This is a genomic window from Paenibacillus sp. FSL W8-0426 (genome assembly GCF_037969725.1).
Lineage (GTDB): Bacteria > Bacillota > Bacilli > Paenibacillales > Paenibacillaceae > Paenibacillus > Paenibacillus hubeiensis.
In genome coordinates, this window is record NZ_CP150203.1 from 1,753,874 (window position 1) to 1,811,544 (window position 57,671).

At 52.9% G+C, this 57,671-nt stretch carries 55 protein-coding genes and 1 tRNA gene (2 of these 56 running past the window's edge); 46 read left to right on the forward strand and 10 right to left on the reverse strand.

The genetic code is table 11. The annotated features are described in order from the left end of the window. The 6 genes from MKY59_RS08055 to MKY59_RS08080 all read left to right on the forward strand — a co-directional run. Positions 1–566, forward strand: partial view of an extracellular solute-binding protein gene (locus MKY59_RS08055; RefSeq protein WP_339277016.1) — the end only. Its footprint begins 1,069 nt before the window's first position; only the last 566 of its 1,635 coding nucleotides appear in the window; its start codon lies off the left edge, out of view; it ends in the stop codon at positions 564–566. 30 nt (positions 567–596) lie between these two features. Beyond that, complete coding sequence (locus MKY59_RS08060) at positions 597–1,571, forward strand: ABC transporter permease subunit (RefSeq protein WP_236416076.1); 975 nt, start codon at positions 597–599, stop codon at positions 1,569–1,571. A gap of 146 nt (positions 1,572–1,717) precedes the next feature. Further along, on the forward strand, positions 1,718–2,587 hold the full coding sequence (locus MKY59_RS08065) for a carbohydrate ABC transporter permease (RefSeq protein ID WP_339278353.1): 870 nt from the start codon (positions 1,718–1,720) through the stop codon (positions 2,585–2,587). A gap of 64 nt (positions 2,588–2,651) precedes the next feature. After that, on the forward strand, positions 2,652–5,072 hold the full coding sequence (locus tag MKY59_RS08070; protein WP_339277018.1) for an AraC family transcriptional regulator: 2,421 nt from the start codon (positions 2,652–2,654) through the stop codon (positions 5,070–5,072). A gap of 27 nt (positions 5,073–5,099) precedes the next feature. Further along, the gene (locus tag MKY59_RS08075; RefSeq protein ID WP_339277020.1) at positions 5,100–6,623 is read left to right on the forward strand and encodes a sulfatase-like hydrolase/transferase; all 1,524 of its coding nucleotides are present in this window, start codon (positions 5,100–5,102) and stop codon (positions 6,621–6,623) included. A 222-nt stretch (positions 6,624–6,845) separates the two neighbouring features. Then, on the forward strand, positions 6,846–8,816 hold the full coding sequence (locus MKY59_RS08080; protein ID WP_339277022.1) for a hypothetical protein: 1,971 nt from the start codon (positions 6,846–6,848) through the stop codon (positions 8,814–8,816). Positions 8,817–9,029: 213 nt separating this feature from the next. On the opposite strand, the gene MKY59_RS08085 is transcribed toward MKY59_RS08080, so the two are convergent. Further along, a complete protein-coding gene (locus MKY59_RS08085) occupies positions 9,030–9,800 on the reverse strand; it encodes a DeoR/GlpR family DNA-binding transcription regulator (RefSeq protein ID WP_339277023.1) in 771 nt (256 codons plus the stop codon). A gap of 60 nt (positions 9,801–9,860) precedes the next feature. Continuing rightward, positions 9,861–10,727 carry an aminoglycoside 6-adenylyltransferase gene (gene ant(6) / locus MKY59_RS08090; protein ID WP_339277024.1) on the reverse strand — a complete coding sequence of 289 codons (867 nt, stop codon included), beginning with the start codon at positions 10,725–10,727 and terminating at the stop codon, positions 9,861–9,863. 305 nt (positions 10,728–11,032) lie between these two features. On the opposite strand from ant(6), the gene MKY59_RS08095 reads away from it, so the two are divergent. The 22 genes from MKY59_RS08095 (at position 11,033) to MKY59_RS08200 (ending at position 31,702) form a co-directional block, all read left to right on the forward strand. After that, positions 11,033–12,007 (forward strand): metallophosphoesterase family protein, encoded by a 975-nt coding sequence (locus tag MKY59_RS08095; protein WP_339277026.1) that lies wholly within the window; start codon positions 11,033–11,035, stop codon positions 12,005–12,007. Positions 12,008–12,025: 18 nt separating this feature from the next. Next, the gene (locus MKY59_RS08100; RefSeq protein ID WP_339277027.1) at positions 12,026–12,883 is read left to right on the forward strand and encodes a DMT family transporter; all 858 of its coding nucleotides are present in this window, start codon (positions 12,026–12,028) and stop codon (positions 12,881–12,883) included. Positions 12,884–12,972: 89 nt separating this feature from the next. Next, positions 12,973–13,860, forward strand: coding sequence for a glycoside hydrolase family 43 protein (locus MKY59_RS08105; RefSeq protein ID WP_339277028.1), 888 nt, complete (start codon positions 12,973–12,975; stop codon positions 13,858–13,860). Positions 13,861–14,142: 282 nt separating this feature from the next. Beyond that, positions 14,143–14,697: a nucleotidyltransferase family protein gene (locus MKY59_RS08110; protein WP_339277030.1), complete on the forward strand. Its 555-nt coding sequence runs from the start codon at positions 14,143–14,145 to the stop codon at positions 14,695–14,697. Positions 14,698–15,177: 480 nt separating this feature from the next. Beyond that, entirely contained in the window at positions 15,178–15,912 is a 735-nt protein-coding gene (locus MKY59_RS08115) for a YdcF family protein (protein WP_236416059.1), read from the forward strand. A 157-nt stretch (positions 15,913–16,069) separates the two neighbouring features. Further along, a complete protein-coding gene (locus tag MKY59_RS08120) occupies positions 16,070–16,627 on the forward strand; it encodes a DJ-1/PfpI family protein (RefSeq protein WP_236416056.1) in 558 nt (185 codons plus the stop codon). 271 nt (positions 16,628–16,898) lie between these two features. Continuing rightward, positions 16,899–18,548, forward strand: a complete 1,650-nt coding sequence (locus MKY59_RS08125; RefSeq protein WP_339277032.1) for an ABC transporter substrate-binding protein — start codon at positions 16,899–16,901, stop codon at positions 18,546–18,548. A 74-nt stretch (positions 18,549–18,622) separates the two neighbouring features. Beyond that, the gene (locus MKY59_RS08130; RefSeq protein WP_339277033.1) at positions 18,623–20,017 is read left to right on the forward strand and encodes a M20/M25/M40 family metallo-hydrolase; all 1,395 of its coding nucleotides are present in this window, start codon (positions 18,623–18,625) and stop codon (positions 20,015–20,017) included. A 208-nt stretch (positions 20,018–20,225) separates the two neighbouring features. Next, complete coding sequence (locus tag MKY59_RS08135) at positions 20,226–20,759, forward strand: hypothetical protein (RefSeq protein ID WP_339277035.1); 534 nt, start codon at positions 20,226–20,228, stop codon at positions 20,757–20,759. Positions 20,760–20,886: 127 nt separating this feature from the next. Beyond that, positions 20,887–21,771 (forward strand): TIGR01777 family oxidoreductase, encoded by an 885-nt coding sequence (locus tag MKY59_RS08140; RefSeq protein WP_236416049.1) that lies wholly within the window; start codon positions 20,887–20,889, stop codon positions 21,769–21,771. 96 nt (positions 21,772–21,867) lie between these two features. Next, positions 21,868–22,869 (forward strand): beta-ketoacyl-ACP synthase III, encoded by a 1,002-nt coding sequence (locus MKY59_RS08145; RefSeq protein WP_339277037.1) that lies wholly within the window; start codon positions 21,868–21,870, stop codon positions 22,867–22,869. Next, positions 22,859–24,148 (forward strand): ATP-grasp domain-containing protein, encoded by a 1,290-nt coding sequence (locus MKY59_RS08150; RefSeq protein ID WP_339277038.1) that lies wholly within the window; start codon positions 22,859–22,861, stop codon positions 24,146–24,148. The genes MKY59_RS08145 and MKY59_RS08150 overlap by 11 nt, the downstream gene beginning before the upstream one ends. Before the next feature lie 2 nt (positions 24,149–24,150). After that, positions 24,151–25,152: an SDR family NAD(P)-dependent oxidoreductase gene (locus MKY59_RS08155; RefSeq protein WP_339277040.1), complete on the forward strand. Its 1,002-nt coding sequence runs from the start codon at positions 24,151–24,153 to the stop codon at positions 25,150–25,152. Then, the gene (locus tag MKY59_RS08160; RefSeq protein ID WP_339277042.1) at positions 25,146–26,009 is read left to right on the forward strand and encodes an MBL fold metallo-hydrolase; all 864 of its coding nucleotides are present in this window, start codon (positions 25,146–25,148) and stop codon (positions 26,007–26,009) included. The genes MKY59_RS08155 and MKY59_RS08160 overlap by 7 nt, the downstream gene beginning before the upstream one ends. Further along, positions 26,006–27,319: a F390 synthetase-related protein gene (locus MKY59_RS08165; RefSeq protein ID WP_339277043.1), complete on the forward strand. Its 1,314-nt coding sequence runs from the start codon at positions 26,006–26,008 to the stop codon at positions 27,317–27,319. The genes MKY59_RS08160 and MKY59_RS08165 overlap by 4 nt, the downstream gene beginning before the upstream one ends. A 40-nt stretch (positions 27,320–27,359) precedes the next feature. Further along, complete coding sequence (locus tag MKY59_RS08170) at positions 27,360–28,244, forward strand: SDR family oxidoreductase (RefSeq protein ID WP_236416038.1); 885 nt, start codon at positions 27,360–27,362, stop codon at positions 28,242–28,244. A 144-nt stretch (positions 28,245–28,388) separates the two neighbouring features. Further along, complete coding sequence (locus MKY59_RS08175) at positions 28,389–28,931, forward strand: GNAT family N-acetyltransferase (RefSeq protein ID WP_339277045.1); 543 nt, start codon at positions 28,389–28,391, stop codon at positions 28,929–28,931. A 24-nt stretch (positions 28,932–28,955) separates the two neighbouring features. After that, complete coding sequence (locus MKY59_RS08180; protein WP_339277047.1) at positions 28,956–29,327, forward strand: hypothetical protein; 372 nt, start codon at positions 28,956–28,958, stop codon at positions 29,325–29,327. Positions 29,328–29,348: 21 nt separating this feature from the next. Continuing rightward, positions 29,349–29,861 (forward strand): GNAT family N-acetyltransferase, encoded by a 513-nt coding sequence (locus tag MKY59_RS08185; protein ID WP_339277048.1) that lies wholly within the window; start codon positions 29,349–29,351, stop codon positions 29,859–29,861. Continuing rightward, positions 29,858–30,259 carry a hypothetical protein gene (locus MKY59_RS08190; RefSeq protein WP_339277049.1) on the forward strand — a complete coding sequence of 134 codons (402 nt, stop codon included), beginning with the start codon at positions 29,858–29,860 and terminating at the stop codon, positions 30,257–30,259. Before MKY59_RS08185 ends, MKY59_RS08190 begins: the two co-directional genes overlap by 4 nt. Before the next feature lie 80 nt (positions 30,260–30,339). After that, positions 30,340–31,116: a glutamate racemase gene (gene murI, locus MKY59_RS08195; RefSeq protein ID WP_339277051.1), complete on the forward strand. Its 777-nt coding sequence runs from the start codon at positions 30,340–30,342 to the stop codon at positions 31,114–31,116. A gap of 37 nt (positions 31,117–31,153) precedes the next feature. Further along, positions 31,154–31,702: a histidine phosphatase family protein gene (locus MKY59_RS08200; RefSeq protein WP_339277052.1), complete on the forward strand. Its 549-nt coding sequence runs from the start codon at positions 31,154–31,156 to the stop codon at positions 31,700–31,702. Positions 31,703–31,782: 80 nt separating this feature from the next. Here the strand turns inward: MKY59_RS08200 and MKY59_RS08205 are convergent, their stop codons facing one another. Then, complete coding sequence (locus MKY59_RS08205) at positions 31,783–32,145, reverse strand: DUF423 domain-containing protein (RefSeq protein WP_236416023.1); 363 nt, start codon at positions 32,143–32,145, stop codon at positions 31,783–31,785. A gap of 60 nt (positions 32,146–32,205) precedes the next feature. Further along, the gene (gene coaA / locus MKY59_RS08210; protein ID WP_236416020.1) at positions 32,206–33,135 is read right to left on the reverse strand and encodes a type I pantothenate kinase; all 930 of its coding nucleotides are present in this window, start codon (positions 33,133–33,135) and stop codon (positions 32,206–32,208) included. A gap of 197 nt (positions 33,136–33,332) precedes the next feature. Between coaA and MKY59_RS08215 the strand changes: the two genes are divergently transcribed. From MKY59_RS08215 to odhB, 8 genes are all read left to right on the forward strand, one after another. Continuing rightward, positions 33,333–34,118, forward strand: coding sequence for a DUF3891 family protein (locus MKY59_RS08215; RefSeq protein WP_236416018.1), 786 nt, complete (start codon positions 33,333–33,335; stop codon positions 34,116–34,118). 114 nt (positions 34,119–34,232) lie between these two features. Beyond that, positions 34,233–34,721: an 8-oxo-dGTP diphosphatase gene (locus MKY59_RS08220; protein WP_236416016.1), complete on the forward strand. Its 489-nt coding sequence runs from the start codon at positions 34,233–34,235 to the stop codon at positions 34,719–34,721. 364 nt (positions 34,722–35,085) lie between these two features. Next, positions 35,086–35,571 (forward strand): GNAT family N-acetyltransferase, encoded by a 486-nt coding sequence (locus MKY59_RS08225; RefSeq protein WP_236416012.1) that lies wholly within the window; start codon positions 35,086–35,088, stop codon positions 35,569–35,571. A gap of 86 nt (positions 35,572–35,657) precedes the next feature. Further along, on the forward strand, positions 35,658–35,924 hold the full coding sequence (locus MKY59_RS08230) for a cupin domain-containing protein (RefSeq protein WP_290371450.1): 267 nt from the start codon (positions 35,658–35,660) through the stop codon (positions 35,922–35,924). A gap of 66 nt (positions 35,925–35,990) precedes the next feature. Further along, a complete protein-coding gene (locus MKY59_RS08235) occupies positions 35,991–36,443 on the forward strand; it encodes an NUDIX domain-containing protein (RefSeq protein ID WP_339277056.1) in 453 nt (150 codons plus the stop codon). Positions 36,444–36,631: 188 nt separating this feature from the next. Next, positions 36,632–36,705 (forward strand) — tRNA-Pro (locus MKY59_RS08240). 902 nt (positions 36,706–37,607) lie between these two features. Next, the gene (locus tag MKY59_RS08245; RefSeq protein ID WP_236416009.1) at positions 37,608–40,481 is read left to right on the forward strand and encodes a 2-oxoglutarate dehydrogenase E1 component; all 2,874 of its coding nucleotides are present in this window, start codon (positions 37,608–37,610) and stop codon (positions 40,479–40,481) included. 5 nt (positions 40,482–40,486) lie between these two features. Then, complete coding sequence (gene odhB / locus MKY59_RS08250; RefSeq protein ID WP_339277058.1) at positions 40,487–41,752, forward strand: 2-oxoglutarate dehydrogenase complex dihydrolipoyllysine-residue succinyltransferase; 1,266 nt, start codon at positions 40,487–40,489, stop codon at positions 41,750–41,752. Positions 41,753–41,899: 147 nt separating this feature from the next. Here odhB and MKY59_RS08255 read toward each other — a convergent pair whose 3' ends face one another. The 4 genes from MKY59_RS08255 to MKY59_RS08270 form a co-directional block, all read right to left on the reverse strand. Next, positions 41,900–42,901 carry an alpha/beta hydrolase gene (locus MKY59_RS08255; protein ID WP_339278354.1) on the reverse strand — a complete coding sequence of 334 codons (1,002 nt, stop codon included), beginning with the start codon at positions 42,899–42,901 and terminating at the stop codon, positions 41,900–41,902. Positions 42,902–42,958: 57 nt separating this feature from the next. Beyond that, positions 42,959–43,936 carry a type I phosphomannose isomerase catalytic subunit gene (locus MKY59_RS08260; protein WP_236416007.1) on the reverse strand — a complete coding sequence of 326 codons (978 nt, stop codon included), beginning with the start codon at positions 43,934–43,936 and terminating at the stop codon, positions 42,959–42,961. Positions 43,937–44,179: 243 nt separating this feature from the next. Next, positions 44,180–44,764, reverse strand: coding sequence for a class I SAM-dependent methyltransferase (locus MKY59_RS08265; protein WP_339277060.1), 585 nt, complete (start codon positions 44,762–44,764; stop codon positions 44,180–44,182). A 1-nt stretch (position 44,765) separates the two neighbouring features. Beyond that, positions 44,766–45,719: a TIGR01212 family radical SAM protein gene (locus tag MKY59_RS08270; RefSeq protein WP_339277062.1), complete on the reverse strand. Its 954-nt coding sequence runs from the start codon at positions 45,717–45,719 to the stop codon at positions 44,766–44,768. Positions 45,720–46,092: 373 nt separating this feature from the next. Between MKY59_RS08270 and MKY59_RS08275 the strand changes: the two genes are divergently transcribed. Both MKY59_RS08275 and trmB read left to right on the forward strand, forming a co-directional pair. Continuing rightward, complete coding sequence (locus MKY59_RS08275; RefSeq protein WP_236416004.1) at positions 46,093–46,296, forward strand: hypothetical protein; 204 nt, start codon at positions 46,093–46,095, stop codon at positions 46,294–46,296. A gap of 149 nt (positions 46,297–46,445) precedes the next feature. After that, positions 46,446–47,195 carry a tRNA (guanosine(46)-N7)-methyltransferase TrmB gene (trmB, locus tag MKY59_RS08280; protein WP_236416003.1) on the forward strand — a complete coding sequence of 250 codons (750 nt, stop codon included), beginning with the start codon at positions 46,446–46,448 and terminating at the stop codon, positions 47,193–47,195. Between the two features lie 244 nt (positions 47,196–47,439). Here trmB and MKY59_RS08285 read toward each other — a convergent pair whose 3' ends face one another. After that, positions 47,440–48,594, reverse strand: coding sequence for a glycosyltransferase (locus MKY59_RS08285; protein ID WP_236416002.1), 1,155 nt, complete (start codon positions 48,592–48,594; stop codon positions 47,440–47,442). A 50-nt stretch (positions 48,595–48,644) separates the two neighbouring features. Beyond that, positions 48,645–49,172 (reverse strand): phosphatase PAP2 family protein, encoded by a 528-nt coding sequence (locus MKY59_RS08290; RefSeq protein WP_236416001.1) that lies wholly within the window; start codon positions 49,170–49,172, stop codon positions 48,645–48,647. 694 nt (positions 49,173–49,866) lie between these two features. Here MKY59_RS08290 and MKY59_RS08295 point away from each other — a divergent pair. From MKY59_RS08295 to MKY59_RS08330, 8 genes are all read left to right on the forward strand, one after another. Further along, on the forward strand, positions 49,867–51,105 hold the full coding sequence (locus tag MKY59_RS08295; RefSeq protein ID WP_236416000.1) for a glycosyltransferase family 2 protein: 1,239 nt from the start codon (positions 49,867–49,869) through the stop codon (positions 51,103–51,105). Positions 51,106–51,421: 316 nt separating this feature from the next. After that, positions 51,422–51,916 (forward strand): translation initiation factor IF-3, encoded by a 495-nt coding sequence (gene infC, locus MKY59_RS08300; RefSeq protein WP_236416326.1) that lies wholly within the window; start codon positions 51,422–51,424, stop codon positions 51,914–51,916. Positions 51,917–51,940: 24 nt separating this feature from the next. Next, positions 51,941–52,144 carry a 50S ribosomal protein L35 gene (gene rpmI / locus MKY59_RS08305; RefSeq protein WP_017689665.1) on the forward strand — a complete coding sequence of 68 codons (204 nt, stop codon included), beginning with the start codon at positions 51,941–51,943 and terminating at the stop codon, positions 52,142–52,144. A gap of 88 nt (positions 52,145–52,232) precedes the next feature. Further along, positions 52,233–52,592: a 50S ribosomal protein L20 gene (rplT, locus tag MKY59_RS08310; RefSeq protein ID WP_236415999.1), complete on the forward strand. Its 360-nt coding sequence runs from the start codon at positions 52,233–52,235 to the stop codon at positions 52,590–52,592. A 557-nt stretch (positions 52,593–53,149) separates the two neighbouring features. Next, positions 53,150–54,190: a BMP family ABC transporter substrate-binding protein gene (locus MKY59_RS08315; RefSeq protein ID WP_236415998.1), complete on the forward strand. Its 1,041-nt coding sequence runs from the start codon at positions 53,150–53,152 to the stop codon at positions 54,188–54,190. 219 nt (positions 54,191–54,409) lie between these two features. After that, positions 54,410–55,948 carry an ABC transporter ATP-binding protein gene (locus MKY59_RS08320; RefSeq protein WP_236415997.1) on the forward strand — a complete coding sequence of 513 codons (1,539 nt, stop codon included), beginning with the start codon at positions 54,410–54,412 and terminating at the stop codon, positions 55,946–55,948. Continuing rightward, positions 55,941–57,020: an ABC transporter permease gene (locus MKY59_RS08325; protein ID WP_236415996.1), complete on the forward strand. Its 1,080-nt coding sequence runs from the start codon at positions 55,941–55,943 to the stop codon at positions 57,018–57,020. Before MKY59_RS08320 ends, MKY59_RS08325 begins: the two co-directional genes overlap by 8 nt. Next, positions 57,021–57,671: the 5' portion of an ABC transporter permease gene (locus MKY59_RS08330; RefSeq protein ID WP_236415995.1), read on the forward strand. It continues 312 nt past the right edge of the window; 651 of the gene's 963 nt are visible here — the first part of the coding sequence; the start codon lies at positions 57,021–57,023; its stop codon lies beyond the right edge, outside the window.

Consider the following 57,671-nt stretch of genomic DNA (forward strand, 5'->3'; position numbering starts at 1 on the left):
TTACCAACCTGAACGGGTATAACCCGAAAGGTGCGGGGTACAACGGCATTCTGGCCATTCCTTCCAGCGTGCCGGAAGAGAAGATGAAGCGCATTTTGCAGCTGGTCGATACGTGGATGAACCCTGAAGTGTTCGAAATTCAGCATTACGGCATCGAAGGCGTGCATCATACGGTCGTGGACGGCAAAAAGGTGGCGAACAGCGAAAAACTGACGGCGGACAACGCTTCGGACTTCAACCATATCGTAAATATCATCGACTTGCCGTGGGATACGACGGCGGAGACGGAAGAAGAGACGCAGGCCAACGAATTGTTCAAAAAAGTGGAAGAGGAACGTGACCAAACGAGCGTGGCCGACTTGACGGCAGGATTGCAGTCCGAGACCGGGCAGAAGATTCTGCCTGAACTGAACAAAAAAATCCAGGATTTGAAGGCGAAAATCATTCTGGGCCGCGAACCGATCGAGGCATGGGATGCATTTGTGGAATCGCTGCGCAGCGACCCGAACGTGCAGGCCATGACGGACGAGATGACCGAGGCGTACAAGAAACGGAATGGCCAATAATGATGCATGCCAAGGAAGGAGGTGCGGAGCATGAGTTTGCATGAGCAGCGCATGGGCGCGTTCGGGAAGAAGCGAAACCGAATCAAGACAAGGAAAAGCGGCGCGAGTCTCTTGTCCGCGCTCAAACGCGACCGATCGTTATACCTGCTGGCTCTGCCTGGCCTGGCATTCTTCCTTGTCTTCAAATACATGCCGATGTGGGGCATCGTGATCGCTTTTTTTGACTATTCGCCCTTTCGTGGGCTTCAAGGCAGCGAATGGGTAGGCTTGCAGCACTTCTCGCATTTTTTCAGCAATCCGGATTTCCTGTTATTGTTCCGCAACACGCTGGCCATCAGCTTGCTGAACCTGCTGCTGTTCTTCCCGTTCCCGATCCTGATCTCGCTCTGTCTGAACGAGCTGCGAAGCACAGTGTACAAACGGCTGATTCAAACGGTCATCTATATGCCGCATTTCCTGTCATGGGTCATTATTGCGGGACTGACACTGCTGCTGTTCGCCAAAGGGACAGGGATCGTCAATGAATTGTTTGCCCTGTGGGGCTGGCCGCGCTTCGATCTGCTGACGAACCCGGATTCCTTCTGGATCATGGTAACCCTGCAGGCGATGTGGAAGGAAGCGGGATGGGGAACGATCGTGTTTCTTGCCGCGATGGCCGGCGTGGATACCCAATTATACGAGGCGGCGAGAATGGACGGGGCGGGAAGACTGCGCCAGATCTGGCATATTACGCTGCCCGCCATCCGAGGCGTGATCATCGTGCTGTTTATTCTGCGGCTGGGAGACATCATGGAAGTGGGGTTCGAGCAAATTTTCCTGATGTATAACGGCGCGGTGTCCCAAGTGGCCGAAGTGTTCGATACGTATGTGTATCGGATGGGTATCGAGCAGGGGGATTTCAGCTACAGTACGGCGGTCGGGCTGTTCAAATCCATGGTTGGCCTTGTGCTTGTCGTGATTTCCAACCGCATCGTCAAACGTCTTGGGCATGAAGGCGTATACTGATCTGCTAAGAGCTGCAAGGACTTAAATAAACCGCAAAAACATACACACGTTAACGGAGAGGCAGAACCAATCTGAAGAAGCGAAGCGGTCACTTGAAAAGCTTTCTGAAAGAAAGCTGCATCATATGGAGGAGGTTGCAGGGCGTGCTGCACGTAAAAAGAAGTGAACGGATCGGCGGGTGGCTTAATGCCATCGGGCTTGGAGTGCTTGCCGCCGCCATGTTTTTCCCGCTGTACTATGTGCTCGTCGTTTCGTTGACGGACCCGGGGGAATATTTGCAGAAAAAAATCGTGCTGTTCCCGGAGCGTTGGTCCACCGAGGCTTATGAATACCTGCTGTCCACGCCGGCCTTTGCCCGGTCGCTGGGCAACAGCGCCTTTCTCGCGACCGTGGGCACGGCGCTCAGCCTTGTCGTATCCTCATCGCTCGCGTATGCGCTGTCCCAGCGCAGATTCCGCTTCCGGCGGACGATCATGCTGCTCATCGTGCTGACGATCCTGTTCAGCCCGGGCATGATCCCGAATTATTTGCTCGTACGCGAGCTGGGGCTGATCAATAACATTTGGTCGCTGATTTTGCCCGCGCTGGCCAACGGATGGACGGTGTTATTGATGAAAAACTTTTTCGACAGCCTGCCTGAGGAAATCGGCGAGGCGGCAGCCATCGACGGCTGCAGCGCCATTCGCACATGGGTGACCATCGTGCTGCCTTTATCCCTGCCGGCCCTGGCGGCCTTTGGTCTGTTCTTCACGGTCGGCTTCTGGAACCAATTTTTCACGGCACTGCTCTATTTGAACGATTCGGCCAAATGGCCCATTCAGGTGCTTCTGCAGAACATGCTTCTCGGCGCGTCCCATATCGATCTGGTCACGCCGGGGCAGCAGGTGGAGACGCCTCCGACCGAAATGCTGAAGATGGCGGCGATCATCGTGGCCATCTTGCCCGTGCTGGCGGTGTATCCGTTCCTGCAAAAACATTTTGCCAAAGGAGCATTGATCGGTTCCGTGAAGGGATAGGTTGGCACACGCATGGTGTGGGTGGGTATCAACGCCATATTTATGCAAGGGAGGAGGGATCAACATGTTCATCAAGCGTATGGCCCGAGGGCTTCCGGGAGGGCGGTATTTCAGGCGCAGCCTGCTGACGATGCTGATGATCGCGTGCATTCCGGGTATCGTTACCGGCGGGCTGCTGTATATCTGGATCAACGTGCGCATGGAAAGCATATTGCAGGAGGCGCACGCGAAACAATTGGAGCAGCGGGCCCTCTGGGTCGGAGAGCAGCTGGATACGCTTGAATTGAACTTTTCGCAATGGGCGTTCGACCCGGTGTTCGACCATCGGCTGAAAGAGCTGGATTTTATCTACAAATACAAGCAGGTACACGAGTTGTACCGTCTGCTGCTCATGATCCGCCACTCGAATCCGTTGATCGACGACGTGCAGTTGTATCTGAAAGAACCGAGAGCGGTCATGATGAATTCCGAACGGTACGATTTCCTGACAGCGCCTGCGGAGATCAGCAGTTATGAAGGATTGCTCAGGCGTGCCCAAGGCGCATACTGGACACGCTCTGCAGACGGCGCATCGCCGATGCTGGTCAATCGCCTGCCTGCCGGCGCCGGGGACACGATCGGAGCATTGATCCTGACCGTGGACGCGGGGCAGCTCGAAAGCATGTTGGGTACGTTGTCCCCCTACGCTGGCGGCACCACGTTTCTGCTGAATGCAGACGGAACGCCATTGTTTCCGCAGGATCGGGAGGTATCGGCCTTGCAAGCGGCCGTCGGCCTTGAGCGGAATCGGCTGGCAGACAGCGGAAGTCCGAACTCCTTCCTGATGGAATATGAAGGAACGACGTATTCCGTGCTTTCCGGCGATTTTCGCAGGTTGGGCCACGACTGGATTTACGTTTCGGCCTCTCCCCTGAACGAGATCGTGGCGCCGATCGTGAGTGTGCCGAGATTGATTTTGGCGGTCAGCGGAGCAGGGCTGCTGCTGGCGCTCGCGTTATCCTGGATCGGCTCGCTCCGGTTGTATCAACCTTTGCAACGTTTGCTGCGACTGTTTACGGGCATAGAGCCTGCCGGCATAGAACGTGGGCGCCAAGAAAGCATGCGGGGCAACGACATGCTGTCGGGAAAGCGCAGGTCAGCGTCACGAATGGATGAAATGAAACATATCGAACAGCACTGGCTTGGCGTGAAAAGGGAGCGCGAATCATTGCAGCAACGGTTTGAAGAACAGCTTCCGCTGGCGCGGAACAATTTGCTCCAGCAGCTCACGCTTGGGCAGCTTCATTCCTCTTCGGACCGCGAATGGCGGGCCAGGCTGGCTGAGCTGGGATGGGCCGTGCAGGATGAACACTTTATCGTCATGCTGTGCCATATCCGCCCGGTCACCCTGCTGCAGAAAAACGGAAATCCGTTTGGCAAGGAATCTCCGGAGTGGATCGGCATCATGGCCGCCGACATGCTGACGCAACGGGCCGGCGAATTGCCTTGTCTCTCCGAGACGATCAACTATCACGATCTGTCCATCGCGCTGCTGCTGGCCGTTCCGCCGCATGGGGAATCAGGCATCGGCATATCCCGATTCAGGGAAGAAGTGTGCCGGATCGGGCAGCAATGGATCGATGCCGTTCAGGCGGAATGGGGCGTGCGGGTCACGGTGGCCGTCAGTCAAGCATGCGCCGATGCGACCCATCTTCCAAAGCTTGTTCAAGAGGCGCGCACAGTGCTGAGAAAAAGGCGATTTTCTTCCGCTTCTCCGCTCACCGACATGGCCGAGAATGCCGAAGAAGCCGGTATGGATCGGGCGTTCTATCCGCTGGAGCTGGAGCAGGATATCCTTGCCGCATTGCGAAACGGAAGCGAGCAGGAAGCAATGGATCGATTTCGCGATTTTGCGAATCGTTATGCCGCTTCCGCATCGCCCGGGGAGCAGGTTCGCCAGGCCATGTACCAGCTGCTTGCCCATATCCAGCATGCGCTTGCGCAATTGGGTGAAGATCCCGTGCGGCTGTTCGGGTTGGGGCTCTATGAAGAAGTGATGGAGCTTCATGATCTGGAGGAGACATGCGTGTGGTTCAGGGAGCGGATCATTCGCATTTGCGTGGAGGAATTCACCGGGCGGGAGGAGAAGCAGGTACAGATGGCGGTCCATCACATGAAGGAACATGCCGAAACGCAGTATGCCGAAGCGCTGTCCCTGGACGAACTGGCCGATGCTCACGGAATCCATGCCTATACGCTCAGCCGGGCGTTCAAACAGGCATTCGGGCAAAATTTCGTCGACTATCTCACAGCCGTCCGTTTGGAGCGGGCCAAGGAGTTGTTGAGGACGACCGACGTCAAAATCAGCGAAATTGCGGAACAGGTCGGTTATCAGCCGAGTTATTTCAATCGTTTGTTCAAGAAAAGCGAGGGCACGACACCGAACCGGTATCGACAGGACCTTCAAAGGCAGGACGTGCATGCTCGGGATGACCGTTCCGTCTAAAAAAGCCAAAGGAGCGTGAGAGGCGACGTGTCACAGGAATCGCATAATCAGCCGGACATTATTTTTCTCATGACCGACCAGCAGCGATGGGATTGCATCGGTCAGTATAACGAATATATACGCACCCCGAATATCGACCGGATTGCCGCCGAAGGCATTACTTTTCAGGAGGCCGTGTGCCAGGCGCCCATGTGCGTGCCGAGCCGCAGCTCGATGATGTTCGGGTATTACCCTTCGCAGCTTGGCGTGCGGACGAACTACGGCGGGCTGTTCGAAGAAGACAGGCTGCCGTCGGAACCGCTGCCGGAGCTGATGCGCCGTGCAGGGTATCAGACCGCCGGCTTTGGGAAAACGCACTGGAACCATGCCGAAGGCGTGGAAGAACCGTCTACCCGCGGATTTGAAGTGCGGGCCGTCGGATTGGCGCGCACAAGCGGCCATTACGAACAGGGAGCGACCATGATGGGAGACACCCATGCCGAGGATCTGGAGGCGTACCATCGGGAGACGAAGGATTTCGGCGGCGGCGAAGAAAACGCGAACGGTTATACCGGGATGACGAGCCAACTTGAGATGCATCAACACCGGGACGGATGGGTTGCGGAGCAGGCGCTGCAATTTTTGGAAGACGGCGTGGATCCGGATCGTCCGTTATTTTTTTACTTGTCGTTTCTCAAACCGCATGCCGGCTTCAATGTGCCGAAAGCATTTGAGGATCTGTACCGGCTGGAGGATATCCCCGACATCGCGCAGCCGCCCTGGCTGGACGAGCCGGACACGCATCTGTCCGCATCCGATGAATTAAATCCGCACAGCCGGCAATCGTATCTGGACAAAAGGCAGGTGTGGGAGCAGCGCAGTCCGGAAGAACGCAAACGGACCACGCTGAGATATTGGGCGAACTGTTCCTGGCTGGACCATTATTTCGGGCGTGCCCTGGAGAAGCTGGAGCGGCTTGGCAGACGACGGGACACCCTGGTCGTTTTTCTGTCGGACCATGGCGAGATGCTGGGCGAACGGCAATACCGGTTTACCAAATACAACCTGTACGACAGCAGCGTCAGAGTGCCGCTCATCCTTTCCGGATCCTACATACCCGAGCGGAACCGCGGAACCGTCGACGCCAAACCCGCAGAACTGGTCGATGTGGTGCCGACGCTCATGGAGGCAGCCGGGCTTGAACCGAACCCGATGCTTCCCGGCGTCGATTTGCTGGGCGGGCTGCGGCATCGCGGCACGTTTTGCGAGTTCCACGGCAAAGGCGTAACCGCGCCTCATTCGGCACCCGCGTATATGTGGCGGACAGGGGAATGGAAGCTCATTTTGTATATCGAAGGCTCCGTCGCGCAGGCAGCTTCCCGGGTTCATGAAACCAAAGGAGAGCTGTATCACTTGCTCACAGACCCCAATGAGTGGGACAACCTGTATGAGCGCGAAGAGCACGCGCGGATCAGGGAGCAGCTGAAGACCGAACTGTTGATGCATCTCGCGGTCAGCTGGGCCAAAGGGCCGTTTTTCTACGATCGCGGCAGACTGAAACCGTTGAGGTAGATTGCCTGCGACGGACGTGCCCGTGGTTACACCTTGTATTGGACCTTTAGGCGTGGATGCGCGTGTCGCTTCACATGAATTACTCTGTTGACCGGGTAACCGGAGGCAAAGCCGTTGGCTGCCAGAATGCTTGCAGGACGAAATTCGATGCGGGCAGGGCGGAAGTCGGACTTTGCCTCTTTTTTTATACCAAAGATTAATCACGATGGAGGCGAGTTTGCGATGAAGATGTGGAAAACGGCGAAGAGGGAAGAAGCGAAGAACAGCCCAGGCGGAGAAAACGGGCCGAGCACAGTGCATGCAGCAGGCAAAACAGACAAGGGGCGCAGAACGGCCCGCGGAAGCAAACGGATGTTGATGCTGCTGCTCAGCGGCGTCATTGGCGCGTACCCGTTGGCAGGAAGCTTGGGATGGGAGCCATATGCCCATGCGGAAACAACGTCTGCGCCCCGTTTGGTGGAACAGCTCGGGCGAGGGTTGACCGCCGTTTATTTGGGAGAGGGAAAAGTTTACCTGAGCTGGCGTTTGCTCGGTACCGAATCGCAGCAAACCACATTTGACATTTACCGCAGAAGGGGCTCGGAAGAAGTGAAGCTGAATGACGCGCCGCTTGCCCAAGGCACGAATTTTACGGACACGGGAGTAGACGTTACGCAGAGCCACGGTTACGTGGTGAAATCCGTTGTGAATGGACAGCTGCAGGATATTAGCGAGGAGACGGTTATCGCTGCGCAACCGGAGGTTCGCAGCTTCTTCAGCATTCCGCTCGAGCCGATGACCTCCAATCCGTCCGACTATTTCGTGCAGCATGGCTGGCCTGGCGATCTGGACGGAGATGGGGAGTATGAATTCGTGGTGACCCGCATCCCGGTCAATGGGGGCAACAAATATGTCGAAGCGTACAGTCTGACCGAAGGGTTTCTCTGGCGCATCGATCTGGGGCCTTACAGCGTCACCGCGATCGATACGTATAACGCTCCGCCCGCATCCGTTAGCGAGTTCAGTGTTCCGGGCCTGGGCGGTTGGCGCGATAACGACAATGTCACCGTCTTCGACCTGGACGGCAACGGCAAAGCGGAGGTGCTGCTGCGCACGTATGAAGGCGTTGCGTTCGCGGACGGGAATGTCATACCGGCCACGCCGCAGCGTGAACAATACGTGTCGGTCGTGGACGGTCTCAGTGGAACAGAGGCTGCCCGGACGACGATCGTGAATGACTACGCCGCAGACGGTCCGCTGAGCGGGCATTTCGGCATCGCTTATTTGGACGGCGTGCATCCGAGCCTGGTGACTGCACTGAAAAATCGTGCCGCCAGCCGCGTGTTCCAGTACGTAACGTCAGCCTATGATTACAGGGACGGCGCGCTGACCGAGCGATGGAGACATGCCGGGGCAGACGGGGAGTTTTTTCATCAAATCCGCATACTGGATCTGGACGAAGACGGTCGGGACGAAATTTCCTTCGGCGGCTGGGCGCTGGATGATGACGGAAATACGTTGTACAGCCTGCCCGGCGTCGTGCACGGCGATCGGTTCCATATCACGGACATCGATCCGGACCGTCCGGGACTGGAGCAGTACGGGATACAGCAGGCGGAGAACGGCAACGTCAACCAGTTCCCCTGGTTTTATGCCGATGCGGCTACCGGGGAGCTGATCCGCACGGGCGAAGTGCCCCAGGACGTGGCACGCGGCACGGTTGCGGACATCGATCCCCGGTATAAAGGGCTTGAGTCATGGTCAAGCTCGGGCAGCATTTACAATGTAGACGGCGAAGTCATCAGTGCGGTTCAGCCTTCCACCAATTTCCGCATATGGTGGGACGGAGACGTATTGAGCGAATTGCTCGACAAAAACGTTGTGGAGAAATGGAATTGGGAATCGGAAGAGACGGCCAATCTGTTCACGGCAGAGGGCGTGCGCGTTAATTCGAGGAACGCCCCCGTGCTGTACGGCGATTTACTGGGCGACTGGCGCGAAGAAATTCTGTTCGAAGCCAGTGACAACCTGGAATTGAGATTATATACAACGACCATCCCGTCGGACGTCCGTCTGTACACGCTGCCTCATAATCCCGCATACCGTAACGGTCTCGCGGTCAAAGGATACATGCAGTCGCTGCTGACCGATTATTATCTGGGCGACGGAATGACGCCGCCGCTGTTGCCCGATATCCGCCCCGTAGCGCAATAACCCGTTTACGGGAGATCCGGCAGGAGACGGCGATTCTTCGCTCAATGATGCGTGGCACAACGGAACCCGGTAAGGGGCGGATGCGCTGTTCGCAAGCACTCCTTCAAAATGATCACGAGAAGAAAACCAGCCCTGCATGAACTGCGCCTCCATTGTTAGTCCTGTCTAACAAATGGGGGTGCAGGTCAATTGTCAAGGGCTGGTTTTGCACGTTCAATCGCTCCGCACGACATCGATTTCGAGCTGTTGCAGCGCCTGCAGCCAATCGGCCGGGCAGCATTTGTCCGTAACCACCATCGAAATACTTTCCAGTGGCGCAATGCGCGCAAAGGTCGAGCGCCCGAATTTCGTATGGTCCGCCACCAAAATCGTTTCCTCGGCCCGCTCCATCATCGTGCGGGATATTCGGGCTTCCTCCAGCAAATAGTCGGTGATGCCGTCCGTTAGCGATATGCCGCCCGCGGAGATGAACGCCTTGTTGACCTTGAACTGGTTCAGAAGCTCATGCGCGATCGGGCCGGTGGAGGCCTGAACGGCAGGCTGGATGTCTCCTCCAGCAAAAATGATTTTGCCTGCGAATTGTTCCAGCGCGCAGTTCAGGATCGGGACGGAGTTGGTGATGACGGTGACCTGGGAACGGGCTCTCAGCTCGCGCATGATCTCCAGCGTGGTCGTCCCGTTGTCCAAGAGGACGGTCTCGCCATCCTCGATCAATGCGGCCGCCGCGCGGCCGATGGCCTGTTTCTCGGCCGATTGCAGCTGTGATCGTTTCTGGAAGGGGGCTTCATTCATGCCGGCGCGAACGCGGACGGCGCCTCCGTATACTTTGCGCAGCTCGCCTTCCTTCTCCAGCCGGTCCAGATCCCGCCGAATCGTCTCGGTCGAGACCTGGAACAGCTGAGCCAGCGTTTGCACCTGAACCTTGCCTTCGATGGCCAGCCGGGTAAGAATCGTATGTTTGCGTTCCTCATAGGTTAGGGACATGATGCGGTGCCTCCTGTAGTTTACGTCGTTCTGCATTTCAATACTCGGGGGACACGGTTGTTAACGGTGTTTCAAATCGCGATGAATCCGTTCCGTATATTCCGTAATTACCTCGTCGTATGGAGGATAAGGGTAACCCTGCCGGGATGCGACCGCTTTCGCGTATTTGCGAAACAGGTCGTAGATGACGAAGAGGGATGACCACATCTCTTTATATCCGTGTTGCGAATAAGAAGACAGCAGCGCCTGCCAGTCTTCCTCCGGCAAATAGCGGTCGATGAATTTGTAGTTTTTCCCCACGCTAAAAGAATAGCCTTGTTCCGCCCCGATCTGCCAACTCATCATGCGCAGCAGATTCGGTCTGGAAATGTTGTTCATGTGATCCGCGGCAAACAGAATCTCTTTTCGTGCGAGGCCCTTGACGACATAGGTGGCGACGAACCAGAACTCGTTGCAGCAATCGTCGAAGGACCTGGCCGTAGGCGGTTTGATCCAGTAGGACTGATCGGTGGGTGCAGTTTGCTGCTGCTTCGCAGCCCGGCCGTCCTTGTCCAGCAGCACGCGAACCAGTCCGTCGCTGTCTTCGAAATAGGCTTCCGTTTCGTTCAGAGGAATGAGCGTCAAATCCAGTTTGTGCCCATCCGCCATAATCATGAGGTAGGAGAACCAGTTGCCGAGCTCGGGCGGGAACAGCTCCATATCCTCGGGCTTTTGCATCATGAGTCTTTCGCCAAAAACGTCGAGCCAGGCATCGTTCGACTTGAAGGAGTCCAGTTCGGTCACGAAAAAGGATATGTCGAAATCGCGGAACGGGTCTGGCGCAATGTTGGGATTGGTTCGTGAGCCTTCCAGCGTGACGAGGCGCACGCGTTCATCGGATTTTGCCGCGTTCAGGATGCATGCCAGCATGTCCTGGTCTGTTCGCATGATGCATTCCTCCATTGTGTATATAGGTTGAACCCATGATTTTTACACAGAGACACTACGCGGTCAGAGCCATCCTCCAATCGCTGTTATCTCCAAATTGTTTCTGTTCTCTCTCCGTTTGGTGCAAAATTCCAGTTCAATCTATATCGTTTGTTATTTTGTTGTTGTGTAGTTCGACGCAAAGGCCGCGCAATCCTTCTAGTTCGTAGTTGACAGATGGAGGAGTCAGGAATAATATCATAACAAACAACATGAAACCACACAAAACAACAATGTGGATTTCAGGCATGGGCAGGAGGCGCAGGATGAAACAGCCATTGGCATTTGGGAAAAATGGAAGCTTTACGATCGTGCAGTTTACGGACTTGCACTGGAAAGACGGTCGGCCCGAAGACGAACGCACGCGCCGGATGATGGAAACGATCGTGGAGGCCGAACGGCCCGATCTCGTCGTGTTTACGGGAGACGTGATCTATACCGGCCCGGTCGATCCGGGCAATCAACCATGCGAGCATCCGGAGCAGGCATTCCGGGATGCGGTGTCCGCGATTGAGGAACGGGGCATCCCCTGGGCGTTTGTATACGGGAATCATGACGCGGAGAATCGGATCACCCAGCAGGGGCTGATGGACGTCATTCAGGAACATGACCACAGCGTCACCGAACCCGGGCCGACGTCCATTGCCGGATTGGGCAATTATGCGTTATCCATCGCCGGTACGGACGGCAAGGCGGCAGCGCAGCTGTATTTTCTGGATTCGGGCGCCTATTCGCAGATCGAATCCATCCCCGGTTACGGCTGGGTTCAGCCGAATCAGCTCCAGTGGCTGATGGATGAATCCACACGCGCCAATCCCGGCCGCGCACGCGGGGAGAAGCTGCCAGCCTTGGCGTTTTTCCATATCCCGATTCCGGAATATCAGTACATGTGGGATACGCAGACCTGTTACGGCGTGAAGCATGAACCGGTGTGCTCCGCTCAAGTGAATTCGGGCCTGTTTGCGGCTATGCTGGAAATGGGGGACGTGATGGGCACCTTTTGCGGGCATGACCATGTGAATGATTTTCACGGGACGTACCACGGCATTCGCCTCTGTTACGGGCGTTCCAGCGGACACAGCACGTACGGACGTGACGGCATGCTGCGCGGGGCGCGGGTCATCAGGCTGCAGGAAGGGCAGCGCTCGTTTGATACATGGCTTCGTCTGGAAGACGGTTCGACGGTTGCAGAGCAGCCCGAACATGCTCCGGAAACGGCCGCAGGGCAGCAGCAAGCGTAAGAGAGGACGAAGACAACGATGATTTTGCCGATTACGCTGGTGTTGGCATCCGGCATGGCTCATGCGATATGGAGCATGTTTACGAAACGGAGCTTGAACAAAAGCGTTTTTCTTTGGTCGATAATGATGATTCCGACGGTGATTTTGCTTCCCACATTAGTCATGGAGCTTGCGGAACAAACACTGTCCACCGTGGCATACGGATTGTTGGTGGTATCTATGGCGCTGCAGGCGCTGTATTCGTGGCTGTTGTCCAAGACGTACGTTCTGGGCGACCTGTCACAAATTTATCCGATTATGCGGGGGACGAGCACGCTGCTGGTCCCGCTGATCGGCGTCGTTTTTTTGAGGGAAGCGCTGTCCCCGGCGGGATGGATCGGCATTGCCTGCATGCTTGGCGGTTTTGTTGCGTTGAGCGGCATCGGCGGCAGGTCAGTGGCGGGCCATTCCGGAGTACAGGGGTTGAAACCGGTGCTGATGGCGCTTTGCGTCGGGCTGTGTACCACCAGCTACGTGTTTGTGGACAAGTTGAATCTGGAACACCTTTCGCCGTTGTCCCTGCTTGAAGTAACCAACATCGGTTTCGTGGCGGGACTTACGCCGGCCATGCTTGCTTCAAAACAATTGCGGCAGGAATGGAAGGCCAATCGGTCGACCATCCTGCTTGGTGCGCTGCTGAACCCCGGGTCGTACCTGCTGTTCCTGTTTGCGCTGGAGCAGGCGCCGATGGCTCGTCTTGGCCCGCTGCGTGAGGTAGGGACGGTGTTTGCCGCCTTTCTCGGTATTTTGCTGCTGAAGGAGCAGCAGGGCAGGAAACGCATCCTTTGCTCGATCGTCATATTCGGCGGCATCTTGTTGATCGGCATGTGGGGATGAGGGCCATGTCTGATTTTTGAAGCACCGGGGTTCGGGAATATCATGTATACTCTTGGGGACAACGTATTTTTCAAGAGGGGGAGTCATGGTTGAGCGAGTTTAGCTTGGAGCAGATTCATTTGCGTGATCCTTACATATTGACGGTACCGTCCCGAAAGAAATACTACCTGTACGGTTCGATCGGAAAAAACGTATGGAACGGTCCGGCCATCGGTTTTGATGTTTACGAGAGCGAGGATCTTGTCCATTGGCAGGGACCGATTCCGTGTTTTCGTCCGGCACCGGACTTTTGGTCCGATCATCACTATTGGGCACCCGAAGTCCATGAATGGGATGGACGGTATTACATGTTCGCCAGCTTCAAGGCCGAGGGCATACCGCGGGTAACCGGGGTGCTGGTTGCGGATCAGCCGGAAGGCCCGTTTGAAATATGGGCGGAAACGCTGACCCCGCCGGAATGGGAGTGCCTGGACGGCACGCTGCATGTGGATGGACAGGGCGACCCGTGGATGATCTTTTGCCGGGAGTGGGTTCAGGTTGAAGACGGGGAGATGTATGCGGTCCGTCTGAAGCCAGACCTGTCGGCAGCGATCGGTGAACCGGTTCTGTTGTTCCGGGCTTCCGAAGCCCCATGGTCGGTGGGCAGTGGGGACGAAGGCCGCCGTCATGTGACGGACGGACCTTTTTTGTACCGGATGCAAAACGACGAGCTTGTCATGATGTGGTCCACCATGGGGGAGGCCGGATATACGATGGGCATTGCGCGTTCATTATCGGGGCGGCCCGAGGGGCCGTGGAAGCAGGACGAGACGCCGCTGTTTGCCAAAGATGGCGGACATGGCATGTTGTTTCGCACGCTGGACGGCAAACTCTGCCTGACCATTCATACGCCCAACGAACATCCGAAGGAACGCCCGGCCATATTCCGCATTGCGGAGCAAAACGGGAAATTCAGCCTCATAGACAAGTTGGGTTGAGCCGGGTTCGATAAATTCAGCGAAGTGACAAGGTCGAATAGAAACCAATAAGCATCGTATGCGGGAAAACCCCTTTGGTTGCCCAGGCTGCAAACGTCTGTACGGATGGATGTGAGCGGGGCTGCGGAAGGGGTATTTGCGTTTCTTAAAGGGGTCTTTGGCTTGGTTAGTTATTCCGGGAACCGGGGTTTGTTTTATTTGGGTCAGCCGGACGTGATATAGTGGTAAGGTGATGATTTGGAGATTACATGGGATCTGTGGGGGGAGGGCTTGGCTTAGGCGATGATACGGTTGGAGGATCGGCTGAAAGAGGACATCTCCGAATACGCGCAGCTTCTGCAGGATCTGCGGCGGGTACGGGCGCTTGGCTTGCCTCAATGCTACATTGGCGCGGGATATATTCGCAATTATATATGGGATCGTTTGCATGGTTATAAGCATCGCGACTCGCATACCGATATCGACGTAGTTTATTATGATCCGGAGGATGTGCGGGAAGAACGGGACGTGCAGATCGAGAACGTTCTTCGTCGTGAAACGGGGAATCCGCTCTGGTCGGTGAAAAATCAGGCCCGGATGCATCTGCGCAACGGTACGGAGCCGTATCAATCGACGTCGGATGCCCTTCGGCATTGGCCCGAGGTGGTAACGGCGGTAGGCGCTCGCCTGAATGAGCAGGACCAACTCGACATTTGCGCGCCGCACGGACTGGAAGACTTGTACGGTTTGATTGTGCGTCGAAGTCCCTTTTTTGCGGACCGGAGCGCATATTTGCGGCGTGTGGAAGGCAAAAATTGGCATCTACAGTGGCCGAAACTGACGATTATTCGGGATTAGCCTTGGGCAAATTCATCGAGTATTTCGTTCGTGGAGCTGTGGGTGGGAGTGGATGCCGATTGATAGAGAACTGGATGGGATGTTCACGTGTTAACGAACCTGAGGCGTTTTATTCGGCGGCATTGATGTGGTTTCGAGCGCTAACGAACCGTAGAGACGCTATTTGGCTGGATTGACATTAAAAAGACTCGTTCGGTCTACTTTAGCGTGCCTGAGATTCGTTAGCCTTCAACATGGGCGAAATCTTGCCGAATAAGGTGCGTGAGTTTCGTTAGAGTCTCTCCAGCGCCTGCTTTCCGTTACATGATGGGAAGGATACGTGGTAACTCGCGATTCGTGCAATCCGTCTATCCATCGCGATTGGAATTTGGTTCCTTGTTTGGCCGCAACGAAACTTCATACGATTTGTTTATAGGGTATACGGGAGCTTGAGTCAGAGTTCTGGCGTAAAGCTCAAGGAAGGAGGACAGGCCGGAGTTCATGAAACAATTCATGCGCAGCAAAGGGTGGATATTGGATATCGTTTTAGTGGTTAGTTTTATGCTCTTTTTATCGTTCTGGGGAGCACGGTTTCCCGTCATGTTTTTCGGCATGCTCAGCGCGGCGTTCATCGTTCTGCGCCGTATTGATTATAAGAGACACGTGGTGTTCAAAAGAATTCTGCTGATCGGCTTCGGCATCGCTGCCGTTTCGTTCGTCATCATAGAGGCCCTCGTATTTACCCAGCTGCACTCGGATGATCCCGAAGAGGCCGATTATGTCATCATTCTCGGATCAGGCATCAAAGGCACAGAGCTCTCGCTGACCTTGAAGCAGCGACTGGATGCCAGCCTGGACTACATACGCGCTCACCCGGATATTCCCGTCATTGTATCGGGCGGTCAAGGACCGGGGGAATCCATCACCGAGGCGCTCGCCATGAGAACATACCTTGTTGAGGAACAGGGCATCGATCCGGGACAGGTGCTGATGGAAGACAAGTCGACCAGCACGCAGGAGAATCTCGCCTTTTCCAAAAAGATCATTGAAGATGCAGGGAACGAACATCCTGAAATCATGCTGGTAACGAGCGACTACCACATGTTCAGGGCCAAATACCTGGCTTCCAAAAACGGATATGCATCAGCATACGGCATTTCGGCGCCTTCGCCGATGCATCTGAAGCCGGTCAACATGATCCGCGAGTATTTCGCGGCGATCAAGGCCTTTCTCTAGATGCGGGAAAACAGGCAAACGCCGGCTCGTTGTTCCCGATCGGGTATGGCGGCCCTTGTTGTTTGGACCGATAAAGGTTTGGCGGATACGCATGAGGTTGGGGAGAGCCCCAGCGTGGCAATCCGCGAACATCTGCGGAAGGAGTGATTTATTTCAGATGAAGACACATCTATTGCTTTTCGAAGGTTATGTTTCCTTTGAAATCATGCTGGCAAGTTATTTTATGAAAACGCAAGGGGAAATCGTAACGGTGGCGCCGGATCGGGGACCGCTTCGATCTTACGAGGGATTGTCCGTCAACCCGGACCACCTTTTCACAGAGCTGAACCCGGCTGAAGTCGAATTGCTTATCATTCCTGGCGGTGATGTCACATCGCTGCTTGACAGGCAGCCGCTGTTTGAATGGCTGCGGGCGCTCGATCGGAATGGATCGGCGCTGGCCGCCATTTGTGCAGGCACATTGCTGCTGGGCAAGGCCGGCTTATTAGCGGGACGCTCCTTCACAACCAATGCAGAGACGGAAATGAGGACCATCACTTCGGAAGGGCATTACATGGATGCAAACGTGGTCGTTGACGGGCGTCTCGTTACGGCCAAAGCGCAAGGATACGTTGATTTCGGCATTGAGCTCGGCAAGGTCATGGAGATCTATTCGGGTCCGGAAGATTTAGCGGAGACGGTCGAAGTATTCAAGTATTTTGGCGACTCAAAATGATCAAAATGAAACGAAAGGACGTTCTTGTCGGCATCTTGCCGAGGGGGCGTCCTTTTTGAGTTAGCCCGCTTCTCTTGGTGAGAAGCTTACCGAGTATATGATTTTTCAATAACGTTATAGATTGTTTCGATTAAACATCCAGGAAGGGATCAAGTATCATTTAATACCAAGTATATCAATTGAATTAATCAATATTATAACGCGCAGGCATCATGGGCTAATGTTGCGGATCAGCAGCACATGAATGTCTGACAGGGGGAGTGGGGATCGCATGCGCACACGGATACGCTGGGCTTCGGTCATTTTGACATTGGTTTTGTTGTTGTCGGCTTGCGCGAACGGTTCGGGCGGGGGTCAAGGAACGGCGACGAACAGTCCGACAGAAGGGTCTGAAGCATCGGGGAGTACGATAGCCAAAGGAGGGGACGTCACTTACGCGCTCGCCACCTCGCCGGATACGTTGGACCCGGCACGAAGCGGGCTTGCGGTTGCCATTCGCGTTTACCGGACGATTTTCGAAAATTTGGTGGTAAAAACGAACGATGGCACGATCAAACCTTGGCTGGCCACCGAGTGGGAGGAGTCGGAGGATCACAAAACGTATACGTTCAAACTGCGTAAGGGAGTGACGTTCCATGACGGCACGCCATTCAATGCCGAAGCGGTGAAATTCAGCTTGGACCGTATTCTTGACCCGAACACCAAAGCCGGCAATTCGGCGGCATTAATCGTTCCTTACGAAAGCTCCGACGTGATCGATGAATATACAATCCAACTGAATTTATCCGAGCCTTCGCGTGCATTTCTCGGCAATTTGAGCCAAGCTGCGCTGAGCATCGTATCGCCAACCGCGGTGAAAAAGTACGGCGAGCAGTTCGGACAGCATCCGGTCGGTACAGGACCTTTCAAATTCATCAAATGGGACGAGAACGTGCAGGTACAGGTTGAACGCAATGCCGACTACGCTTGGGCTCCAGAAACAGTTGAAAATAAAGGAGCACCATATCTAAACACGCTCACGTTCAAAATCATGCCGGAAGAAGCCACTCGCGTGGGCAGCCTGCAAAGCGGACAAGTGACGGCCATCGAGACGGTCCCGCCCCAAAATGTGCTGACATTGGAGAAACAGCCCGGTTTTCAATTGCTGAAAGTGAACACGCCAGGTCTTCCTTATACGTTGTTCATTAATCAGAAAAAAGAACCATGGAACGAATTGAAGGCCAGGCAGGCATTGCAATACGGCATCGATGTCGGTTCGATCGTGAAGACGCTGTATCTGGGCACCTATGAGCAAGCCTGGTCTGCGGTGACGCCTTCCATATTGGGTTACGATGCTTCTCTGGAAAATGCGATCCAGCCCGATCAGGCGAAGGCAGCGCAACTGCTGGAAGAGATCGGTTGGAAAGTCGGCGCGGACGGCATTCGTGAAAAGAATGGACAGAAACTTGTCTTGCATTACGTGGACGGTTCGCCGAACCGGGAAAAGCGGAATGACATTGCTGCAATGATCCAACAGCAGCTCAAAAAAATCGGCGTACAGGTCGAAGTGGAAATTACGCAGGATGTCGGTACCGTTGTGCACACGAACGGGGACTATGATATCTACGGCAACAGCCAGGTCAAGGATGATCCGCATGCGCTGCTTCCTTTCTATCATACAGCTGCTCCGGGAGCGAGGGCTACACTGTCCAATCTTTCCAGTCCGGAAGTCGACGAGTGGCTTGAACAAGGGGCGGTTGAATTCGACGATGCCAAGCGGGCTGAGATATACGGCAAAGTGTTGAGGTACATCCACGATCACGCGATTATCATTCCGATATACATCTTCCCGTATGTGGTAGGAGCTAGCGATACGCTGAAAGGATTGCAATTTGATGGCTTGGGGTATCCGATCTTCAACGATGTATACGTTCAAAAATAGACGCATTGTCCAGATAAAACGAACTCTTCCCTTTATTGAGACTGCACGACGAAACGGAATTGTACACAGAAAGGATGAGAAACTTGGTCGAAGGCGTGGATTCAATTATTTCCCGGAACGAAGAGCTGTATTTGGAGCGATTGTTCAAGCTGCTGCGCCAGCCAAGCATCAGCACGCAAAATATCGGCATGCTCGAATGCGCCTCCCTGGTACAAGAGTTGTTCACAGATTGTGGCATCGAAAACCGCCGTTATGAAACGGAAGGGCATCCGATCATTTACGGGGAATACCTCCATCCCGACAATGAAACCACCGTGCTTATGTATGGCCATTATGATGTGCAGCCTCCCGATCCGCTGGACGAATGGGCAACTGCTCCTTTTGAACCGGCGATTCGAAACGGCCGCATCTATGCACGGGGAGCGGGCGACAACAAAGGGCAATTCGTTGCAAGCATACTCGGTGCAAAGACGTACCTGGATTTCCAGGGACGATTGCCCGTGAACGTCAAATGGATCATCGAGGGAGAAGAGGAAGCCGGGAGCCGTCATCTGGCAGCTTTCGTAGAGCAGCACCGCGCGCTTCTACAAGCGGACCTGGTCTATACGACAGACGGTTCTTCCCATGAGTCGGGAGCACAATCCATCCTGCTCGGCGTGCGCGGTGCTTTGGGCGTGGAGCTGGTGGCGGAAGAAGCGAGATGGGACAACCATTCGGGCAACCTCGGCAATATCGTGCCTAATCCGATATGGCGACTGGTCGAGTTGCTGCACACGATGCGCAGCGGAAACGAGGTGACCATTGAAGGGTTCGCCGATGGAGTGAAACCGCCGACGGAGCTTGAAGAAAAGATATTGCACGACATCCCCTACGATCTGGAAGGGGTTCGACGCAAGAGCGGCTATGCTGCGCTGGATATCGATAGCGATACGTATCATCGCAGGCTGATGTTCGAGCCGACGCTGAATGTGAACGGATTGTTCAGCGGTCATACAGGCAAAGGAGGAAGGTCGATCATTCCGGCACGCGCCACAGCCCGGTTGGACATTCGTCTCGTTGCAGGACAGGACCCCGATCAGGTATACGAAGCGCTCGCCCGCCATGTGCGAAAACATGATGCCGGCATTACGCTGACGCGCAAAGGGGCGGTCCCCGCTTCAAGGACGCCCGCAGACCATCCGGCCGTGCTCGCCATTGCCGAGGCATTGGAGCAATCCACAGGGCAACGTCCTGTCATTCAGCCCAGCCTTGGCGGCACGCTGCCGGACTATGTGTGGACCCAGATTTTGAATGTGCCCTCCGTTATTGTTCCATATGCGAATTACGACCAAAACAATCATGGTCCGAACGAAAACTTGGAAATCAGCACTTTTTTCAGGGCGATCCGCAGTACATGTTACGTGTTGGAGCATTTGTCGCGCGTTTCTTTCAAGAGATGGTCGGGACAACCAGGTCATGCAATCCGGTGATATAAATGAACGAAAACGCAAGTGAGGGTGTGTCACAGCCCGCAGCTTGCGTTTTTTGCGATGTTTTGGTTCAGAGGCATTACCTTGTTTCGCCACATTAGCTGGTATGCATTGCTCGTCTGCTCGTCACTCCTTATTTTCGGGCAGAGCGCTTGCGCCGTCATGTTATAATAGTGTAAATCATAACCAAACGATGCAGGAGTGTACTATGATCAAAGACTATATGTTACCCGGACTTGTTCAAGAACATAAAATATGTGCGGAGCAGATGGAAGAAATCGTACGTTTGCTTGCTCAAGCTCCGCTTCTGTACGACGATGGACGCTCCATTCAGACAGATGATTTTCTCGCCGGTCTGGAAATGCAATTGACCCCGGAAAAGCGCCGCGCCGTGACGGAACTGTATGAACTGGCTGTAACGGCCTGTCGGCGCTGTGCCGACGAAACGGCCTACGAGCAGTTGCAGGATGTGCTGGGACTGCAAGCGGAGCTTTGGCAGGAAGGCGTGTTGTCCGTATCCGCATGGATGGTTTGGCTGGAGGAAATCGGTTCAGGAAAGCGCGTATTGCCGGAGTATGACTTTGTCGCCATGCTCGGTTCCTTGCCAGAGGGCTTCATGATTCATGATTTTTACGATGTGCTGAGAGAGCAGCTTGAGCAAAACCCTGCTCACGATTGGGCACGCCAAGAATGCGCGAAATTATACGCGGCACTGGGAGCAGGGAATACGCGGAACGAATAACCGAGGTCGCGATCGCTTCCATGGGCAACAAATGTGCAAAAATGAGCAAACCAATAAGGCGATTTCGGCGTTCTTACTTGTATATGGAATGTTCGCAGTGCATTCTGCGCGGAAACGGGGCGATTCGATGGGCAAAGTGGTATTGGCGGGAGGCACGGGGTTTGTAGGGCAGGATTTTGCGGACAGATTCGGCAAGCTCGGGTACGAGGTGCTCATCATCTCGCGCCAACCGGGGCATGTCGGCTGGGAAGACCGATCAGGCATTGTCCAGGCTCTGGAGGGGGCCGAAATGTTGATCAATCTGGCCGGAAAATCCGTGAATTGCCGTTATACCGAGGAGAACCGCAGGGTGATTCTGGAGTCCAGAACACGGACAACCCGGGCACTGGGCGAGGCCGCGCTGGCTTGCAAACAGCCGCCGAAGGTTTGGATCAATTCGAGCACGGCGACGATCTACAGGCATGCCGAAGATCGCCCGATGACGGAAAAAGAAGGCGAGATCGGTACAGGGTTCTCTGTTGACGTCGCGAAAGCTTGGGAGCAAGCTTTCTTTGAGTTTCAGCTGCCTTCCACGCGCCAGATCGCCCTTCGCATAGCCATCGTGCTGGGCAATGGCGGGGTGATGCAGCCGCTCGCGAATCTGGTCCGCTTCGGCTTGGGTGGTGCGCAGGGATCGGGACGGCAGCAGTTCAGCTGGCTGCACATCGAGGACTTGTTCCGGATAGTCCAGTTTCTGCAGCAGCATGAGCAGTTGGAAGGTGTCTTTAATGCTTCTGCGCCCCATCCCGTAACGAACCGCCAGTTGATGGCGAGTTTGAGAGAGCAGATGGGGGCGAAAGTCGGCTTGCCTTCGCCGCGCTGGATGCTGGAACTCGGCGCGCGCTTTATTCGAACCGAAACGGAGCTTGTGCTCAAAAGCCGCTGGGTGCTTCCCGAGAGGCTGGAGCAGGAAGGGTTTGTGTTCAAATATGACACGCTTGATAAGGCGCTTGCGAGCATTTTGCAGCGATAGCTTTAACAGGTTCGGTTTGTTCGTATGACATGAAGATGTGGAAGAGGCAGATCGTCTGCCTTTTTTCCGTTACATAAATAGAAAGAGGTTGGGCCATTGCAGCTTAGAAGAGTGAAGATCGTTGGAACCGGAAAGTATCTTCCGGTACGGAAAGTAACGGATGAGGAACTGGATGCTCGCCTGCAGGTGCCTGCAGGCTGGGTTGGCAAAGCGACGGGTGTGGGCGTGCGTCACTATGCCGAAGGAAAGGAAACGTCGTCGTACATGGGAGCAAGGGCGGCGGAGGCGGCACTGGCGGATGCCGGGTTGCAATTCACCGATGTGGACTGCCTCGTGTGTACGAGCGGCACGAAGGAGCAGCCTCTGCCAAGCACGGCTGCGTTCATCCAGCAGGCCATGGGAGAGCAGGATTCGGGCATCCCGGCCTTTGACATGGACGCGACTTGCCTGAGCTTCCTGAACGGTCTGGACGTGATCTCTTATATGGTAGATGCGGGCCGTTACCACCGGGTGCTGCTGGTTGCCTCGGAGATTGCTTCGCCGGGACTAAACTGGGCAGACAAAGAAAGCGCCGCGCTTTTCGGGGACGGGGCAGCGGCTGTTATTATTGAGCGGGCTGCCGACAACGAGAGTTCCCGGATCGTGCATGCCTCGATGAAAACGTACAGCCGGGGAGCGCGCTACTCGGAGATTGCCGGTGGAGGAACAAGGCTTCATGCGGCCCATTACGATGCTTCCGCACCGGAGCCGTATTTGTTTCATATGGATGGGCAGGCGATTTTTCGTATGGCGTCAAGGCTGCTCCCGGGATTTATGGATGACTTGCTTGCGGCTTCCGCAACGCGGATGGAGGATTTCAAACTGGTCATTCCCCATCAGGGAAGCGCGATGGCGATGAGGCTGCTTCGCAAAAAACTGGGCATTCCGGCGGAACGGTTCATGGACATCACGCGCAATCATGGCAATACGATTGCCGCGTCCATTCCGATGGGGCTGCATGAAGCCATTCGCCAGCAGCGCATTCAACGGGGCGACAGGGTGCTGATGGTGGGCACGGCTGCGGGATTGTCTCTGGGGGGACTCATTTTTGACTATTGACATTGCCGTGCAAGGCCATATGCGCTCTACTCCCCTTCGCGTGTTATTGACGGGCGGGCGTGCGCCGGTGACGCTTGATTTGGCGCGCATGCTTAAGCGGACAGGCCATAAGGTATATGTTGCCGAGAGCATGAAACACCATCTATGCAGTGCGTCTTCCGCGGTAGACCGGTGTTTTGCGGTACCGCCGCCACGCCAAGAGCGGGCCGCGTATTTGGAGGCCTTGGAGAGCTTGGTAAAGTTTCATCAGATCGATGTGCTGATCCCGATGTGCGAGGAGATTTTCCACGTGGCCCGGGGGGCGGAGCGGCTGCGCGAGCACTGCCGTGTTTTGGCTCCGGCCATGGAACAGCTGCATAGGATGCATCATAAACATGAGTTTATTTTGCTTGCCCGCTCGCTGGGTCTTCCGGTTCCCGAAACTCGCCTGATCGAGAGTCGTCGGCAGTGGATCAAGGAAGACGCTGACTTGCAGGCAAAGGGGCACTGGGTATGGAAACCGGTGTATTCCCGCTTTGCTTCCAAAGTGCGGCTGCCGAAAATGCGCAGCGGCGGGAATCGGCGTGGGGCATGGAGCATGCCATTGCACGATCTTTCCCAAACCCGGCACTCATACCGGAATGAACCGCCTGAAGGCGATCGTTTGTCCCCGGCTTCTCCTTGGGTCGCACAGTCTTATATTGAAGGCCGGGGAGTGTGCACCTACAGCATTGCGCATGAAGGCTTGGTGGTGGCGCATGCCGCTTACGAGAATCGTTTCCGGACAGGCCGGGCAGGAGCCAGCGTGCATTTTGAGCATCTGGAACATGAGCAGGCACTGCGTTGGGTCAGGCGTTTTGTCGAGGGGACGAATTATAGCGGCCAGATCAGCTTCGATTTCATGGAAACGCCGGATGGCCAAGTGTTTGCCATAGAGTGCAATCCCCGCGCCACGAGCGGCATTCATCTGTTTGGTTCGGGGGAAGAGCTGGTCAGCGCCTTGTTGGCTCCTGAACGTCTGGCGAGCGAAGGGCGCATGGCTGTTCCAGGACCTGATGCCAAGGCCATGCTGCTGCTGCCGATGCTGGGCGTCGGGCTGAAATATGCGTGCACGCCGTCCCGATTGCGGAAATGGGCGCATGCCTGGAAGGGCGCTCGCGATGTCGTATATGCTCGCGGGGATGGAAGACCCTGGCTGCAGCAGCCGCGCATCGTGCTGGACGCATGGCGGCTTGCACGGAACCATCGGGTTTCTCTGACGGAAGCCCTGACTCATGACATAGAATGGAATGGTGAATAGCAATGAACAGAGCATTGGTAACGGGGGCCACCGGCTGCCTCGGCCGCAACCTGGCCGTCAGGCTGGCTTCGGAAGGCTGGGAGGTTACCGCCATGGGGCGCGATTCCGGCTTGGGCCAGTCGCTTCAATCGGAAGCGGAGGGCATTCGGTTTGTGCGCGGCGACCTTCGGGACAAACACGCTGTCGAACAGGCATGCCAAGGACAGGATGCGGTGTTCCACTGCGCGGCGTTATCGTCGCCATGGGGAGCGTATCGCGAATTTTACGGCAGCAACGTGGAAGGCACGCAAAATGTAGCCGATGCGTGCCTGCGATCAGGCGTGCAGCGATTGATTCATGTATCCACGCCAAGCGTGTACTTTGGGTACGTTTCCAGGCATATGATTCATGAGGATGATCCCTTGCCGCCGAGACCGGCGAATCATTATGCGGCGACGAAACGTTTGGCCGAACAGGCTGTGCTTCAGGCCCACGCCGAAGGAATGCCTTCCATTATCATTCGTCCGAGAGCCATCTTCGGCCCCCATGACCGGACGCTGTTCCCGCGGATCGTGGCGGCGAATGCCAAATCGGGCGTGCCGATGATCGACGGCGGACAGGCAGAGATCGATCTGACGTGCGTCGATAACGTCGTGGACGCGTTGCTGCTTTGCTGGAAGGCCGACGAACAAGCGCTCGGCAGGGCGTACAACATATCCAACGGCGATCCAAGGCCGTTCAAGGACGTCGTTGCCGACCTTTTCTCGATGCTCGAACTGCCTTTGCGCACGCGCCGCATATCGCTTCGGACGGCGTACGGAGCCGCGGCGGTGCTCGAAGGGGTGCATCGCCTGCTGCCTTTTCTCGGGGAGCCGATGCTTACCCGCTATACGGTCGGCTCGTTAGCCGTCACGCAGACTTTGGACATTAACGACGCGAAGCAGAAGCTCGGGTATGCGCCGCGATTGTCCGTGGACGAAGGCTTGCGGAAATTCGCGGATTGGTGGAGGGCTGCTGCATGCTGACATCGACCGCCGTTGAACTGCACCTTGGCGCTGCGGGGTACTGCACGCATCCCGAATTCCTGACACTGCGCGGCGGAAGCCTGCGCCCCGTTTCGTTTCCGGCCGGTTTCGCCTGCATCGTGCATCCGGTGCATGGACCCATGCTGCTGGATACGGGTTATAGCTCGCGTTTCTTCCGGGAAACGAATCGTCTGCCCAATGCGCTGTACCGTTATATTACGCCCGTCGTCTACAATGAAGGGGACGGTGCCGTTCGGTTTTTGGCGCGGATCGGCCTGCAGCCGGAAGACATTCGCTATATCATTCTCTCGCATTTCCACGGGGATCACATTGCGGGCGTGCGGGATTTTCCGCAGGCAAAAATGATCTATTTGCCGCAGGCCTACGATGCCGTTCGTTCATTGGGCCCGATCGCTGCCGTGCGGGCAGGTTTCCTGTCCGGATTGCTGCCGGAAGATTTTGAGGCCAGATCTCTTCCCGTGACAGGAAAGGCGAAGCGAGTGGAAAGCCTTCCGGCAGATTTTCCATTTCCGGAGGTCTACGATCTGTTTGGGGATGGCAGCATATTGGGCGTTGATGTTTCCGGACATGCCGCAGGCATGATGGGACTGCTGCTCAGCACGGGCAGGCACGATTATTTCCTGTGCGCCGACGCTGTCTGGTCCAGCAGGGCCTTTCGCGAACAACGCAGGCCGCATGCGTTTGCCGGCCTCATCATGTCGGACCGTGGGGAGTATCGGCGCAACTTTGACCGGTTGATCGCGATGCATCAACGATTCCCTCACATTCGAATCGTGCCCAGCCATTGCCGCGAAGCGCTGCAAGCCTGGGGAACGGCCGAGGGGGCGACCCGATGAGCACGTTTCGCATACTGCGCCACTACGCATTGACTCGGGGGCTCCGAACTTGGAGAACGCGCCAGGCGCTTGAGCGCTGGCAGGAGCGGCAGATTGTTCGCCACGTCGATCGCATCCGCGAAAGCTCTCCCTTTTACCGGGAATGGTGGGCAGGGATTGCGTCGTCTGACTGGAGAAATTTCCCGCTGATCGACAAAACGCTGATGATGCAGCATTTCGATCGGCTCAACACGGTCGGCATATCGAAAGACGAAGCGATGGCCCTCGCCGGAGAGGGGGAGGAAACGCGCAATTTCAAACCATCGCTGCAGGGCATGACGGTAGGACTGTCTTCGGGAACGTCCGGCAACCGCGGATTGTTTCTGGTGAGCGAGCGCGAGCAGGATGCCTGGACGGGTACGGTGCTGGCCAAGCTGCTGCCGGGCGGGCTGTGGCGGAAGGCGCGGATCGCGTTTTTTCTGCGGGCGAGCAGCAATTTATACGAATCGGTCCAGCGCGGTCGGCTTCAGTTTCAATATTTCGACCTGTTGGAGCCCGTTCATGAACTGATTGGGCGGTTGGAAGCGTATCGGGCCACGGTGTGGGTTGCGCCTCCATCCATGCTGCGCATGTTGGGCGAGGCCTATGCGAAAGGTACCTTGACCGTCAGACCGGACAAAATCATCTCGGTAGCCGAGGTGCTTGACCCGCTGGACCGCAGCGTGCTGGAGCAGACGTTCGGCCAGACGATCCATCAGGCGTATCAGTGCACCGAAGGTTTCCTGGGGGCGTCCTGCCGCATGGGCATGCTGCATCTCAATGAGGACGTCGTGCATATCGAAAAGGAATACATCGATCCGTCCACGCGGCGCTTCGTGCCGATCGTTACGGATTTTTCCCGCACTTCTCAGCCCATTGTGCGTTACAGGCTGAACGACATTCTGACCGAGGCGGAAGGGCGCTGCGCCTGCGGTTCACCGTTTACCGCCATCGAGCGGATCGAAGGACGCTGCGATGATATGCTTTCTTTTTTGCATCGCGTGACCGGAGAGCCTGTGCCCGTATTTCCTGATTTTGTTGCTCGGGCGGTCATCGCCGCTTCTCCCGCCATTTTGCATTACCGGGTGGTGCAGCGCGTCGGTGGGGAACTGGAAGTCTCCATACGGCACGTCGGGGCGGAAACAACGGAACAGATCGAGACCAAGGTGTCGGCAGAGCTTTGTGCATTGGCTGAACGTTTGGAATGCGACTTGCCCGACATCAGGCATGTTCCGTATACATTCGAACCCGGCGTGACCAAGCTGCGCAGGGTGGAGAGAGAGCGGGCATGACGATCCGCCAAGAGGAAGGAAATTCGTTGAAACGGGAAGGATGATCGGGGTGACGGAACGAAAGAGGGGGCAAGATGAACCTGTTGCGTTGATTACGGGCACGTCGAGCGGTTTCGGCATGCTTACTGCAGTGACGCTGGCCAAACAGGGATACCGGGTCGCAGCAACGATGCGTGATCTCGGGCGCAAGGAGGAACTGGCAAAACGCGCCGAAGAAGCGGGCGTCCTGGATCGGCTGCATTTTATGCGATTGGACGTCACGGATACCGAATCCATCCGGGAGGCGGTTGCTGAAGCGTTGCGGATTCGCGGGCGGATTGATGTGCTGGTGAACAATGCGGGTTTTGCCGTGGGCGGTTTCATTGAGGAGCTGACGATGGAGGATTGGAGAGGCCAGATGGAGACGAATTTGTTCGGTCTGATCGGGGTGACTCGCGAGGTGCTCCCGGGCATGCGGGTCCGCAAAGATGGACTGATCATCAACCTTTCCAGCGTCAGCGGATTGTCCGGTTTTCCGGGGTATGGGCCATATGCGGCTTCCAAATTTGCCGTGGAAGGTTTCACGGAGAGCCTGCGTCATGAGATGCGGCCCTGGGGCGTCAAAGTGGTGCTCGTAGAACCGGGTGCTTATCGTACGCCCATCTGGGGCAAAGGGCTGGGTAATATCAGAAACCGCGAGGATTCTCCATACAAGGAGCAGTTGGACGCGGTGCTGAATTATTCCCGCCGGGCTTCGCAGACCGCCCCAAACCCGCAGGATGTCGCGGATCAGATCGCCCGTATCGTGCGTATGCGTTCTCCGCGCCTCCGTTATGCGTTGGGCAAAGATTCGGGCATGCTTATTTTCGCAAAATCATTTTTGCCTTGGAAATGGCTGGAATGGATCATCGCCCGTGGATTGGAACAGTCGGCGAAACGAAAGTAATGGGATGGCCGTTCAGGTTACAGGTTACGTTTCAATACATGTCGGAGGTGCGCGTTCACGAAAATGCTTTTGTGTTTTTTACGGGTTTGGCAGACGTGAAGAGACAGATCGATTATCCTTACGAGGTGAATGGAGTGGCGGAGCATGAATGAACGAGTGGACTCATCGAAAATCATTTTTCGCGGCATTCTGCCGGATGAGGCAGAAGCATATTGGCCGTTGCGGCTGGAAGCGTTGAAAAACCATCCCGAGTCGTTCGGCGCTTCCTATGAAATGTCTGTACCGATTCCGTTGGAAGAGGTTCGGGAACGCATTCATACCGATCCCGACGATTATATTTTGGGAGCCTACACGGAAGAAGGCATGCTTGCAGGCATGATGGGCTTCAAAAGGGAGCAGGGAATCAAGTTGAAACACAAAGCATTCATTTGGGGAGTTTATGTGTCGCCGCCGTTTCGCGGCCAAGGCATAGCTTCGGGTTTGCTGAAAGAGGTATTGGAGCGCGGCAGAAGGCTGGACGGGCTGCAGCAGATCAACCTGAGCGTGGTTGACTCGAATGAATCCGCCAAACGATTGTATGAGCAGCACGGGTTCGAGGTATACGGCATTGAAAAAAACGCGCTTGTCGTTCAGGGCCATGGATATGATGAAGCCCATATGACGTACTTCTACGTTAAAAGTTCTTAACGAGAAACAGGAGGGGGCAGTTGCATGTGCAGATATGCGATGAATGGACCTTACAAGGAAGTATTTGCCTGTTTCGCGTGCCGCAAATCGTTCAAACAAACTTCCAAATATGATCTGGAACCCGGGGTTTATGAGACGTTGGAACCTGTTTGTCCCCAGTGCGGCATGCCGATGCACAGCATGGGTCAGGATTTCAGGGCGCCCAAACAAAAGGACGTGAAGCAATGGGCAAAGGTGATCAATTTGTATGAGCACGGCTTCACGTATCATAACTGTGGTTGTGGGGCGGGATACCGTCCTGCAGAACCCCGGGAGCTGCCGGCTTTTTTGGAAGAGCATGCATCCAGAAAACGAAGTGACGGCGAAAGACTCTTGCAGCGTTTGTTGAACGGATGACGTTCAGGGAAAGACCCGCGAATGGAGGACGGACATACGATGATCCGCATGTATGAACAAAAGGACCTGCAACATGTCATTGCAGCACATATTCGTATTTATCGCGAGGAGTATAATTATGATGAAGGGTTCGCCGCCTTTGTGAAGAATGCAGTGCAGCAGTTCGGGCACGCTGGAGATCATGAGCATGAAATGATGTGGGTCGTGGAATTGGATGGCCGGCATGCAGGATCAATCGGGCTGGTCAGAGCGGACGAGCATACGGCGCAGCTTCGCTGGTTCCTGCTCGAACCGGGGGCACGGGGACAAGGCTGGGGGCGCAAACTGCTGGAGCAGGCCATTCGTTTCGCAGAGGAGCGGAGTTATGGCCGAATCGTGTTATGGACCAATGAAGCGTTAACCGACGCTCGCCGGTTGTACAGTTCCTTCGGTTTTGAGATCGTAGAGCGACAGACGCAGCATTTGTCCGGCCAAAACGTAAATGAAGAGAAATGGGCTTTACGTTTGAACCGGAAACGGGAGGGAGCAATGTGACTAACCATCGGATGTGGAAGAAGGCGATTTTTGCGGCAGCGGGCGGAGGTTTGCTCCTGGCCATGTTGTGGGATGTCTCCGTTCAGGTAAACGAAGGGATTGCCGTATTGCGAATCGAGCAGAGCTTGCAGCAAATCACCAGCTCCTCGGCCGGCATGGTGCATAGCAACCCTCACGCGTATATTTCCTCCAGCGCGGATGCTTATAACCAGTTGTTGGATTTGGATACGACCGGATTGCGGGTTCTGCTGCAGCGGTTGGAAACGAGTCCGGACAATGGCCTGCGGGAGTGGATCATGGCGGAAGCCGGCTCTAGCCTGCTGGGAGAAGCTAACCCGGTAGAAACATGGGAGAGTGGCAAAGACTGGCTCAGACAGTATAAAATGAAGGCAGAGTAAACATTCCTCACCTCCAGTCATCATGAACAGGAATCACGACATTCCTGAAAGTCGAAACCATACGTAATGAGGTGAAACCTTTGAATAGTAAAATTGCATTTTTTGATTCCGGCATCGGCGGCCTGACGGTGCTGCATGAGGCTCTGAAACGACTTCCGCAGGAACAGTTTCTGTATTATGCGGATACGCTTCATGTTCCTTATGGTACGAAGCCGGCCGACGCGGTGCGCGGACATATTTTTGATTGTGTGGAAGCCATTATGCAGGAGCAGGTCAAGGCGCTTGTCATTGCCTGCAATACGGCGACAAGCCTTGCGGTCAGAGATCTGCGGAGCCGACTGGACATACCGGTAATCGGCATGGAGCCGGCGGTCAAACCCGCTGTGGAAATGAATCGAAAGAACGGCAAACGTGTACTGGTGTTTGCTACTCCGCTAACCTTGAGCCAAAGCAAATACAATGCGCTGGTGTCCCGGGTGGACGATCACTACAGCGTGGACTCGGTCCCGCTGCCCGAACTTGTCGAGTGGTGCGAACAGCTCGATTTTGATCCCGACAAAATCGCCGGTTATTTCCGTCAAAAGCTGGAGGGCCTTGACATGAAGCAATACGGAACGGTGGTGCTTGGTTGTACTCACTATCCGTACTACACGAACATTCTCGAATCCGTTTTGCCGGACCATGTGCAAGTCATTGACGGAAGCCAGGGCACCGTCAAACGGCTGAAGCAGCTGTTGGGCGTTTCCGACCAGTCAGGCAAATGGGATGAAAGTCAAATTTCTTTCCTGAGCTCGTCGGGTCGGGAAGAGGATCGTGAAAAAATGAAACGTGCGCTCGCCTATTTGGAAAGCTGCTAAAGGTGCATCAGAGCTACAGAATGCAGGAGGGGTGGCCGTGCAGTCCATTTATCTCATTCGACATGCCCAGGCTTCGGGCCAGGAGCCGGATGCCGAGCTTACGGATCTTGGTTTGGTCCAGGCTGAACGTTTGGCGGAGCTGCTGGCCGACTCCGCGATCAAATATATCGTTTCCAGTCCATGGAAACGGGCGATTCATACCGCTGTCCCGCTTGCTCGGACGGTGATGCGGCATATACATACCGACGAACGTCTTCAAGAGCGGGTGTTGAGTACTCGGCATCTGGACAACTGGATGGACGTCCTTGCGCATACATATTTGGATGAGGATTGGGCAGAAGAAGGCGGGGAGTCATCCCGAATCGCAACGAGCAGGGGAATGGAAGTGCTGAAGGAGTTGTGGGGCAGATCCGAACAACGCGCAGCAGTGATCACCCATGGAAACCTGCTGTCCTTGTTGATCCGGACGTACGATCCGAGCTTTGGCTTTGAGCAATGGAAGATGCTTTCGAATCCGGATGTATTCGTGCTGGAGAGACAAGGGAATGGGGACGTTCCCATGCTCCGCCGATGCTGGAACGGCTAAAAGCAGCAAAAGAGTGCTCAAGCGATAAGGATATCGACTGGAACACTCTTTTTGTTCTATAAACAGACTCTTAAACGGAATTACAGGACGGCAATCAACAGGATGACCCATCCCGCGAGAAAAGCAACGCCGCCAAGCGGCGTAATCGCGCCGAGTTTGCGAACTCCGGTGATGCTTAGCGCGTACAGGCTGCCCGAAAACAGGATAATGCCCGCAAACAACAACCAACCGGCGACGGAAACAAGATGGCTTTGTTCCAACCGATCGGCTAGTAATCCGATCAGGATCAGGCCAAGACCGTGAACCAAATGATACAATACACCCGTCTCGTAAATTTTGATCATATCGACGGACAATCTGCGTTTAAGAGCATGTGCCCCGAAAGCTCCCAGGGCAACGGCCAAAAACATCATGATGCTTCCTAGCGCGATCAATGTTTGCATGCGACTCGTCTCCTTTAGAATCATTTCTCGATTTCAGCAAGTGCAATAATATCCTGTTGCTTACAGCTTGCGCAGGCGGATGCGCTGAATGGAATGGTCGGCTTCCTTTTTCAGGATCAGGCGAGCCCGCCCTTTGGTTGGCAAAATGTTCTCATGCAGGTTTTTGGCGTTGATGTCCTGCCAGATTTGGCTGGCGGTGCGCACGGTTTCCTCTTCGTCGATGTTGGCAAATCGGTTGTGGAAAAAGGACCCTTTGTCCTGAAAAGCCGTAGCGCGCAGCAGCTTGAACCGTTCGATGTACCAGTGCCGAATGTGTTCTTCTTCTGCATCGATATAGATGGAGAAATCGAAAAAATCGCTGACCAGCAAAGGCGTCTCCTTTTTCACCTGAAGTACGTTAATGCCTTCCAGAATAAGGATGTCCGGTTGGGAGATGACCTTTTCTTCACCCGGAATGACGTCATAGGCCAAATGGGAGTAAACAGGAGCTTTGATCTCGGGCTTGCCTGATTTCACGTCTCCCATGAATTGAATCAGCGCTTTGATATCATAGCTTTCAGGAAAGCCTTTGCGATTCATGATGCCTTTCTCTTCGAGCACGGCATTAGGGTAAAGGAACCCGTCGGTGGTGACCAGGTCAACCCGCGGTTTGCTTTTGCCTCTGGCCAGCAAGGTCTGAAGCAGGCGCGCGGTTGTGCTTTTGCCCACGGCAACGCTTCCTCCGATTCCGATAATATAAGGTACGGGTACCGCTTCCTTTTTCATGAAAGAGGCCGTCAATCGATTGAGCTCGCGCGAAACTCTGGCGTATAGGTCAATAAAGTGGGTAAGAGGTAGATAGATGTCTTCCACTTCCTGAATGGATACTTCCTCGTTAAGACTTTTCAGCTGCTTGAGTTCAGCCTCCGTCAATGTAAGCGTGGCCTGCTGCTCTTTCAGTCCGGCCCATTCCTTGCGGTCAAACTCGATGTACGGTGAATATGGATTCATGAGATCCCGCTTTCTATATGTAATATAGTCTGTGACACAGTCTTTAGTGTACCAAATTTCAGGGAACTGACAACATCTTGACATGTACCATTTTGTTGCAGGGTGACGAAAGTCGCTGGTTAGCAGCTTGTCCATGAAGGCAGTTCCCTTGATTCAACACGCAAAAATATATATACCATGCGGAAGGGTGACGGCAAATGATCGTATACGAGAGAGAGCATGATTTTGTTTTGACCACGCAGCATGAACATGGACTGGCAGCAGGTGAGCTCGCGGCACATTGGAAAACGGAACTGCTGCCGGAGGGAACCCAGCGGGATGAACTCCTTCTGGCGACTAAAGAGCATGATCGAGGGTGGATTGAGCTTGATGCCGCTCCTTTCTGGAACGATTACAGCCAGTCGCCGTATTCATTTCGGGATTTTCCGCTGCGCCCGCGATTTGTCTTTTATCGAAAGGGAGTCGAAGAAGTCTGCCAAAAGAGCCCGTATGCCGGCCTGCTCTGCAGCAAGATGTACACGGATCTGTTCCAGAAAACGTTGGGGGCCAGTCCGCAAGACGATGAAAACATCCGGAATTATCTTGAAACGGAGCGAGAGTACCAGCTTGCGTTGGAAATGCGGTTGGGCGGGGGAGAAGAGATGCAGCGGAGGGTCGAACGGGATGTGGGGATTATGCTGTTCTGCGACCAGCTAAGCCTGTTTCTGTGCATGGAAGAGCCGGGAACGCCCGCGGCGCGTTACGAATTTTTCTCGAAGGGGCTGACATGTTCGTTCGATGCTTGCGCAGGGCAAGTGATTCAGGCGGAATGGTTGTCCGGTGAAAAGGTGGGATTGTCTTATTTTCCGTTTGCGGAGGATTTTATCGTTACTTTGCCTTACAAATCCGTGCCGAAGGCGAGCATTCGCAAATTCGGCCTGCTGCAGGCGTATGGGCGTGCGGAGTGGAAGGAACGCAGGGTGCGGATTACGTCAATGACGTGACGGCCTGAGCTAAGTCGGCGGACTGCGAGCTGTCAGGTGCGGTCCGCTTTTGTAATTTTTGAATATTCAGTCATCGATCGTTTGAGGATCAAGGCGTCAGGTAGGAGGACTAGCATGAGAGTGGAAATTTATACGATGTGCATGGTATGGGATAAAGCAGCCGGAAGGGTGCTGTTAATGAACCGGCCGGACCGGAAAGGTTTTCCGGGGTACATTGCGCCAGGGGGAAAGGTGGACTTTCCGGAGAGCATTGTGGACGGTGCCGTGCGGGAGGTCAGGGAAGAGACAGGGCTTCAGGTGAAGGAGATCACGTATAAAGGGTTGGACGAATTTTGCGATCCTCTGCAGGAACTTCGCTATATGGTATTTAATTATGTAGCGACATCGTTCGAAGGGGAACTTCTGCCGGACCCGCCTGAAGGCGAGCTGTTGTGGGTAGCGAAAGAACAGGCGCTTGAACTGCCGATGCAGGATTGGTTCGCCGAACGGTTTCCGCGATTTTTCGAAGAAGGCACGTTCGAGCGGAGTGTCATTTGGGAAAAGTCGACGCAGCGTACGTTAAAGGAAACGTTTATGACATTTAACGATGCCGTCATGAAGTAAAGGATGCTTGGTTTGCTATAGACCCATATTATCCTTTCTGTATATTCATATCCATATATTGTGATATAATGAAGATTGGCTTTGCTGAAAGAAGGAGGAAATCTATGGGGATTACATATCAATCCGATGTAGAGGGAATCAAGCATGATCAAGTTGCGGAAGGCTATTTTATGAACGAAAAGGAATGCGCAAGGCTTCGGGCATGATGATCCGACATTATGCCAATCAAGCAGGGAAAGGCGAGGCATGAAATTTGTTTTGCATTTCAAACAGATCGTTAAGTACATACGTTATTAAGAATGAATGCTGGATTTCGCAAGCAAGGCGAAAAGAATATTGAATGGGGAAAAGGTGGAGAGTCGAAATGAGGCTGTCGTTCCGGATCTTGAATTGGGAAGAAGAAAAACCGTACGATCTATTATTGATGGCGGACCCTTCCAAAGCGATAGTTGACGAGTATCTGAATCGAGGCGTTTGTTTTATCGCGGAATATGAAGGAGAGATGGTGGGGGAATTCGTGCTGCTCAAAACCCGTCCGGAGACGGTGGAGATCGTCAACATTGCCGTTCAGGAGGAATTGCAAGGACAGGGTGTCGGCCGGCACATGATCAAGGAAGCGATTAAGGCCGCACGCAAAATGGGCGGGAAAACCGTTGAGATTGGTACGGGGAATTCAAGTCTGCATCAATTGAAGCTCTATCAACGCTGCGGCTTCCGCATTGTGGGGGTCGATCGCGATTTCTTTATAAGGCATTATGATGAAGAGATTATTGAGGACGGTATTCGCTGCGTGGACATGATTCGTTTATCGATGGATCTGGAGCAGGTTGGAGAGGAGCATGAGGTATAGAAATTTATAGCTTGAATGTAGAGGACGGTCGTATCATTACGGCATTTGGAAGCGAGGGAGCTCAAATAACCCCGGTATTGAGAAGCATGGCGGATTGTCATGTAGCCTGCCTGAGACTTGCTGCCGGAGGTCATCTTGGTTTGCATCCTGCAGTATCAGAGCAGGTGTTTCTGGTGCTGGAAGGTGAGGGATGGGTAGAAGGCGCCGATGGACAACATGAAAAGATCCGTGCAGGCGAGGCTGCTTATTGGAGAAACGGAGAGAACCATCAATCCGGTTCCGATCAGGGCCTTACCGCGTTGTTGATTGAAGGAGAGAATTTGGCCATGCGCCTGGCTCTGCGGAAGCAATAAAAGGGGACGAGCGTAAAGTTAGTGTATGGCGCAAACCTGAACAGGAACGAGTAAAGGAGCCGATCCATGAATCGACATACACACTTGGGTGTTTATGGTTTGATCGAATGCGAAGGGAAATTTTTGCTGATTCGCAAAGCGCGAGGCGCTTATCAAGGGAAATGGGATTTGCCGGGCGGCAGGCCCGAATTCGGCGAATCTCCGGAATCTGCCTTGCATCGCGAGATTGAAGAGGAAACAGGGCTCACGGATGTTGAAGTCGCTATCTACGGTGCTCAATCCAACGTCGTTCACTGGTTGTATCAGGGGCAACCCGAAGAACTGTATCATATAGGCATTCTGTATGATGTGAGATTGAAGTTTGCGACAGATGCGACGAAGATCAGAAAAGAACCGGACGGACACGATTCGCTCGGTGCCGGCTGGTTTACGCGGGATCAAGTTCACGAGGTAGCTTTAACCCCTTTTGCGGAGCACATGCTACGTAATCATGTTCAGGCGAGTTCTCGAAACGAATGAAACTGGAGAGAAGTATCGTTTACGTAGGCACGGTTTCTGAAGCCTTCTTTCTATTTTGCTTCTGTTAAATATTGCAAGAATGCTAATGTATGCGCTATAATAGGGTCATACGTGGCAGTCGGTTTGGGTAAGACGAATAGAACTGCCGCATAGGGAAACAGTGCATGGGGCTGGAAACTGGCCAATATCGGGGTATAGCGCAGCCTGGTAGCGCGCACCCTTGGGGTGGGTGAGGTCGTGGGTTCAAATCCCGCTACTCCGATTGTCATTTTCTTTGGCCTATTGTAAGGGAGTTCACTTTGGAAAATCGATGAGCAATTGATCTATAACGCGCGATACATTAAATGGAGAGCATACAATACTTCTCATGTTGGATCATTCCAATGTGAGAAGTATTTTTGTTGTCCCTACACATGCGGGTGAGGCCCGAGGCTGACCTATAAAACTTTATATAACAATTAGTTATATGTTATTATACTATTTAGGCATAAATTACGAGGCAAACTTTGGTTTTAAGCATACGATGGAACATCAAAAAGCTTCTTGACAGCGAACTTGAAGAATCACGATTTCACCAAAACGTGGATAAACGGCCCGTGCCCGGCTTATTTTACATAATTGCGGCACGGACGGGTGAAGGGTTCCATGACAGGTCGAAATCCTTCACGATGCTAAAATCCGATGATGGGCAATGAATTGCATGTAAACCTATTTTTTTGCGAGCTGCTGTTTGTTCAAGGACATAATGGTCCAAAATTATATCAGGAGTCCTTTTTTTAAAGTGTTTTATGCCGTAATGCTCCGATTCATCTAATTTATGCATCAATCGGACTAAAAATAGGAAATGCTCCTGAGCGAGAAAGTTTATAGAATGGTATTAGAAACATGAACTTCATCACAGCATGATCGAAGAAAGTGTGGCCCTCGAACGGATCAGGACAATACTCGATATCTGTGCGATGGCATACCGAAAAAAACTTGTTTTGAGCATTTTTGAAAACGCAGACAAACGTTGACGGAAGCGTCGGAACAACGTAATTGCCACAGTCAGCACGATGATTGGACTTCATGAAAAATTTCGCTTAAAATGTTGATCGAACGCGAATTTAGGCGGTCAATGATTTCCGTCAAAACAACGACTAAATCAAGACGGAGGGAACGTCGATGACGATCGAGGAAGGCAACAAGAAACCCTGGGAGAGTTACTATGGACCTAACCTGGGATACGTACAGGAGCAATACGAATTATTTTCTCAAGATCCAGGATCGGTAACCCCGGCCTATCAGGAATTGTTTGAACAATGGGGTGCTCCGCCGATGCCCGGCAGAGATGCACATATAGCCACGCAATCTGGTTCTGCCCAAAACGCGACCGGAAGCGTGGATATCCAATTATTACAGAAAGCGGTTACAGCGGGTAAGCTGGTATGGAATATCCGGACTTACGGTCACCTTGCTGCGGACATCGATCCGCTTGGCATCAGTGAGTCGGCGGATACATCGCTGTTGGAACCAGAGCATTTCGAATTGAACGAAGAGGACCTCAAGGCGTTGCCGGCTTCCCTGATCTGGGAAGGCGCTGACGGCCAGACGTTAAACGGATGGGATGCCATTCAACGTTTGCGCCAGATTTACACGGGGCCGATTGCTTATGAATTCAGCCATGTCCATGACGTCCGTGAACGCGAATGGTTGAACCGGCGGGCGGAATCCCGGACGTCTCCGGCTCCGCTTACCCATGAGGAACGCAAGGCATTGCTGAAACGTCTCGTGGAAGCCGAGCAGTTCGAGGATTTCCTTCATAAAACATTTGTGGGTCAGAAGCGTTTCTCCATCGAAGGTAACGACGTGCTCGTACCGATGCTGGATGAAGCTGTGCGAATCATGGCGCATTCGGGCTCAAGCCACATCCTGATGGGGATGGCTCACCGCGGTCGTCTGAACGTCCTTGCCCACGTGCTGGGGAAACCTTATAGCAAAATTTTCGCTGAATTTCATCATTCCCCGAACAAGGATCTCGTTCCGTCGGAAGGTTCGACCGGCATCAATTACGGCTGGACGGGGGATGTCAAATATCACTTAGGGGCCAATCGCTACGTCAAAGAAGGCGAAACGGTGCAGGCTCGCTTGACGCTTGCCAACAATCCGAGCCACTTGGAATACGTCAATCCGGTAGTGCAAGGGTTTGCCCGTGCCGCACAGGACGATCGCAGAGACCCAGGCTATCCGAAACAGGACGTAAGCAAAGCGGCAACCATTCTGATGCACGGCGACGCAGCATTCCCGGGTGAGGGAATCGTGGCGGAAACGCTCAATTTCAAAGCATTGCCAGGGTATCAAAATGGCGGGACCATTCACATTATCGTTAACAACCGCCTCGGGTTTACGACCGATAGTTCCGATTCGCGATCCACATATTACGCCAGTGACCTTGCGAAAGGGTATGAAATCCCGATCGTGCACGTCAATGCCGACAACCCGGAAGCGTGTATCGCGGCCATTCGCATGGCGGCTGAGTATCGCAATCGTTTCAAAAAGGATTTCCTGATCGACCTGATCGGGTACCGCCGTTACGGCCATAACGAAACGGACGATCCGGAAACGACGCAGCCGACCGTATACGAAAAAGTGAAAAACCATCCGACCGTCAGCCATCTGTATCAGGATCAGCTGAAAAAGGATGCCATTGTCGACGATGCCCTGATCGGGAGCATTCGCGAGGATGTAGGCAATCGTTTGAAAGAAGCTTATGAGCAGATGAAAAACAATGAAGTACGTGAGAAAGGGCAGCTGCAAGCTGCGCAGCCGGAAGCCGTATCTCTCATGCCAACGGCGGTTCCGCTGGACCGATTGCGCGGCATCAATGCCGATTTGCTCAAATGGCCGGAAAACTTCAACGTGTATCCGAAGCTGCAGCGTATTTTGCAGCGTCGCAAAACGGCGCTGAACGAAGGGGAAAAGGTCGATTGGAGCCTTGCGGAAACGCTGGCCTTCGCGACCATTATCGCCGACGGCAAACCGATTCGGATCAGCGGGCAGGACGCGGAGCGCGCCACGTTCGCTCACCGGAATCTTGTGCTTCACGATGCGGTCAACGGGTCGAAATATTGCCCGCTTCACCATCTGCCGCAGGCGAAAGCTTCGTTTGCCATCTACAACAGCCCGCTTTCCGAAGAATCGGTGTTAGGCTTCGAATACGGCTATAACGTGTACTCCCCGGAGACGCTAGTGATCTGGGAAGCGCAATTCGGCGATTTTGCCAACTGTGCGCAAGTTATTTTCGACCAGTTCGTATCTGCAGGCCGCGCCAAATGGTCGCAAAAATCAAGCCTGGTCATGCTGCTTCCGCACGGCAATGAAGGTCAAGGTCCGGAACATACCAGTGCCCGGTTGGAGCGTTTCCTGCAGCTCGCGGCCGAGGATAACATGATGATCGTAAACCTGAGCAGATCGTCGCAATATTTCCATTTGCTGCGCCGCCAGGCTTCGCTGACCGACACCGAAGACGCCAAACCGCTTGTCATGATGTCGCCGAAAAGCCTGATCCGCAATCCGCGTGTGGCTGCTCCGGCATCGGAATTCAGCGAAGGCCGCTTCGAACCGATTCTGGAACAAGCAGGCCTGGGGACGAAACCGGATCGCGTTGAACGCATCGTACTGTGCAGCGGCAAAATCGCCATCGATCTGGAAGATGCGATCGAAAAAGACAAGAACGATTGGTCATGGCTCCACATTATCCGTGTTGAGCAGCTCTACCCGTTCCCTGCCGAAGAAATCAAGCGTGTGCTGGCCCGTTTCAGCAATGCGAAGGAACTGGTGTGGGTGCAGGAAGAAAATAAAAACATGGGCGCATGGACGTACATGGAACCTCGCCTCCGCGAGATTGCTCCGGAAGGGACAACAGTGCGCTATGAAGGCCGTCCTGAGCATGCAAGCCCATCCAGCGGGTATCAGCGCGTACACAGCCTGGAACAGCAGCAGATCATTACGGCAACCTTGAAGCAAATGACAAAGAACAATATTCCACTGGGGAGGTAACAGCTGTGAGTGAAATTAAAGTTCCCGCCATGGGCGAATCGATTACGGAAGGAACCGTATCCAGATGGCTTGTCAAAGAAGGAGATGCCGTCAATCAGGGCGATGTTCTTCTGGAGCTTGAGACGGATAAGGTAAACATCGAGATCAGTGCGGAAGAGAGCGGGGTTTTGGAAAAAATCCTCCGGCAGGAGGGAGATACCGTCGAGATCGGCGAAGCGATCGGTATCATCGCTGTTGGAGCGGGAGCCGCAAGTGCTCCTGCCTCCCCAGCTGCTTCCGACGCTGCGCCTGAACCGAAGAAGCAAGCTCCGGCTCCACAGGCTGTTGCTCCTGCCCCGACGGCTCCGGAAGTTTCCGAAGCGGGCGTGAAGGCAGCTTCTCCTGCTGCGCGAAAGCTTGCCCGCGAGCGCGGCATTGAGCTGGATCAAGTGCAAAGCAAAGACCCGATCGGACGCGTTTACCAAGAGGACGTCAAAAATCACGGCAGTCAAACGGCTGCTCCGGCCGCACAGGCACCCAGCAAGCCGTCTGCGCCGAGTGCGCCCGCTCCTAGCGCATCTACATATGCGAAACCCGTTGAGCGCCAGCGCATGACACGCCGCCGGGCAACGATTGCCAAACGCCTGGTGGAAGCACAGCAAACGGCAGCGATGCTGACCACGTTTAACGAGGTCGACATGACGGCGATCATGGACGTGCGCAAACGCCGCAAAGACAAGTTCAAGGAGAAACATGACATCGGCCTTGGCTTCATGTCCTTCTTTACCAAAGCGGTCGTTGGAGCGCTGAAAAAATTCCCGATGATCAACGCAGAAATCGATGGCGAAGACATCATTCTCAAAAAATACTATGACATCGGCATTGCCGTTTCGGCGAAGGAAGGTTTGGTTGTGCCTGTCGTCCGTGATGCGGATCGCTTGAGCTTTGCCGAGATCGAACGCAGCATTGCGGATCTGGCATCCAAAGCACGTACGAACACGCTGGCCTTGTCTGACCTCCAAGGAGGAACGTTCACCATCACTAATGGCGGTACGTTTGGCTCGCTGTTGTCCACGCCGATTCTGAATACACCTCAAGTAGGTATTCTCGGCATGCATAACATTCAGCTTCGTCCGGTGGCGATCGATGCCGAGCGCATGGAAAACCGTCCAATGATGTATATTGCGTTGTCTTACGACCACCGCATCATTGATGGTGCGGATGCCGTACGCTTCCTGGTGACGATCAAAGAACTGCTGGAGGATCCGGAATCGCTGCTGATCGAAGGATAATATAGGCGTACAAGCAGGTAAGCGATGATGCTTTCATAAGCACTTATTGACATTTCAAAAGAATGAACGAAGAAGCCCCTGATTTGGAACACAGTTTGTGCTGTGTCCGGTCGGGGGCTTCTGTCTTTGATATAGTTAACGTGTCCCTCACAAGGAGTCGGCCGGAAAATTGTCGGCGATTGCGTTTGTTTCTGTGTCTGTGTCTGCAGCAGCGCCGCTGAGCAACGGTAAATGCCGTTCCAGCCATTCCAGGATGTCCTGGGTAACCTCCGCTCGGTTCGTTTCGTGCAGCATTTCATGGCGTCCACCCGGGTACAGGCGAACCTCGATATCTTGCAGCTGCAGCTTGCGGTATTGGGCAACCAGGTTCTGAACGCCTTTGCCATGCAAGCCAACCGGGTCCTGTTCGCCGGAAAACAGGAAAACGGGTTTATCTTTGGGGATGCCCGCCATGTTATGGGGAAGATGGATTTCCAGCAGCAGCCGGAAAAAATCCCGGAAAAATCCTGCAGTGCAGATCGTGCCGCACATGGGGTCATCAATAAATTTTTTGACTTCGGCCTGATCTCTGGAGAGCCAGTCAAAAGGCGTTGCCGCAGGGCGGAACGCGCGATTAAAGCCGCCAAATACGATGGCGTTAAGCAGCAAGCTATGGTGCGCGGCCCCTTGGAGGCTGCATTGCAGCCAGGCCAGTTTTTCACCCAATTGCAGCAGGCTGCGTTTGCCGTTGGTACCCGACAAAATAAAGGCGGCATAACGTTCATGACCCGCATACATGAGATGCTGAACCAAAAAAGACCCCATGCTATGTCCCATCAAAATGATGGGTACCCCCGGATGCTCCTGGGCGGCTACTTCCCCCAGGTTCATCATGTCGCTTGCCATCCAGTGAAATGCATCAGAGCCTGCATCGCCCAGCATATCCGGGCTTCCAGCCGTTTTTCCATGCCCACGGTGGTCATTGGCATATACGGCGTATCCGCTTTGCGTGAGCGATTGGGCAAACTCTGCATATCTGGCCGCGGTTTCAGCCATGCCATGTCCAATCTGGAGCACGCCTTTAACGGAAGTATCCGAAGAGGGCAGCCAACGATACACATGGATTCGGCTCCCGTCATTGGCGATGAGGTCAAAGGTCGATTCCTGCATGAGCATAGCTCCCTTCTTCATGATACAAACCTCGTTCTTATTCCCGTCCGATGTCAATTAAGGAAGGTAAGAACGGAGCACAGTGGCGTTCCCATCCATCGTATAGGCGCCAAGATTGGCCGGAAGCAGGTAACATTGCCCTGCCTTCAGTTCGACGCGCTCCGCGTCGCTGTTGCCCCATCTCAGCAAACCGCTGCCGTCGCAAACGACGAGAATGGTGAAGCTTTCCGCATCCGTGGTGAGCTCCCATTGATTGCGCACGACGCCTTTTTCGACGACGAAATAAGGGCATTCCGCAAGTTTCAGCCATTCTCCCGGAACGGCGTTGCCTGTTTTCATCGTTGTGGCACCTGCGCCTTCGTAAGCCGTTACGTTAAGGGAATCCTCAATGTGCAGTTCGCGCGGCTTTCCGTCAAGGCCAGGACGATTGTAGTCGTAGAGGCGATAAGTGGTGTCCGAGTTTTGCTGGATTTCGGCGACGACCACGCCAGCGCAAAGGGCGTGAACCGTTCCCGCAGGGATAAAGAACGTGTCGCCTGCTTCAACGGGAACTTGGCGCAGCGTATCCATCACCGTTCCGTTTTCCAACGCGGATTTCAACGTTTCCCGATCCACGCCGTCGTTCAGGCCATAAATGATGTGCGCGCCCGGTTTGGCGTCGAGTACGTACCACATTTCTGTTTTGCCGAGCTCGCCTGGAGGAAGTTCTGCGTAGTCGTCGGTCGGATGGACTTGAACGGACAAATCGTCATTGCAGTCCAGCAGTTTGATTAGAAGTGGGAAGCGTCCGCCTTTTTTTGAAACGCCTTTGGTTCCGAGCCATTCCGTGCCGAGCAGTTCGCGCACTTCATCCAAGCCTTTTCCCGCCAACTCGCCGTTGATCACTTTCGTTGTTCCGTTCGGATGATCCGCAATCATCCAGCCTTCGCCGATATGTCCTTCGGGCGGGGTCAGGCCGAATTGCTCCAGCGCACGCCCTCCCCATACGCGCTCTTTAAATTCAGGTTGAAATTGCAAAGGATATGGTTTGGTCATCGTATAGTTCTCTCCTCTATTATATAAAATGGCGAATCACTTTAATCAGCACATGTTGATGTACAACATGTATACGGTTGCATGATGATATGTAAAGCAGGCCATTGCGCCAAAGGCATCAAACCGGGCCTAAGAGCTGGAATGGATTCTGTTGGCAGACAGCGGCATGCAGTATAGAACGACAGGATGACAGTAGGCAAGGGCTAAATGCTGCGCTTAGTCCTTTAGACCGTGGCCGTGCAATTACTTTTTTTCGATGCCGATCAAAAAAGGTGAGGTTTCACGCTGCAATTGACGGTAAACGACCGTCTGGGCTTGCTCCACCGGCAAGGCAGACGCCCACTGCCAAACGGCATCGGCTTCCTGGGCCCCTCCGTCATGGCCCGGATAGAGCACGGTGGTTATGATGCCACGGGGCCGCAGGAGCTGCAGGGCGGCTTCCAGAGCAGCAATGGTATTATCCGTCTGGGTAATGATAGACGAATCTGCCCCTTCCGATGGCAGATAGCCAAGGTTGAACATCACCGCGCCGACCGACCCATGCCAATCTTCGGGAACGGCCTCGGCCATGCGCTCATGGCCAAGCTGCAGCAGGGAGATGGAACCCAGCTTGGCTGCATCCTCTTGTTTGCGAATGCGCGCTTGGGCGAGCGCGAGGGCTTGGTTTTGAATATCGAAACCGATCACCTGTCCGCGCGGGCCTACCCTTTGCGCAAGAAACAATGTATCCGCTCCAGTGCCAACGGTCGCGTCAATGGCGAGATCCCCGGGCTGCAAACGAGCGGAAATCCATTGATGGGCACAACTGAGCACCGATAAAAATCCCATATCAGCATCTCCTCCAATACTTGCCCTGCCAGGAATCCCGTTCACGAAGCTCCCGGTCAATGGAATTGAGCACTTCCCATTTCTTGAGCGACCACATCGGTCCGATCAGCAGATTGCGCGGCGCGTCGCCGGTCAGGCGGTGCACGATCATTTCCGGAGGCAGCATTTCCAACGTATCCACGATCAACTTGATATACTCGTCCTGCTCCAGGAAACGCAGCAGCCCGGCTTCATACTGTTTGACCATCGGCGTTTTGCGCATGAGGTGAAGCAGATGGATTTTGATGCCCTGCACATCCATATTGGCTACCGCGCGCCCGGTATCGAGCATCATTTCATGCGTTTCCTGCGGCAATCCGTAGATGATGTGCGTACATACGCGGATGTTGTGCCTTCGCAGTTTGGCGACGGCTTCCTCGTAACATCGGGTATCATGTGCCCGGTTGATCAGGGTGGAGGTGGACTCGTGGATTGTTTGCAATCCCATTTCGACCCATAGATAGGTTCGCTCGTTCAATTCAGCCAAATATTCAACCACGTCATCGGGCAGACAGTCGGGACGCGTCGCAATCGAGAGGCCGACCACGCCGGGCTGCCGCAGGATGACTTCGAAGAATTCACGGAGGACTTCGACAGGGGCATACGTATTCGTATAAGCCTGAAAGTAACCGATATATTGGGCGTTCGGCCACTTTAGATGCTGCTTGTCCCGAATAGTATTAAACTGCGTTACCAGATCGTCGCGTCTGCTGCCGGCGAAATCCCCTGATCCGCGGGCACTGCAGAAAGTGCAGCCGCCTTTGGCAATGGAGCCGTCGCGATTGGGACAAGTAAAGCCGGCGTCCAGCATGACTTTGAACACTTTGTTGTTGAATTCGTTTTTCATTTCATGGTTCCAGGTATGAAACCGTTTATCCCCCCATAGGAGGGGAGTATCGATTGCAGGTGCGTTCATATTGTTTCGGGTGCTCCTTTAACGGCCATCCTCCATACGCGAAAAAAGGAAAGGCTCTTATCTGTTCACGATCAGGAACGGATTTCGGAAATCCGCATCTGTATGGACTGCTATTATTGTATCAAAAAATGGGGGCAGTGTGCATCCGTCGTCCGGACGCGATATCGAGGCCTTCATCCAAGCTGTAATGCTCCATTTTAAATCGTTTTCAACTCTCAAAAATAGGCCGGAAATTCAACGATTTCACTTGAAATAGTTCACATGATGTGTTATATTTAAACCAACGTCAGACACATCCAAAGGGTACTTATTCATCACGGCAATTGAATGAATTTTGACGTCATGGACCATATTATACCGTGAGGTGATATGAATGAATTCCCAAGTCAAAAATAATAATGATGTTCATCGCGTTTCCGTTGAGTTGACGGCAGAAGAGGCGCTGGCCCTGACAGGTGTTCGTTTTAATGGCAATCCGAAAGTGAAAGCGGCTGCAAGGCAAAAAGTTCGCGATGCTTTCGAAAAGACATTTGATTTTTCACACCAAGATAAGGTAGACTATGAACTGTTAAAGTAGTTGGACCCCAATTCCAAATATATCGGAAAAGGAATCTTTGTTATTTGCCTCATCGGCAATTCAAAGATTCCTTTTTCTTTGCCCTTTACAATTCGCCGCTTCTTCGGCACAATGATTCTGAGACAAGTATCAGCAAACGGAGGAATAAGATGCGTTTACGTGGAAGAAAAGGGATCCGGGAAAGCCTGGAGCAGCAGGAAGACCTCGTGATTTTGGATCCCAAACAATACAAGGGACAATGGTCCAAACTGTTTGGCAATGATCGTCCGATCTTTGTGGAATTCGGCATGGGCAAAGGCCAGTTCATTAGCCAGATGAGCCATAAACACCAACAGTACAATTTTATCGGTTTTGATATGTTCGATGAACTGGTGCGAAGAGCCAGTGAGAAGGCGAGAAAGGCATGGAATGAGGACGCGGTCGACACGCCGCCGAACCTCAAGCTGGCTTTGGCTAACATCGAGAGCATCGAAGAAATATTCGAACCTGGCGAGCTCGAACGCATTTATTTGAATTTCAGCGATCCGTGGCCGAAGGCAAAGCATGCACGCCGCCGTTTGACGCATCCCCGTTTTTTGAAGAAATACGTCGAATTGCTGAATGCCAAAGGACAAATCCATTTCAAGACCGATTCGGAGACGTTGTTTGAATTTTCCCTTAACGCATTTGCGGACTTTGGCTTGCAAATGACGAATCTATCGCTCAACTTGCATCGGGATGGATTGAACGAAGAGCATGTCATGACCGAGTACGAGCAGAAATTCATGGGCAAAGGCATGAACATCCACCGCGTTGAAGTGATCGTTGGGGAAGAGGCTTTGCGTGAATATCAGCAAATCCGTCTGGACAAATACAAAGTACGTGAAGCGAAAGACAACAAGGAAACGAGTGAAAAGTAGAAAAACGGCACCGGGTTGGCTGCAACCTGTGTGCCGTTCTTTTTGCGCTGGCAGGTCGCGAACGGAGCATTCTGATTCGAAATTTTGCTTTTTGCGCCTGCATTGAACTTTGGTCATCGGGATTTCGTTGGTGGAGTCGGTTCCGCCCTAGGTTTAGGCACGCTGGTGCGCACACAAAGGCGCCTTCAAGCATGAAGGCGCCTTTGTGTAGAATGATTGAAATTGCACGATAAAACCGCGATCATTACGGGGCAGGGTTCGCGTTCTGGTCAGGCTGCGTGCGAAAGTCAAGCAGATCGAGAATGCTCTGAGCGCTTTGCAGCGGGTGGTACTTCGCGATCTGCGCCAAATGACGCTTCCGCCTGCGAACGATATCCGGGTATTTGTGGAGCAGTCTGTTCATCCATTTGACGATCACGTCGAAGGAAGAGATAGACTCCCCGAGTCCTCTGGAAGTAAAATACTGCACATTCTCTTCTTCCTGGCCCGGAATGGGATTGTGGAACAGCATGGGAATGCCTTTGGCAAGCCCTTCCGAGCATGTCATGCCACCGGGTTTTGTGATGAGCAGGTCCGAAACTTCCATTAATTTGTCGATTTCTTTGGTATAGCCCATGATATGAATGTTTTCTTTCTGATAAGTAGGGTTCTGCTCCATGTCCGTTCTTGCTTTGTCATTGCGGCCCAAGCAGAAAATAATCTGAATATCCTCGTGCCAGCGCGTCAAAAACTGGTTGATGACTTCATCGCTGAGCATGCCCCAGCCGCCACCCATAACAAGTACGGTAGGCATGTCTTTTAAGCCGAACTTGCTGCGGATTTCATCTTTGCCTGGATGCTCCCAAAAACTCGGGTGCACGGGAATGCCTGTAACCCGAATGCGGTCTGAGGACACTCCGCGCAGCAGCAGTTTGGATCGTACCTCTTCGGTAGAGACGAGATACAGGTCGACTTCGGGGCTGATCCACGTTCCGTGCGCATCGTAATCGGTAATGACCGTGCACAGCGGCACCATGATGCCCAAACGTTTCAAGCGGGAGATGACCGCGCTTGGTATCGGGTGGGTGCATACGATGACATTGGGCCGAAGCTGGCGCACGATGCTGCGCGTATGCGTATAGAACAACTTGTGCAGGGCGAGCGTCGTGAACCGGTTCAGCGATTTTTTATACTGGTGTTTGTATACGTAACCCACCAGCTTCGGCTGTTTGGTTACCGTTTTTTTGTAAGCTGTAATGATCAGCGGCGCAACCCTGGGATTCAAAAAGCTTCCCAGTTCAAGCACCTTCGTCTGCACGCCAGGCGATAACTTGCGCAAACTGCTGGAAAGTGCATAAGCTGCCTGGGTATGGCCTGCACCAAAGCCTTCGGATAATAGGAGTATTCGTTTCTTTTCCACGCTTGCTTCACCTGTTCCTGCTAGGTTTTCCTTAGTCTAACATATCTGCTTTATGCCCATAATGCAACTGTTGCCAGTGCGACTAAAGTACCGATTGTTGCCCCTGCTAGTACGTCTGAGGGATAGTGCAGCCCGAGATAAATGCGAGAAAATCCGACAATAAGTGCAACCGGCAATAAAGCGCATAACAGAATGAAGTCCATGGCCATAAAAGGGACGGTCACCGAAAAGATGGCTGTAGTATGCCCGGATGGAAAAGAATGATCCGTAAGCGGGTTGCGGAACGTGATCGCATCCGGCAGTGCGAGATACGGCCTGATGCGAGGGTACAGCTTTTTGGCGATGGCAACAGGAATGTGGCTGACTGCCAAAGCGATGCAGGCCTGCAGCCCGGTTGTGCTCCACGGTGCCGGAGCCAGCAGCCATATCAACAAGGATACGGTGATCGAAGCGGTCGCTCCGCCGAGATGAGTGAAATAGTATAGCCAAAAATTCATAAAGCGATTATGAAGTCGACCATTAATCCACATGAAAACATTGCGATCATACTCTTGAAACTTAACGAATAAACGGCTCATTTTGGCCTCCTGCCAGTCAGGCCGCCCAGACGGCGGCGGTATTTCTGTCATTGTGCTTCCGGATCGCCCTGATTGTTATATAACCGTTTTTCGTGAAGTCGGGGTTATTCAGGTACATGTTTATCATATTTTTAAATGATGTCCTTTTCAAGAAGAAGACATGTAAAGAACGTAAAATGAATGTTAAACTATGGGTGGCCAACCAGTTTGCTTTTTGACTTGGACGAGCCAAAACGGCTACAATGATTCAATGTGGCGGAATGGGGTAAAGAAAATGTGAGTTTCTTTAGAACTTTTTGCCGGCCGTAAACGTTATTTTAGTGAAGTCTCTTTCCGACCAACGGCAGGAGGGTGAACACAAACAGGGACTTTAGAAATAAAAATAAAGGAAACGGCTGAAAATAGGATATAACGGGCATGAATCCAAGGGTGTGGTGCAACGGATTGCCAATTCAGCGTTTTAAGATCACATTTCTGCTTCAATACGTGGAATCGGGGTTTTGACAAATGGCTGAAAAGCATCCAAAATCGATAAAGCAGCAAACTGCTGGCAACCATGCCTGAGACATCTGCGTAGTAATCAAAGCAACGGGTCATATTCTGCATCAAACAAAAACAAACAACATGCAGAAACAAAAAAGACAAAAACGAAAAGCAAAAAAGGGTCTGAAAAAAAAGGGGGTAACAGAGAACGATGTTGGACGCTATATTCGTCACGCTGCAGGTCATTCTCGCGCTGCTGGCTGTGTACCAATTCACGTTTTCACTGTTCGGTCTGTATAAGAAAAAGAAAAAGAAGCATTACCCTGCGACAAAGTCCTTCGCGGTGCTGGTAGCGGCCCATAACGAAGAGCAGGTTATCGGGGCATTGATGGAAAATCTCAAGCAGCTGGATTACCCGAAGGATCTGTACGACGTATTCGTCATTTGCGACAACTGTACGGACAGCACGGCGCAAATCGTGCGCGAGCACGGATGGAATGCCTGTGTGCGCACCAACCCGGATCTGCGAGGCAAAGGATATGCCATCGAGTGGATGCTTAAATATTTATGGGGCCTGCCGCGCCAGTATGATGCGGTTGTCATGTTTGATGCGGACAATCTGGTTGACCGCAACTTCCTGCTCGAAATGAACAATGATTTGTGCAACGGAGCTCGCGTTATCCAAGGTTATATCGACACGAAAAACCCGGAAGATTCCTGGATCACTGCGGCTTACGGCGTATCGTACTGGTACATCAACCGTCTGTGGCAGCTGTCCCGCCACAACCTGAATATGGCGAACTTCCTTGGCGGTACGGGGATGTGCTTTGAGACCAATCTGCTGAAGGAAATCGGATGGGGCGCCACAAGCTTGGTGGAGGACCTGGAGTTTACCATGCGAAGCGTGCAACGCAACGTATATCCGGTATTCAATTACGATGCCAAAGTGTTCGACGAAAAGCCATTGACGTTCAAGGCTTCGGCCAGACAGCGCCTGCGCTGGATGCAGGGTCACTTTACCGTCGCGCGCAGATATTTCTTCCCTCTGTTGTGGAAAAGCATCAAGGAACGCAGTCTGGTCAAATTCGACCTTGCCATTTACGGTGCGAACGTTTATGTTGTCTTGCTGACGTTTTTGCTGACTGCGATAATGTGGGTCGATACAGCCGTATTCAACGGTCCGAACATCGCCAATATTTATGGATACTTCCCGCTTTGGGTCGGATTTCTGGCAATTGGTTTGAACATTTTGACGTTCCTGTTGTCGATGGCTCTCGAGAAAGTTAAATTTGCCAAAGTGTACATGTACCTGATCGTATTCCCGATCTATCTGCTCTCCTGGTACCCCATCACGTTCTATGCGTTCTTCACGCAGAACAACAAGCAGTGGAGCCATACGCAGCATACGCGGGTTGTACGTCTGGATGAGGTGCAGAGCAAACAAGGATAACGTTGAACGAGGCATGCGGCCATCGGCTGTGTGCCTTGATTCATAAAATGGTTGACAATGCTTTTCCAAAGTGATATATTGTTCTAGTGCTTTGAAAGAGAATAGACTGGAATCACAAGCAGAAGTCCGACTTCTCACCTGACCAACATATGTTGGCTGGTCAACGATCCCGATCATTATGAATTTATGTGAAGTATGTTCATGAGGAATGGTGTTGATTACAGGGATGTCGGTAGCTAGACCGGCATCCCTTTTATTTTTGTGTAACAGGATATTCAAAATGACCTGGAGGTGGACTGTTATTAGTAAAGATCACATGATTAATGATGAGATTCGGGCGAAGGAAGTACGCCTTGTCGGAGCTGAGGGAGAGCAAATCGGGATTAAGCCCATTCGTGAAGCGCTGCAAATGGCGATTGATCTGAACCTGGATCTGGTCAATGTGGCTCCGCAGGCTAAACCGCCGGTATGTCGCATCATGGACTATGGCAAATTCCGCTATGAGCAGCAAAAGAAAGAAAAAGAAGCCCGTAAGAACCAGAAAATTGTGGATATCAAAGAAGTATGGTTCCGTTCCAATATCGAGGAGCATGATTTCCAAACGAAGCTTCGCAATGTAGTTAAGTTTTTGAAAGAAGGCGACAAAGTGAAATGTTCCGTGCGTTTCCGCGGACGGGAGATTACACACGCTTCGGTTGGTCAGAAAATTTTGGAACGCGTCAAAACGGAAGTTGCAGAACTCTGCACCGTTGAGCGCCAACCGAAACTGGAAGGCCGCAGCATGATTATGATTCTGGCTCCAAAAGCCTGATAACATTGAAGGAGGAAACACAACATGCCTAAAATGAAAACACACAGCAGTTTGAAAGGACGCTTCAAAATCACCGGTTCCGGTAAAGTCCTGCGTTACAAAGCTCACAAAAACCACTTGCTTTCCCACAAATCCAAACGTGCTAAACGCGTCCTGAACGGCAACCCGGTTATGGCTGCTGGAGACGTAAGACGTTTGAAACAAGGTCTGGCTAACCTGAAAGGCTAATTCAAAAATTCGTACGTGATATGGGGGGACGGCCTCGGCTGTACGCATATCAGGATACATTTAATATTTATTTGGGAGGTTCTTTAATATGGCAAGAGTAAAAGGCGGTTTTGTAGTACGTCGTCGTCATAAGAAAGTATTGAAACTGGCTAAAGGTTATTTCGGTTCCAAACACCGTATTTTTAAAACAGCTAACGAGCAGGTCATGAAATCCCTGGTATACGCATACCGTGACCGTCGTCAAACGAAACGCAACTTCCGCAGACTGTGGATCGTTCGGATCAACGCAGCAGCTCGTCAAAACGGACTGTCCTACAACAAGCTGATCCATGGATTGAAATTGGCTGGCGTAGACATGAACCGCAAAATGCTGGCTGATCTGGCTGTTAACGACATCAACGCGTTCAACTCCTTGGCTACTGTAGCCAAAGGCAAACTTAACGCTTAATCAAGAAACGCAATTCCAAGCCGCCGTACCTATATGGCGGCTTTTTCTACGCCACAATCCTTAATTGCATACTCTGCCTGAACGGAGGAGACACTGGAAATGTAGTGGCGGAAAGGATATCAGCTTAGTCACTTACATATCATTGGCTGTGTGAAATAATGCAAGTTTTTTTGAGTAAAATCAAGTTGGAAATATAACAAGAGTCACATTTTTGTCATATAACGTAACATCGTTTTGACGTTAGTGTGTTAAATCGCTAAATTTTAAAGCGTTTCCAACAAAAAAAGTGCAAAAATAAGTGAACTTTGCTAAGGAACATCTAGATTTATACACTGGTTAAATGTATAATCACCTCTGTAGGCTAGTCCTAAACTTTTCTTTCTTGGTCATAATGTTCGGTTTTTCGACAGATCAACGGGCTGGATCAGCAAGGAATTAAGGTTTATTGCTTGATAAACCATACATTCCAATGATTATCTGCGTCTGATATCTGTTCATTTCGTCCAATATGGCTCGGATTGGAATTAGGTATATATCATTAAGGGGGAACAGATTAAATGAAGAAGTTTTTGAGCTTGTCCTTGTCGATGCTGCTTGCCGGTTCCGTACTGCTTGCAGGTTGCGGCAGCAAACCTGCTGAAGAAAATAATGCAGGTGGAAGCACTGAAGCACCTAAAACGGAAACTGCCAGCGATGTGACGATCGGTATGGTAACCGATGTCGGCGGCGTTAACGACAAATCCTTTAACCAATCCGCTTGGGAAGCTCTGCAAGCAACAGAGACTGAAACCGGAGCGAAAGTAAAATACCTGCAATCCAAAGCTGATGAAGAGTATATTCCTAACTTGAACGAGTTTGTTAAAAACAACTACTCCTTGACTTGGGGAATCGGGTTCCAATTGGCTGATGCGATCAAAACGGTTGCTGACCAAAACCCGGATGCCAAACTGGCCATCATCGACAGCGTTGTGGATGCGCCAAACGTTAAATCCGTAACCTTTGCTGAAGAAGAAGGATCTTACCTCGTAGGCGTTGTTGCCGGACTGAGCACAAAAACGAACAAAATCGGTTTTGTCGGCGGTATGGACAGCCCGCTGATCAAAAAATTTGAAGTTGGCTTCAGAGAAGGCGTAAAAGCTGTAAATCCGGATGCCGAATTTATTTCCAACTACACAGGCGCGTTCGACAAGCCTGACCTTGGTAAAGCAGCGGCAGCGACACTGTACAACAAAGGCGTAGATATCATTTTCCACGCTTCGGGCGCAACAGGAAACGGTGTGTTCAACGAAGCGATCGCTCGCAAGAAACAAGGACAAGACGTATGGGTTATCGGTGTCGACAAAGACCAATCCCTTGAATTTGGCGACGATGTGACCCTGACTTCCATGATCAAAAAAGTTGACGAAGCGGTTAAACGCGTGAATAAAGAAGTGATCGACGGTACGTTCAAAGGCGGAGCAGAAAATCTGACTCTGAAAGAAAACGGCGTAGGCATCGCAGACACATCCACGAAAAACGTATCCAAGGAAATCCTGGACAAAGTGGAAGAGTACAAACAAAAAATCATCAGCGGCGAAATTAAAGTACCTACCGAATAATATGGTTTGCAAATAAGGAAATACGTCATTGGGCCGGTCTTGACCGGCCTTATGATTGCCCGCAGCTTATCTTGGCCAGCGAAACCTCCAAAAGGAGCGTTTCAGACATATTGCATGAAGAACAATCGCAAGAAGCATTCGGTCTAACAATTAACGTCGATGGACGTTTTTCTTTCGTTTTGCGGAACCACACACTATATCAGTTATAAGGGTGATTACATGGGTGCAGGAACCCCCGTCGTTGAGTTAAAACAAATCACGAAGCGTTTCCCAGGCATTGTTGCCAACGACGCTATCAGCCTTCAGCTTCGAAAAGGCGAGATTCATGCTTTATTGGGCGAAAACGGTGCTGGTAAGTCAACATTGATGAATATTGTATTTGGCCTCTATCAGCCGGATGAAGGATCCATTGAGGTGAACGGCAAGCCGGTGATCATTGATAGTCCAAACAAAGCGATTGAGCTTGGCATCGGCATGGTGCATCAGCACTTTAAGCTTGTCCAGCCGTTCACGGTAACAGAGAACATTATTTTGGGATCTGAGCCTACCAAAGGTCCCAACATTAACTATAAAAAAGCAGCAGCAGAAGTACAGCGCCTGTCCGAACAATATGGACTTCAGGTGAACCCGCATGCCAAAATCCACGATATCTCGGTGGGTATGCAGCAGCGCGTTGAAATCGTGAAGACCTTGTATCGCGGTGCGGACATTCTGATCTTTGACGAGCCTACGGCCGTATTGACTCCGCAGGAAATCAAAGAATTGATGCAGATCATGAAGAAGTTGGTGGCCGAAGGCAAATCCATTATTTTGATCACGCACAAGCTGAAAGAAATCATGGAAATTTCCGATACGGTTACCATCATTCGCCGAGGCAAAGTCATCGATTCGGTGAAAACGTCGGAAACCAACCCGAACGAGCTGGCCGAAAAGATGGTTGGACGCAACGTAACGTTTAAGGTAGACAAAAAACCTGCGACTCCGGGTGCGAACGTGCTGGAAGTCAGCAATTTGTCGTCCAAAAACAAGGAAGGCATTTCCGTTCTGAATCAGCTTAACCTGAATGTGCGCGCCGGAGAAATCGTCGGCATTGCAGGCGTTGACGGCAACGGCCAGAGCGAGTTGATCGAAGCGCTCACCGGCCTGCGTAAAGTGGACGGCGGCTCCATTCGTTTGCAAGGGAAAGAACTTGCCAACCAGTCTCCGCGTTATATCTCGGAATCCGGGTTAGCGCATATTCCCGAAGATCGGCATAAACATGGACTTGTTCTCGATTTTTCCGTTAGTGAAAACATTGTTCTGGAGTCTTATTACAAGGCGCCTTATACCCGCAGAGGGTTCCTCAATTTTGACGCGATCAAAAAACAAGCCAAAAGGCTGGTCGAGGCGTTTGACGTGCGTACACCAAGCATTGAAACGAAAGCCCGCTCTTTGTCGGGAGGGAACCAGCAGAAAGCGATTATCGCGCGCGAAGTCGACAAAAATCCGGAGCTTCTTATCGCTGCTCAGCCAACCCGCGGTTTGGACGTTGGTGCGATCGAGTTTGTGCAAAAGCAATTGATTGCCCAGCGGGATCAAGGGAAGGCCGTTTTGCTGATTTCGTTCGAACTGGATGAGATCATCAACGTGTCTGACCGCATTGCCGTCATCTACGAGGGACGGATTGTGGGCGAGGTGCTGCCGGAAGAAACCAATGACAGGGAGCTCGGCTTGATGATGGCGGGCAGCACCCAAAAGAGAGGTACTGTGCATGAGTAACATATTGAAATGGTTTACCCGAGATTCCTTTATTTTGCCTGTTGTGGCCATCGTCATGGGATTGATTTTGGGCGGAATCGTCATGCTGTTCGGTGGATACAACCCGGTTGAAGCATATAGCGCGCTGTTCACCAAAGTGTTTGGCGATATGTACAACTTCGGCGAAGCCGTGCGGGAGATGACACCGCTCATCATGACCGGGCTTGCGTTTGCATTCGCTTCGCGCGCAGGTTTGTTTAACATCGGGGGAGAAGGTCAATTTCTCGTAGGTATGACGGCTGCGACGTTTGTCGGGGTTAAATTTGCAGGTCTGCCTATTTATATCCATGCACCGCTCGCCATGATCGCGGGAGCCCTTTTCGGTGGACTGTGGGCGGCGATTGCCGGTTATTTGAAGGCTGCGCGTGGCGTAAACGAAGTGATCAGCAGTATCATGCTGAACTGGATCGGGCTTTATCTGGCTAATTTGATCGTGCGCCAATTTCTGCTGCTTCAGGGCGAAAACCGTTCCGTCGATATTAGCGAATCGGCTTCGATCAGTTTGAACTGGCTGTCTGAGTTGATGGGCAATTCCCGCGTGCATTTGGGTACGCTGATCGCTCTCGTTTTGGCCGTGGTCTTTTATATTTACATGTGGAAAACGAAACAGGGTTATGAAATCCGTGCTGTAGGTCTCAACCCTAATGCGGCCGAATATGCGGGCATGCACGTAAATCGCAACATTGTCAAAGCGATGTTCATCAGCGGTATGCTTGCAGGTCTTGGCGGAGCGTTCCAGGTTCTGGGCGTATTCCAATATCAGACCGTGATGTCCGGTTCTCCGGGAACGGGCTTTGACGGCATCGCGGTAGCGTTGATTGGTTTGAATCATCCGTTCGGCGTTCTGCTCGGAGCGTTGTTGTTCGGTACGCTTACTTATGGCTCTGCGGGGATGAGCTTTGCTGCGGATGTGCCGCCTGAAATCATTCGGATTGTGATCGGTTCGATTATCTTCTTCATTGCGGCACAAGGCATCGTGCGCTGGGTACTTAAACCGTTCTATTCCAAGCGCAAGAAAGAGAAGGTGTTGTAGATGGACTTGTTGACAATTGGGCAAATTATCAATACGACGCTTGTCTTTGCCACGGCATTGATTTTTGCATCCCTAGGCGGAATTTTTTCGGAAAAGTCCGGTGTAACCAACCTCGGAATTGAAGGTTTCATGGTCTTTGGCGCGTTTGCGGCAGGGATTGGTGCACACTATGCTCAGGAAGCGGGCATGGGGGGAACGACTTCGGCATGGATGGGTGTACTGTGCGCTGTTTTGCTAGGCGTACTGGTATCCTTGATTCATGCGGTCGCGTCCATTACGTTTAAAGCGGATCAAATCATCAGCGGGATCGTGATCAACTTCCTGGCGGCAGGAAGCACGCTGTATTTGGTTAAATTGTTGTTTGAAGGTTCCGGGGACTCCCCGTTGGTGCAAGGTTTCAACAAATTCGACGTGCCGCTGCTCAAGGATATTCCTTTGCTCGGTGAAGCGTTGTTCAAGAACGTATATCCGACAACCTATCTGGCGATCGTATTTGTTTTCCTGACGTATTACATCATGTTCAAAACACCTTTCGGTCTTCGGTTGCGTTCCGTGGGCGAGCACCCGAGTGCAGCGGATACTGTCGGTGTGAAAGTTCGCCGTTACCGTTATGTTGCGGTGATGATCAGTGGCGCGCTCGCAGCAGTTGGC

What these genes read in the sequence shown, in the direction of transcription:
- MKY59_RS08060 (WP_236416076.1), top strand. Translation starts at nt 597, where the DNA reads ATGAGTTTGCATGAGCAGCGCATGGGCGCGTTCGGGAAGAAGCGAAAC.
- MKY59_RS08070 (WP_339277018.1), top strand. Translation starts at nt 2,652, where the DNA reads ATGTTCATCAAGCGTATGGCCCGAGGGCTTCCGGGAGGGCGGTATTTC.
- MKY59_RS08080 (WP_339277022.1), top strand. Translation starts at nt 6,846, where the DNA reads ATGAAGATGTGGAAAACGGCGAAGAGGGAAGAAGCGAAGAACAGCCCA.
- MKY59_RS08085 (WP_339277023.1), bottom strand. Translation starts at nt 9,800, where the DNA reads ATGTCCCTAACCTATGAGGAACGCAAACATACGATTCTTACCCGGCTG.
- MKY59_RS08095 (WP_339277026.1), top strand. Translation starts at nt 11,033, where the DNA reads ATGAAACAGCCATTGGCATTTGGGAAAAATGGAAGCTTTACGATCGTG.
- MKY59_RS08100 (WP_339277027.1), top strand. Translation starts at nt 12,026, where the DNA reads ATGATTTTGCCGATTACGCTGGTGTTGGCATCCGGCATGGCTCATGCG.
- MKY59_RS08110 (WP_339277030.1), top strand. Translation starts at nt 14,143, where the DNA reads ATGATACGGTTGGAGGATCGGCTGAAAGAGGACATCTCCGAATACGCG.
- MKY59_RS08115 (WP_236416059.1), top strand. Translation starts at nt 15,178, where the DNA reads ATGAAACAATTCATGCGCAGCAAAGGGTGGATATTGGATATCGTTTTA.
- MKY59_RS08120 (WP_236416056.1), top strand. Translation starts at nt 16,070, where the DNA reads ATGAAGACACATCTATTGCTTTTCGAAGGTTATGTTTCCTTTGAAATC.
- MKY59_RS08125 (WP_339277032.1), top strand. Translation starts at nt 16,899, where the DNA reads ATGCGCACACGGATACGCTGGGCTTCGGTCATTTTGACATTGGTTTTG.
- MKY59_RS08130 (WP_339277033.1), top strand. Translation starts at nt 18,623, where the DNA reads ATGAGAAACTTGGTCGAAGGCGTGGATTCAATTATTTCCCGGAACGAA.
- MKY59_RS08135 (WP_339277035.1), top strand. Translation starts at nt 20,226, where the DNA reads ATGATCAAAGACTATATGTTACCCGGACTTGTTCAAGAACATAAAATA.
- MKY59_RS08140 (WP_236416049.1), top strand. Translation starts at nt 20,887, where the DNA reads ATGGGCAAAGTGGTATTGGCGGGAGGCACGGGGTTTGTAGGGCAGGAT.
- MKY59_RS08155 (WP_339277040.1), top strand. Translation starts at nt 24,151, where the DNA reads ATGAACAGAGCATTGGTAACGGGGGCCACCGGCTGCCTCGGCCGCAAC.
- MKY59_RS08160 (WP_339277042.1), top strand. Translation starts at nt 25,146, where the DNA reads ATGCTGACATCGACCGCCGTTGAACTGCACCTTGGCGCTGCGGGGTAC.
- MKY59_RS08165 (WP_339277043.1), top strand. Translation starts at nt 26,006, where the DNA reads ATGAGCACGTTTCGCATACTGCGCCACTACGCATTGACTCGGGGGCTC.
- MKY59_RS08170 (WP_236416038.1), top strand. Translation starts at nt 27,360, where the DNA reads ATGATCGGGGTGACGGAACGAAAGAGGGGGCAAGATGAACCTGTTGCG.
- MKY59_RS08175 (WP_339277045.1), top strand. Translation starts at nt 28,389, where the DNA reads ATGAATGAACGAGTGGACTCATCGAAAATCATTTTTCGCGGCATTCTG.
- MKY59_RS08180 (WP_339277047.1), top strand. Translation starts at nt 28,956, where the DNA reads ATGTGCAGATATGCGATGAATGGACCTTACAAGGAAGTATTTGCCTGT.
- MKY59_RS08185 (WP_339277048.1), top strand. Translation starts at nt 29,349, where the DNA reads ATGGAGGACGGACATACGATGATCCGCATGTATGAACAAAAGGACCTG.
- MKY59_RS08205 (WP_236416023.1), bottom strand. Translation starts at nt 32,145, where the DNA reads ATGCAAACATTGATCGCGCTAGGAAGCATCATGATGTTTTTGGCCGTT.
- coaA (WP_236416020.1), bottom strand. Translation starts at nt 33,135, where the DNA reads ATGAATCCATATTCACCGTACATCGAGTTTGACCGCAAGGAATGGGCC.
- MKY59_RS08215 (WP_236416018.1), top strand. Translation starts at nt 33,333, where the DNA reads ATGATCGTATACGAGAGAGAGCATGATTTTGTTTTGACCACGCAGCAT.
- MKY59_RS08220 (WP_236416016.1), top strand. Translation starts at nt 34,233, where the DNA reads ATGAGAGTGGAAATTTATACGATGTGCATGGTATGGGATAAAGCAGCC.
- MKY59_RS08225 (WP_236416012.1), top strand. Translation starts at nt 35,086, where the DNA reads ATGAGGCTGTCGTTCCGGATCTTGAATTGGGAAGAAGAAAAACCGTAC.
- MKY59_RS08230 (WP_290371450.1), top strand. Translation starts at nt 35,658, where the DNA reads ATGGCGGATTGTCATGTAGCCTGCCTGAGACTTGCTGCCGGAGGTCAT.
- MKY59_RS08235 (WP_339277056.1), top strand. Translation starts at nt 35,991, where the DNA reads ATGAATCGACATACACACTTGGGTGTTTATGGTTTGATCGAATGCGAA.
- MKY59_RS08245 (WP_236416009.1), top strand. Translation starts at nt 37,608, where the DNA reads ATGACGATCGAGGAAGGCAACAAGAAACCCTGGGAGAGTTACTATGGA.
- MKY59_RS08255 (WP_339278354.1), bottom strand. Translation starts at nt 42,901, where the DNA reads ATGCAGGAATCGACCTTTGACCTCATCGCCAATGACGGGAGCCGAATC.
- MKY59_RS08260 (WP_236416007.1), bottom strand. Translation starts at nt 43,936, where the DNA reads ATGACCAAACCATATCCTTTGCAATTTCAACCTGAATTTAAAGAGCGC.
- MKY59_RS08265 (WP_339277060.1), bottom strand. Translation starts at nt 44,764, where the DNA reads ATGGGATTTTTATCGGTGCTCAGTTGTGCCCATCAATGGATTTCCGCT.
- MKY59_RS08270 (WP_339277062.1), bottom strand. Translation starts at nt 45,719, where the DNA reads ATGAACGCACCTGCAATCGATACTCCCCTCCTATGGGGGGATAAACGG.
- MKY59_RS08275 (WP_236416004.1), top strand. Translation starts at nt 46,093, where the DNA reads ATGAATTCCCAAGTCAAAAATAATAATGATGTTCATCGCGTTTCCGTT.
- trmB (WP_236416003.1), top strand. Translation starts at nt 46,446, where the DNA reads ATGCGTTTACGTGGAAGAAAAGGGATCCGGGAAAGCCTGGAGCAGCAG.
- MKY59_RS08290 (WP_236416001.1), bottom strand. Translation starts at nt 49,172, where the DNA reads ATGAGCCGTTTATTCGTTAAGTTTCAAGAGTATGATCGCAATGTTTTC.
- MKY59_RS08295 (WP_236416000.1), top strand. Translation starts at nt 49,867, where the DNA reads ATGTTGGACGCTATATTCGTCACGCTGCAGGTCATTCTCGCGCTGCTG.
- infC (WP_236416326.1), top strand. Translation starts at nt 51,422, where the DNA reads ATGATTAATGATGAGATTCGGGCGAAGGAAGTACGCCTTGTCGGAGCT.
- rpmI (WP_017689665.1), top strand. Translation starts at nt 51,941, where the DNA reads ATGCCTAAAATGAAAACACACAGCAGTTTGAAAGGACGCTTCAAAATC.
- rplT (WP_236415999.1), top strand. Translation starts at nt 52,233, where the DNA reads ATGGCAAGAGTAAAAGGCGGTTTTGTAGTACGTCGTCGTCATAAGAAA.
- MKY59_RS08315 (WP_236415998.1), top strand. Translation starts at nt 53,150, where the DNA reads ATGAAGAAGTTTTTGAGCTTGTCCTTGTCGATGCTGCTTGCCGGTTCC.
- MKY59_RS08320 (WP_236415997.1), top strand. Translation starts at nt 54,410, where the DNA reads ATGGGTGCAGGAACCCCCGTCGTTGAGTTAAAACAAATCACGAAGCGT.
- MKY59_RS08325 (WP_236415996.1), top strand. Translation starts at nt 55,941, where the DNA reads ATGAGTAACATATTGAAATGGTTTACCCGAGATTCCTTTATTTTGCCT.